The sequence below is a fragment of the Gimesia sp. genome (assembly GCF_040219335.1).
Taxonomy (GTDB): Bacteria; Planctomycetota; Planctomycetia; order Planctomycetales; family Planctomycetaceae; genus Gimesia.
On sequence record NZ_JAVJSQ010000026.1, the window covers coordinates 115,344 to 173,014 of the forward strand.

Consider the following 57,671-nt stretch of genomic DNA (forward strand, 5'->3'; position numbering starts at 1 on the left):
AGCAGGTTTTCATTACAGTATTCATCAACCCAGTTCAACAGGTCTTCTTCCGATTTCTGCATGGAACTGCTGGGGAACATCACCAGCATACTCATCACAAGTGCGACCAGCGTCGTATCGAACGCAGTCGACAAACCACCGGTCACACTTCCCAGTGACTCTTTCAGAGCGGAAATATCCTGGGCTTTATCCATACCGCCTGAGAACCCCCCCACCGCGGCACTAATCCCGATCACGGTTCCGATGAACCCGAGAATCGGAATGGCCCAGATGAAGACTTTGAGAATCGTATAACTGGAATCAACGGCGGTCGCATCGATTTCCGATTGTGACTGCAGTCGGTTGGAAACTTCGGAACTGCTTTTCAGAACCCGGAAATGCTCGAGACCTCGCAGAACCCGGTTCACCAGAAAGCTTTCCCGCGGATCAACGGGGAGATTTCTCACGTGATCGATAAATTTAGGGACAGTTTTCTCAGAGATGTCTTCCGAAATGTCCGTGGGCAGTGTGTCAAACAGCATTGATTCCTTCTGTTTGACCAGCTTGAAGTATTTCAGAACGAGGATGGTGCCGGACCAGCTCATCAGAAAGACAAGAGCATAAGGCACCATGCCGCGGTCCAGGAAGAGTTCCCCAAAGTAGTAATTCCGAATGGGAAACATCAGTGCGAGATAGGCGATGGAGATACCAACGGCAATCAGACCACTCTTGGAAAGACTGACTTCAGTCCCGTCAGCCCAGCCGCTGGATACGTGTTTTTTGGTTTCCCGACTACTGGTTGTCGATTTGCTCGCTGAGGAACTGCTGACATCAACCGACGTATCGATGATGGGCGTTTCAGGCTTTTTGACTGTCATCGTATGATGGCAATAAGGACAGCGGACTTTCTTACCAACGTTCTCATCGCGGACTTTGAGTTTTTTGGAACACTTTTCACAAGGAAACTGGAAATACATTACTCGGGAACCCTAAGGACTTATAAACTTACGTACACAGCGCCTTTCCAGAGAAATTCGCTTCACTTACATTTCGATTAGTTTATCCAAGTTGACGCAGACACTAAAGTCAACAGCGGACTGGATTCATATCCGAGGCTGAATCCACTATAAATGGGGACTAATCCCGCTCAAATCCCGTATCATCGACTCCATTTGCTAAAGAATCGTATAAATTTCTTGCTCCATCTTGCTTCTCGAGTTCTAAAACCGTCAGAATTCACGAGATAAGAACTTTTCGCTATAATAAAATGAGTTCAGTCGGGAAGTGGCGAGCCGCTTCTAATGCTGACACACCAGCAGAGCGAAATCCTAGAGATAGAAAACTGGAAGATGTCTACTGATTCAGTTCAACCAAAGAGCGGCTACTGGGCAGGTTTTGATCTGGGGGGCACGAAGATGCTCGCCAAGATCTTTGATGCACAATATAAAACCCTGGGAAAGAAACGCCGAAAAACCAAGGGACACGCAGGGGTGGAACTCGGTCTTGAGCGGATGGCTCAGACAATTCACCAGGCCCTGGAAGAAGCGGGACTCACACCCGCCGAACTGGCGGGGATCGGCGTGGGTTGTCCAGGACCGCTGGACCTCGAACAGGGCATCATCTTCGAGGCCCCCAATCTCGGCTGGTACAATGCCCCGGTTAAACAGGTGCTGGAGAAAGAGTTCGGTTGCCCTGTGATCCTCTGTAATGACGTGGATGCGGGTGTCTATGGCGAATACCGATTCGGCGCCGCCCGGGGGGCGAGTTCGACGCTGGGCATCTTTCCGGGGACGGGGATCGGCGGAGGAGCCGTCTATCGGGGACAGTTGATTCAGGGCAGTAAGAGTTCCTGTATGGAAATCGGGCATATCAAAGTCCTTCCGGGAGGTCCCGAGTGCGGGTGTGGACAGTATGGCTGTCTGGAAGCGCTGGCCAGTCGACTGGCGATCTCCGCCGCTGCAGCTCAGGCAGCTTACCGGGGTGACGCTCCCAAGCTCCGCTCGCTGGCAGGTACTGACCTGTCTGATATCCGCAGCGGTATTCTGGCTTCCTCGATCAAAGGGGGCGATGAAAGTGTACGAAAAATTATTCTGCGGGCTGCCGAGTACATCGGAATTGCAGCAGGTAACATGGTCCACACCCTTTCCCCGGAAGTCATCGTACTGGGAGGGGGACTGGTGGAAGCGATGCCCGACCTGTTCGTCGAAGCGGTCTCGGAAGCCACGCGGCACAATGTCATGCCGACATTCAAAGATTCATTTAAAGTCGTCGCCGCCCAGCTGGGAGATGATTCCAGCGTCATGGGTGTAGCCGCCTGGGCTCAGAAGGTCATTCAGGAACAGTCATCCTCGAGAATTAAAACACAGGTATGAACACAAAAGATTCCCCTCCAGCTGAGGCGAGTGGTGGATCCAGCCGACTGGAGTCCATGCCCAATCGTTTAATTGCTGTGATCGATATCGGCACCGGCGCCATCCGTATGGCGATTGCCGAGATCAAGGAAGACGGTACGGTCTATGCTCTGGAGCGTCTCTCTCAGGCGGTCACGCTGGGGAAGGATACTTTTCAGACGAGGAACATTCAGAAGTCGACGATGGAAGAATGCGTTCGTATTCTTAAAAGCTATCGCCGCCGTCTGGATGAATATCAGATCACCCGTGACGACCAGATTCGCGTGGTCGCTACCAGTGCGGTCCGGGAAGCAGACAACCGCCTGGCGTTCACCGACCGGATTTTCATCGCCACGGGGTTTGAAGTCTCACCGCTGGATGAAGCAGAGGTCAACCGAATCACGTATCAGGGGATCCGCCCCTACCTGACAGCGAAACCTAATCTGGATGAAGCTCAGACGATCGTCACCGAAATCGGTGGGGGAACAACAGAACTGCTGCTGGTCCAGGAAGGGAACGTGCTGTTCTCCAGTAACTACCGGTTGGGAGCACTCCGTCTGCGGGAGATGCTCAAAGGATACAGGGTGCCTCTTTCCAAAGAGCGAACGATCATGGAGAACCAGATCGAACGCGTGATTCAGCAGATCACCCACGAAGTCCCCGGAGACAAATCGATCAAACTGGTGGTGCTGGGAGGCGACGTCCGTTTTGCACTGGCACAACTGCGTCCCGACGATCAGATTCCCGATCCTGGTAATTCGCCTGACGAACTGGATCGCCTCAAAGTCTCGGAGTTAAGCAAGTTCACCGACCGGATTCTTCAGCAGAGCGAGGATGAGCTGGCACAGACTTACCACCTCTCCTTTACCGATGCAGAGACTCTGGGGCCAGCGTTGCTGGCCTATACCAAGCTGGCCGAGGCTTACCAGCAGAAACACATCTACGTCACCAAAGCGAACTTCCGCGATGGTCTGCTGAAAGAAATGGCTGACCAGAACAACTGGACTGACGAGTTCAATCAGCAGGTAATCCGCTCCTCAATCGACTTTGGGAAACGATTCGACTTCGACGAGGCCCATGCCCGGCATGTCGCGTTTCTGGCCGACACCCTGTTTCAGTCATTACACAACGAACATAAGCTGGACGCCAAAAACCGACTGCTGCTTTATACCGCTTCGCTGCTCCACGAGATCGGCATCTACGTCAACCAGCGCGGCTACCACAAACATTCCATGTACCTGATCAGCAACGGGAACCTGTTTGGTCTCGGTCAGGTCGATCTACTGCTGGTAGCGCTGATCGCCCGCTATCACCGGAGAGCTTCTCCCAAAGCGACTCACCAGGGATATTCCACTTTAGATCGTTTCAGCCGCATCGCGATCGCCAAGATGGCGGCCATCCTTCGCGTTGCCGACGCTCTGGATTATTCCTACTCCCAACGCGTACAGGAAATTGAATGTGAAATTACTCAGGGACAGTTAATTATTTCCATTCCCCATGTGGAAGACGTTTCCCTGGAACAGATCGCGCTCGTGGAAAAAGGACCATTATTCGAAGAAGTCTTCGGAATGAAAGTCCATTTGAGAAAAAAACAATAAGGAACATTCGGCAGCGGACTCGATATCACTGCCGATTGAGTCATCATCCATATCCAACAGGACATCAGTTTGCCCATGGCTTCGAATACTGCGAATTACCTGAACCGTGAATTAAGCTGGCTGGAATTCAATCAACGCGTTCTGGATGAAGCTCACGATCCGAGTATTCCCTTACTGGAACGTTTGAAATTTCTGGCCATCACCAGTTCCAATCTGGATGAGTTCTTTATGGTCCGCGTGGGTGGTTTGCACCTGCTGCAGGCCAGTGGTAATACGAGTACAGATCCCTCCGGAATGACCGCCAGAGAAACACTGGAAGCCATCAGTCTGCGCGCTCATCAGATGATGGTGGATCAGTATCAGTGTCTGTTGAAAGAGATTGAACCACCGCTGGCGGAGGCCGGCTTTCAACGCGTCAATCCCCTCGATCTTTCAGACTCACAACGGAGAATCGTGGAACACGTCTTTCGGGATGAGATCTATCCGGTCCTGACACCAATGGCCGTGACGCCGAATATGGATTTTCCTTACCTGGTCAACCACACCCTCAACATTGTGGTAAGACTGAGCCCCGATGAAAAAAGCAAAAAGCCCCGGGACCGGTTTGCCATCATCCCCTTCGGTCGCACTGATTTTCGTTTCATCACGCTCCCTTCGGAAGGCGGATACCAGTATCTGCCGATGGAAGAGGCCGTCTGTCTGTTTATCGAACATTTTTTCCGGGGTGAAGAGGTTCTGGAATGCATTCCTTTTCGCGTGACGAAAAACGCCGATGTCAGTCTGCAGGATGAGTTCGCTTCAGACCTGCTGCACCAGATGGAGGACATGCTCGATCAGCGAAAGCAGGGTGACTGTATTCGCCTGGAAATTGCCGAATCGGTTTCCGTCGAAACCCTGGAATTTCTGGAACGTGGTCTGGGGGTACTGGATGAAAACGTCTATCGCATTCCCGGCCCCCTGGATCTGACTGCGTTCATGCGACTGACCGATATTTCCGGCTTTGACAGCCAGAAGGATGCCAACTGGCCTCCTCAACCTTCTCCAGAAGTGAATCCGCGAATCAGTATGTTTGAAAACATTACCCGTCAGGACATTCTGCTCTGCCATCCTTACGAGAGCTTTGAGCCTGTGGTCCGGCTGGTAGAAGAAGCAGCCGTCGATCCCGATGTGCTCGCCATCAAACAGATTCTGTATCGTACGAGTAAACACAGCCCGATTGTGGCAGCCCTGATTCGCGCTGCCGAGCAGGGCAAGCATGTCACCGCGATCGTGGAACTCAAGGCCCGCTTTGACGAAGCCCGCAATATCGAATGGGCTAAAAACCTTGAGCATGCAGGGGTGCAGGTGATTTATGGAGTGAAAGGACTCAAGACACACGCCAAGATCTGCTGCATCATTCGTCGCGAGCCTCACGGGATTCAACGCTACATGCATTTTGGAACCGGTAACTATAACGATGCTACCGCCAAGATCTACAGCGACATCAGTTACTTCACATCTGACGAAGTGCTCGCCTCCGATGCGATCAACTTCTTCAATTCGATCACCGGATATTCGATTCCCCAGAAATATCAGAAGCTGGAAGCGGCTCCGATCAGTCTACGCGACAAACTGCTGGATATGATCCACCACGAAACGGAGCGAAAGAAACAGGGACAGAAAGCGCGGATCGTGGCCAAAATTAATTCTCTGGTCGATCCGGATATTATTGATGCCCTGTACGAGGCTTCTGAAGCCGGCGTGAAAGTCAAATTGAATATTCGCGGTATCTGCTGCCTGCGCCCGGGAGTTGCCAAGCTCAGTAAAAATATCGAAGTCGTGAGTATCATCGATCGTTTCCTGGAACATGCCCGGATTCTGTATTTTTATCATGGAGGCGATGAGCGGGTATTCATCTCCAGTGCAGACTGGATGCCGCGCAATCTTGATCGCCGGGTGGAACTGCTGGTTCCCATTGAAGAAGAAAACTGCCGGAACAAACTGATCAAAATTCTGAACTGTTATTTTGAAGACAACGCCAAGGCCCGGGTACTGAATGCTGACGGTGTCTATGAGCGGATCACGCCCAATAAGGAAAAGAATCTGGTGCGTTGTCAGGAAGTGCTGTACGACGAAGCCGTCACAGCCATCCGCCAGGCAGAGGTGGCCAGTCGGACCGTGTTCGAACCTCATATGGCACCGGAAGAACAAAAATAATAATTCCGAACCCCGCCTGCTGAATGAGTGTCAGTACACAGGAAAACAGTATTTTCGACGAGGGTCTGCAAATCAGATTCTACCCCCGATTGAATTACTGTCGAGATACAAAATCCTTATCTCATTCAAGCTGAATAAGTTAGGTTTTGAGGTAATTCCTGTTCTTGAGAAATTCCGCGTGAGGACAAGAAATCGGTATTGCCAGATCTCGGGTATTTGCAAAAATACCATTGTAGACTGTGTCGCACCCACGCAGTGCGACAGGACTGAAGCCTGTATTCTAATTGGAGCTACAGACCGATGATGAAACAGGGAGTTTTACAAAGAATAGGAGGTGATTGAGTGGACAGTTATTGTTGTAGCCAGAAAGGTGGTTGTTCTTAGCGACTACTGGCGGGTTGTCATCGGCAACCACCACTCGTGAGGATCACCTCGATCCAAACGAAATTGAACCGGAGGCTGATCTGCGGCAACGCGGATCAGCCTCTATTTTTTTGCCTGTTGAATTCATTTCATAGTGCGCACTAAAAAACAGCACTGAAGCCGGGCTCCAGTGCTGTTGATCGATTCAATAAACTGTATTTGTCGTAGATTAGACTTCGTTGGGTACGACAAACGGTTTGCGATACTGACGGGTCAGATACTTGTCTGCTTCCGGATCGTTTACAAACTGTTCGGTCTTCGGATCGAAGTTTAACTGCCGTCCCAGACGGTAAGCGATGTTACCGAGGTGAGCAATTCCGGAGCTCGTATGAGCGGTTTCAACCGGACCATTCAGCGTTTCGGCTTTCCGGGAACGAACGGCGTCCAGGAAATTGGTGAAGTGAGCTACAACAGGATCGTCGCCGCTGTTCTTCGGACCGGGTTCCCGTTTCTGGCCGAGATAGGTTTCATAGGATTTATAACCTTTGATGACCATGTAGCCTTCTGAACCGTAGAAGATATTACCAACGGTGGCACCATCTTCCGTGTTCGTGCACCAGGGACGAACTTCGAACTGAATCATTTTGTTCTCTTCCGGATAGAAGTAGTTCGTTGTCAGTAGTTCCGGAGTGACTTTATCATCGTCCCAGAGGAACTTGCCCCCCATGGCAGTGATCTGAGAAGGCAGTTTCACGTCCAGCCCCCAGAGACACATGTCGGTTTCGTGCACTCCCTGGTTGCCGACATCGCCGTTACCGTAATCCCAGGTCCAGTGCCAGTTGTAGTGCACGTAACGACGTGAGAAATCGGTTTCCTGAGCAGGTCCCTGCCAGAGATTCCAGTCGAGGTAGGAAGGTGCCTTTTCATTCGGCTTTTTACCGATCGAAGGACGCCAGCGGAAGACCAGGCCACGCGCCATGTAGACATCTCCGATCGTTCCTTTGCGGAGATGTTCGACGGCTTCCTGAATCGCAGGCTGGCTGCGTAACTGAACGCCGTGCTGGACGATGCGTTTATATTTGTCAGCCGCTTCAATCATCTTGCGACCTTCGAACAGGTTATGCGAACCCGGTTTTTCGACATAAACGTCTTTACCAGCCTGACAGGCCCAGATGGTGGCCAGCGAGTGCCAGTGGTTGGGGGTCGCTACAGTCACGACATCGATGTCATCGCGATCAAAGACCTTTCGCATATCGGTCTCTGTTTCCACCTTGCGACCGTATTTCTTTTCGAATTCGGCAGCCCGTTTCGCAAGAACCTGTTCATCAGGGTCGCAGAGCAGAACAACATCAGCTCCTTCGACATCGCCGACGGCTTTGATGTGTGTACGTCCGCGACCGTTGACTCCCAATACGGCGACTCGGATTTTTCCATTCACATCGGCACGGGCGGTATTGCTCAGCAGCGAAGTTGCTGCCACTGCACCGGCGCTGGTTTGCAGAAAACTGCGACGTGTGACTTCACTCATTTGTATTCCCTTATCTGTTTGATGAAACGCATTTGAGACAGATTCAGATCCGCTTCAGAAGTAAAATTGTTCAACCTATAATCCTAAGCCCCCCCTCTGGCAAAGTCCAGACAGAGTCCCGCTTTGGCGGGCAATCACCTCCCAGAATTTTCGGAAAAAAGTGGGGATTATTCTGCGGTCTGATGTTGTCCCAAAGCAACATTTCCTTAGCAGTAGAAAATCGCTGATTTCAGGCACATTATGACAGGTCCGTTAAACAGACAGAGTGAATGTTGCATTAGGGCTTCAAACCTGAATGGAAATGAACAGTTAATGTGGCATTTCCTGGTGATTCGGAAGCTGTAACGAGAACCGAAAACAGGCTTACGCTGAGAAATATGTGATATAGTTTTTGCGGACACATCATGCAAAACACTTTAAATCACAACCTGTTCGAGTTCAAAAAACACCGCAAGCGGCCTGCTGGCTGGCTGCCAGGTTGTGATTTGCGATTGAACACTCCCTCCCACCAGAGTCGAGTGTTTTTTCATGGAGTTTCCCCCTGTTTTTCGCAGAGTGCGAGCGAGTAGAAAGAATTCACTGCGAAAGGAATGACAGTTTCAGTTTTTTAAAAGTGGATGAAACGGAAAAAACGAATTCACCCCTGATCGAGAATTGCGCCTATGAAAGTATTAGTTGTTGATGATGTTGGATATACCTGTTATGTGCATACCAGGTTACTTGAAGAGCTGGGCTATGAAGTCATCTGTGCCTCTTCCGGTTTTGAAGCCCTTTCCATCCTGGAACAGGACAGCGAGATCAAAATCGTGTTCTCGGAACTGGTAATGCGTGAGCTGGACGGTCTGGATCTGTTCCTCAAGGTACAGAAACAGGAGCGTTATAACGACGATGGCCAACTCGAAGCCCCCATGTATTTCCTGATGACGTCGATCCAGCCCGGTAACCAGACTCAGAATCGGCAACAGGAACGACTGGAACTGGCCAAGAAACTGGGGATCACCGGCGTCATTTACAAAACCCGTGACCGGGAAGAACTCAAGCAGGCGTTCGCCCATAATCTGAAAAGTGCCCTGGGTGAGCTGTCGGAAGCAACGCCGGTCGACATTTACACTCCCGCGCAAAACCTGTGTGAAGCAGTCAAAGATATTATTGAAACCAAAAACCTCGAGGCAGCTGAGGAACTGTTTGACCTGATCATTGCCCAGTCCGAATACCTTGAGTTTTTCATTAACAGTTCCAGCAAACGCGCGGAACTGGCATAACCTCCCGCCCGCTTAAAAAACGTCCTGCCTAAACTACTCGATCAGGCGCACTCTGATCAACCAGGCCCGGCCAGAACACTGTTTCTGGTCGGGCTCCTTCTTTTTCTATACCGCCCTTATTCATAGCGACCACAGCCCTGCTCAGGTATGATCAGATACGACATTCAAACGGATGTGGTTCTGTTATTTCAACGATTCCTTCGAAGGGAGTATCTCGGACATGGCTGATCAGAAAACACTACTCGCCATCGGAGCCCACTTTGATGACTGCGCTTACGGCGTCCCCGGGATCATGCTGCAGGCGGTTGCCAAGAACTACCGTGTGGTACAGCTGATTCTGATCGGCGACTACAGTAACTGGCCCCCGACCAAGGGACGGGAAGCGGAGTTTAAAGAGGGAGTCGTCCGCATTGCCCGGGACTACGGCATTGAAACCCGTTATCTGGATTTTGCCTCACATCGGTATGACACCAATCAGGCAACCAAAGAAAAAGTGGCTGCTGCGGTACTCGACATCAAACCGGACATCGCATTGCAGCTCTGGGAATTCGATCATCACCACGACCACACAGTGGCCTCCCAGTTGAGTAAAATCGCCTTGAATCATGGAGGACGGGTTCTGAACGAAGATCGGTTCAGAGGACCGCGCAAGATTTATCACTACGATAACGGTCCGGGCCATACCATCGGGTTTGAACCCGATACATTCGTGGATGTGACGGATTACTGGGAGAAATCCCAGGAATGGCTGGGACGTTATATGGCATTACAACGCAACGTCGAGTACGATCCCGCACAATCCAACGGAGCCCTGCAGGGAAAAGAGAACCTGGCCCGCTACCGCGGTCAGACCTGTCGTGTCAAGTTTGCCGAAGCGCTCTGGGCGCCGCGCAAACAACCCGTGGAAATTCTCTAACCGTCGCTTTTCAATAATCGTATTTACTCGAATCTGAATACATCCTGCTTGATAGTGAGAACCATATAATGAGCCTGGCAGAACACATTACCGCAGCCCTGCAACTTCCGACCACAGTCGTCAACATGTACCTGGATGATCTGACCGACGCGGAACTACTGGTGAGACCCGCAGAGAACATGAACCACATCGCCTGGCAATTGGGGCACCTGATCCAGAGTGAGCATATGCATGTATCTGAAGTCGCCCCCGATGCGATGCCTGCGCTGCCTGAAGGATTTACGGAACGACACACCAGAGAAACCGCTGCCAGTGATGAGCCGGGAGACTTCCTGAGTAAAGCCGAATATCTCCAGCTGATGCACGAGCAGCGCGAAGCCAGTTCAAAGCTGCTGGCGACACTGAGTGATGAGCAACTATCGCAACCAGCGCCGGAAAAAGTGAACTACCTGGGACCAACGGTCGGTTGTATTTTTGCAGGAGAAGCGACGCACTGGATGATGCACGCCGGCCAGTGGGCGGTTATACGTCGCCAGTTGGGGAAAGCGCCACTGTTTTAATCGGCCTTCTCCACCACCGGTTCCTTGAAGGGTTCTGGTTGGATCCAGCGGACGTACTGACGGGGTCCCTGCGGTAATTTGATCTGCTGGCCGGGGGGAGTATTTACCGTCATACCGTAAAGGTATCCGTTCATGTCGCCTACCAGCGCGGTATGCAGAATTCGATTCTGCGGATTAAGGTGCGTGATCAGAGTCAACCGGCCGTTGAGGGCAGACGCGATCTGTAAATCTCCCGAGTGAGTTTCCTGGAACTTCAACTCGCGGGCAAACCGATCGCGCATGCGGCCCGTCGCGCGGTAAGTACCTCCCGTCGGGCCGATGACCTTCTTGCCCTGGAAGAGTACGTTGCGGTCATCATAACAGATCACAATCAGGCAGCGTTTCTCGTCTCCCTGCAGCCAGTTCAGAAACTTCTGACCATGCTGATCCACCACACTGAATGAATAGTTCGCATCCAGAAACAGAAACCGATCGACCTGTTCAGAAATCTGGTCTGCGCCATTGAGAAATCCCCACATAAAGCTGCCGCCTCCACTGTGACAGGCCAGCGTGAGTCGTGGTGTCTTCACCGGAATCTCAGACAGAATGCTGCGAATGATGTTCTGAATCAGCGCAGGATTATCCGGGTGACGGGCCCGCCAGCGTGGCCAGCTGAGGCCTTCCGCTTCCAGGCAGACCAGGATCAGATTCTCCCGGGGATTCCAGGCCTGCCACTGGCGGTGCTGAGCGGCAATCTGCTGGATCTCAAAATGCCAGTCACGTCCTTCCTGTTTTTGACACCCCAGAGTCTGTTCGATCGTATTTCCATTGGGAGTCGCGAAGAACACAACGCGAGTCGGCTTCTCGACTGCAATGCGACGGGGCAGCGGAGCGACGATGATGGCACGCACTTCGGGCTTTAGATGCTGATACGAGATCTGCTCTTCAAACCAGGGGCTGGCAGTAAAGTTCTTCCAGACTGGTTCTCCCGCTCCCAGTTCAGAGTGACACGTTAAAACAAAGAGAGTCAACAGACAACAGATTCGGGAGTACATCACTTCTCCACTGAAATGACTTTAAGAGTGCATCCAGCTCAGAACTACGGGAGGGTAGGAATCTGAACCCGTAAATCCTAAGATACACAAATTCGACGGCAGGCCCTACTACGTTCTGCCAAATTTTAAGTACAGAGAGAAATATACGGCACCATAGAGGAAACGCGAAGCTCGATGAATCAGATCGCACTGGAAGAAATCTTTGATCACCTGGGAGAAGCCCATCTGGAGCAGTTGATCGCTGCCTTTTATCGTCGAGTGAAAACGGACGACATTCTGAACCCTATGTACCCGCAGGATGATCTGGCTGGCGCAGAATATCGCCTGAAAGAATTTCTGGTATATCGTCTCGGTGGCCCCCAGCGTTATTTAAAGGAGCGGGGACATCCTGCTCTCCGTATGCGTCACGCACCGTTTGCGATCAACCAGAGTGCCCGAGATCGCTGGATGGAGCTGATGACTGCCGCCATGACTGAGACAGAAGTTCCCGTGGAAATTCGCCAGACTCTGGAAATGTTTTTCGACCAGATGGCAACCTTTCTGATCAACCGGGCCGGTTAAACAAGTAAAGTATGGTTCATGAAAAAGGAATTCCCATGGAACTGGATGCACGCCTGCAGGCAGACTGCCACCCCATCTGTGAGCTGACGGAATCGCGACTGCTATTGATGAACAATGCGCTGGTCGACTGGTTCATTCTGGTTCCCCACTGCGAGGAAATTGAGCTGACGCAACTCTCCTTCGTACAGCAGACCGCAATTCTGAACGAGGTGAATCTGGTTGCCCGTTACCTGCAACAACACTGTGAACCGGATAAATTGAATATCGCCACGCTGGGCAATGTGGTCAGTCAGTTGCATATTCATGTGATTGGGCGGAAACATACTGATCCTTACTGGCCGGCTCCCGTCTGGGGACAGTCTGAACGACTCGACTATACGGAAACACAAGTCGAACAGATCAGACAGAGTTTCACTGAATTCGTTCAGCAGGAAAATCAATAACTCAACCTTCTCTTTTAAACATCGAGCTACAGCATGTCACAATCACCAGTACGCATCGGAGTTCTCGGCTTAATTCATGACCACGTCTGGGATCATCTGCCCCAGCTGGCACATTCTGAAAATGCGGAGCTCGTGGGAGCCTGCGATACCAATCAGGCCTTGCGGGAACGCATTCAGAGCGAATTTGGATGCCCCGTTTATGAAACACCTGAAGAACTATTGAGCGAACAGGAGCTGGATGGCGTCTTCATTTTCAGCAGTAACAAAGCAGGGGCGGAACTGACACTACTGGCCTTGGAACGGGGGCTGCACGTGATGATCGAAAAGCCGATGGCTGCGAGTCTCGCGCAGGCTGAAGCGATGCTGGCTGCAGCTCAAGCAAAAGATCTGTGCCTGATGGTCAACTGGCCTTTCGCCTGGTGGCCCCAGATGCAACATGCGATTGCCTTTGCCAAAGCGGGTGGCATCGGAGACCTCTGGCAGGTGAAATACCGGGCCGCCCATGCCGGTCCCAAAGAACTGGGCTGCAGCGATTATTTCTGTGATTGGCTGTTTAATCCAGAGCTGAATGGTGCCGGCGCCATGATGGATTACTGTTGTTACGGCTGTGTCCTGGCCAGTAATCTGCTGGGAGAACCGGATTCAGTCACCGGCCTGGGAGGACAGTACCGCCCTGCCCCGCTTGGAGTAGAAGACAATGCGCTAATTGTCATGCAGTACCCGCATGGCATAGCAACCGCGGAAGGGTCGTGGTCACAAGTCGGTAAACTGACAGCTTACGCAACTGCGATCTATGGCACCGAGGGAACCTTGATTGTCGAACCGCATAAAAAAGGAAGACTGATGCTGGCTACCGAGGAAGAACCTCTGGGAACAGAGGTCAAAGTCGAATGTCCAGTGCTTACCCTGCAGACAGCGACTGAACATTTTGCACATTGTATCCGGACCGGTGAAACGCCCTGGGAATTGTGTGATCCCAAAATCAGCCTGTCAGCGCAGCAGATTCTGGAGAGAGGTGTGCAGCAGATGCAGCAAAGTTAGCGGCTTCTCGGCTCCTTTGGGGAATCACCCCTTTTCTGTACGCGTCTGGAGCCTTACAATAAATACAGGCACCCGCCAGCTTTACGGTTTGCGTGCCTGATTCGGTAATCCTGCTGGATTACTGAAGAAGCCATAGACTCTAACAGAAGGATAGCAGTCATGACACTTTCACATGCCAAAGCGGGTGAAGTGGTTGACATAAGCCCGCTGGGGGCTGATCTGGAGTCAGCTAAAACCACCACGCTGGTCAAAACGGAAGAGTTTCAGATCATTCGCCTGGTTTTGCAGGCTGGTAAATCCCTGCCTGAGCACACAGCGCCCGGCATTATCACCATTCAATGCCTCGAAGGCCGCGTGAAATTCAACTGTCTGGGTGAATCACATGAGCTGACCGCAGGCAGGTTATTGCATCTACCTCACGCTGAACCCCATGCGGTTGAATGTCTGGAATCCGCATCGCTGCTGTTGACGATCATCTCCGACATGTCAGGCAAGCGTCCCATGAATGCCATTGATGAGGCGGCAGATGAATCCTTTCCAGCGAGTGATCCTCCCGCCTGGAACGCAGGTAAGAGAATCTGACCCCCAGGCCATGCTGCTCACATTGGAGCCTTGAGAAGTGGATTGTGAAAATTCACTGATTCACCTTTCCAGAATCTGAATGAATCTTTTAGAATTCAGTCAGGCCCTGCGATCTGTTTGGATAAACCGCAGGCGCCATTCTTTCCTGAGGCACCATTGGAGGAGCAGCTATGCGCAATATCCTGTTAATCATCGTCTGTGGAGTTCTGGTCACCAGTAGTGGAGATCGCCACTCAACTCTTTCTCCCGCCAGCGCCACTGAGTTGGCTCCTGTAACAGCAAAGAACCAGCAGAAAAATCCCGCGCAGGAAAAAGTGTCTCAGTTCATGCAGGCCAAACTGGATAGTTCCAAAGAGGTTCTGGAAGGCATGATGACGGAGGACTTCCAACAGATCCAGAAAGGCGCACAAAAGCTGATTGACATGAGTAACGCGACTCAGTGGCAAGTCGTGGAAGGTCCGGTTTTCGCTCAACAGAGTGCCGAGTTTCGCAATGCCGCCAAAGAGCTGCAGAATTATGCGAAAAAGAAAAATATTGATGGAGTGTCGCTCAGCTATCTGCATCTGACGATGACCTGCATCGCCTGCCATAAACAGATTAAAAAGACGGCAGTTGTGATGCGCTAACTCATGGCATCGGTCCTTTTCACTCTAATATCACTTCTGAGAACAGAGAGACGCAGATGCAGCGCGATCTACTGGAAAAACAGCTGCGGGAATACAACGTTGAACTGGTGCGGGCGATTTATGTCGGCCCCGATGGCATCGCGCGAGGCAAAGCGTTTCCGCCCGGTAGTATCGATGATGTGCTCGCACATGGTCTGGGCCTGACACAGGCCCAGGCTTCGGTGACGGTCTTCGATCACCTGCCTCCGGAAAGCCAGTTTCAACCTGTTGGTGAAGTACGGATTTGTCCTGACATCAATACCTTTCAGGTGCTCCCTTACCTGCCAGGCCATGCGCGGATGATCTCTAACCTGAATACGATCCAGGGAGATCCCTGGGAACTCTGTCCGCGACATTTACTGCAGACGTTTCTCGACAGACTTTCTGAACGGGGACTGGTCCTCAGGGCAGCCTTTGAAAACGAGTTTACGATCTATCGTAATGTGAATGGCAACTGGGAGCCCCTCGATCAGACGAACTGCTTCAGTTCCGCAGCCATGGATATGGCCAGCCCCTACATACTGCCAATCCTCTCTGCACTGGAACAGCAGGGCGTGCAGGTTGAGAAGTATTACCCGGAAGCGGGCCATGGTCAGCATGAAATCCCCATTCGTCATCAGGCCGGCATGCTTTCTGCAGACCAGCAGGTCATTTTCAAAGAAACCGTGCGCGGTGTCGCCCTGGCGAATGATTTCCGGATTTCCTTTATGCCCAAAGCCTCACCTGATTCAGCCGGAAATGGCTGTCATATCCATTTCAGCCTCTGGGATAAAGAGAGCGAACAGAATCTGTTCTACGATCCCAATGCCGCTTTTGGACTATCAGAGCTGGCGCTGCAGTTCACAGCAGGAGTTCTGAATCACCTGCCGGCAGTCATGGCGTTTACCGCACCGACCACCAATTCCTACAGTCGATTTGTCGAACGTTGCTGGAGTTCCTGTTATGCCTCCTGGGGACCTGACAATCGCGAAGCAACACTCCGTGCTGCTTCCGGATTTCTGGGACAGGAATCCGCCACTGTCAATGTAGAATTCAAACCCTCTGATCCGACATGCAATCCTTACCTGGCGCTCTCAGCGCTGCTCTGTGCCGGTCTGGACGGAATCGACCAGGGTGCATCTCCCGGTGAACCAGTCATGACCGATCCGGCATTATTGAGCGAAGCGGAACGAGAATCGCGCGGCATGAGGCGTTATCCCTCTGATCTGTCGGTATCGTTATCTGCCCTGGAAGCAGACCCCCTGTTTCAACGCCACTTTGGTAAATCACGGATTCAAGATTACCTCACAATGAAGCGCGCAGAGATTGAAATGATCAATTCACTGGAGCACGCCGCTGAACAGACAGCCTATCTGTTCCGCTTTTAAACACTCACATGCCTGTATCGATAACCACTAACTCTGCAGACTTTTTTCGTGGTTCAGTTGATTTTCTATTAATTTCTCATCAGCATATGATTACTCGATGACGCTCACTCAACTGTGCCCCACCAGAGCCTTTCACTCCCCGTTGAACCTTGAGAAGTGAAGCATGCCAGATCCGACTGACCTATTGAACTCTGACAGCTGGGCAACCTCTTTTCCCAAAAGCTCAGAAATTGCAGAACAGATCTGCCTCCGCATCCAGAGAGAGAAGCTGGTACCCGGCAGTTATCTGGGAACTGTGGAAAAGCTGACCGAAGAATTCGGCGTGTCTCGATCAGTCATTCGTGAAGCCATCGGAAACTTACGCGGGCTGGGAGTCATCACCGGCCGCCCCAAAGTGGGCCTTTCCGTGGCAGAGGGAGATATTCAATCAGTTTTGCGCAAAGTTCTGGTTCCTCAGACAACGTGTGAAAAAGGCTGGCGGGAAGTGGCCCAGTTGCGCGTGGTGATCGAGCTCGGTTCCCTTCCGATGGTAATTCAGAATATCACGGACTTACAACTGGATCGGCTGCAGGAGATCGTTGACGAGCAACATCTGCTGCTGGAGAACGATCAGCTGTCAGACGGACTGCTCCTGAAAAAGTTTGTCGAAAAAGATCTGTTGTTCCACGAAGCCCTTCTGCAGGCTGCCAACCAGGAACTGATCACCCAGTTCCATCAGGTATTGATGAAGTATTTCCAACAGGGAATCGACTTCTTCCCGTTACCGACATTCCAGATGGTTGACGAACATCAGACCGTCGTTGATGCGCTCCGGGATCGCGACTGCAATTTAGCCATCCAGAGTCTGACAGCACATCTGAAACCGATTCATTCGATGCTGAATACACTCGAAGTTTCAGATACATCCCCGGCTGACGATTCCTTCGAGTAAATTCATTCTGCCCCAACCAGAGACGAGGTCCGCCACCATGAAGATCCTCTGCCTGTGTGCTGTTTTGCTGCTTCCTGCCTGGTCAGTTGTTTTCGCTGAAGAGCCGGTTCGCGAGATTGGTTCCCGCCGGGAACTGTTTGTCGATCGTTTTCTGGTCGGTGAGTTGATCGACGCAGAACTCAAGCTGCACACACCACAGCTCATGCCGGCAGTTGATCCGCCACGTCCGCACGGCCATTATGCCACGGTTCTCAAAGCAGATGATCAATTTCAATTTTATTATCGGGGCGATACCCAGCCGGGCAATCATTGGAAAAAAGGCTGGGAACAATATCACGACGGCGAAGTCACGCTGTATGCGGAAAGTAAGGATGGGATTCACTGGACTCTGCCAGATCTGGAGATCTACCCGGATCATCCCACTTTCCCTGCGGGTAACGTCGTTCTGATGAATGAATTTCTGGTGAATCACAACTTCACTCCCTTCATCGATACCCGACCCGGTGTACCTGAGACCGAAAAATATAAGGCGCTGGGTGGGCTCGCTTATCAGCCGAATCAGCATCTCGAAGTCCGCAAACGCCGAGGACCGGGGGGTCTGAAAGCGTTTGTCTCACCGGATGGAATTCACTGGAAACCGCTGCAGGCGGAACCGGTGATCCCGGAGGCGTGGGGCAAGTACTTCGATTCACAGAACTACGCTTTCTGGTCTGAGAGCGAGCAGGCATACGTCTGTTATTTCAGACGTTTCATCAAAGGTTATCGAGGCATTGCCCGTACCACGTCTCAGGACTACATTCACTGGACTCCCTTCCAGGAAATGCACGCCAATCTTCCCAACGAACATCTCTATACCCCCTGCACGCAGCCCTACTTTCGTGCGCCGCACATTTACTTCGCCCTCCCCACCCGCTTCATGGCCAAGCGCGGTTCTGCAACCGACATTCTCTTTATGAGTGCCCGCGGTGCTGCTCCCTTCGATCGGGAATTCACCCAGTCATTTATTCGCCCCGGGATTGGTCAGAATGGCTGGGCGAACCGTGCGAACTACGCCGCGATCGGCATACATCAGACCGGCCCTGCAGAGATGTCACTGTTCCTGACAGGCGGCCGACGTTATACACTCAGGTTGGACGGTGTCGCCTCCCTCAATGCCCCGCTGGAAGGGGGGACGCTGATCACCAAACCGCTGATCTTCACAGGTCACGAACTGGAGATCAATTACTCAACCAGTGCTGCCGGACAGATTCAGGTGGAAATCCAGGATCCTGAAGGAAATCCCCTGCCCGGCTTCGCGCTGGCCGACTGCGAACCGATTTATGGCGACCATATTGCCCGTACCGTGCGTTGGAAGGATGGGACTGATGTTTCCTCACTCTCGGGAAAGCCGGTCCGTCTGCGCTTTGTGATGCACGATGCCGACCTCTATGCTTTGAAATTCAATCCCGCCCAGTAGTGTGGAGCCCCACCAAACTCTTGTACCTGCGCCAGATTTATACAAAAAACGGAAATGCAGTCTTGCCATCGGTTTTGAGTCTTCCTGAGAGTCGGTATGCTTAGGGTCAGAAGACTTTTTTTGCTACTTATGCTTGAAGGATCAAACCATGAAACCAATTCGAGAAGCGATGATTCTCGTTTGCTGCCTTACCCTGATCAACGGTTGTGCGAAACAGGGAGAAGTCGAGAAGCCGGCCTCCCAAGAAACAGCACAAACCGAACAGGCGACTCAAGAAACTCTGGAAGCCAGCGTTCCCGAGAGTGAGCTCAAAGCGGCTGAATCCCTCAAAGCCGCTGGTGCGAAACTGAAACTGGATAAAGACGGCTATGTCATCGAGGTCAATCTGCGCGGCACCGTAATCGATGATGCCAAAGCACTCGAGGCGATCACCCAGTTAACGCGACTGCGATCGCTGCTGTTCAATGAAACACCGTTGAATGATGCGGTTCTCGAACTCGTGGGTCAGGTCAAATCGCTGGAAAATCTGGATGCACGTGACTGCTCATTAACCAATAAGTCGATCACTTACCTGACGGGGCTCTCCAAGCTCAAAGCACTCCGTCTGTCAGGCAATGAAGACATCGATGATGAAGCCATGCCGAACATCAACAAGCTGACCAACCTCAAAGCGCTGATGCTCGACTTCCTCTGGGTCAGCGACGATGGCCTGACTCAGTTGAAAGATCTCCAGAAACTGGAAGAAATCTACCTCGCGAAAACACTGATTGATGACAAAGCGCTGCAGACACTGACCACGTTTCCCAAGCTGAAAAAAATCCGCCTGGCACAAAATCAGATCTCCAATGAAGGACTGGCGGCCCTCGCGAAAATTCCACAGTTGGTTGAACTGGACCTGAGCGAGAACAGCCTCCTCTCCGACCCCGGTATGCAGCACCTCTCCGGTCTGAAAGAAATGCAGAAACTGAATCTCTGGCGCGTCGCGCTGACCGACGAGGGCATCAAGCCGTTACAGGGTCTGACCAAAATGAAGTGGCTCAACCTGGACAACACACAGGTCACCGATGCCGGGCTGAAATATCTCAAAGACATGCATCAGCTCGAATTTCTGCACCTGGGTTCTACCCCTGTGTCTGATGCGGGGTTACCGGCACTGGAAGGACTGACCAGCCTCAAAGAGCTGACGGTCACCCGGACGGCGGTCTCTGAAGCAGGCGTCCAAGAACTGAAAAAGAAACTGCCGAATACTAAAATTCAGCTGAAATACATTCCCGGCGAGTAATTTAATCAGTAAAAAAAGCCCGGCTTCCCAATTTGGAAGCCGGGCCTGTCTTTGCGCTGACCGCGGAATTAAACGACTTCCCAGCCGTCGCGGTATTCTTTCGAGATGAACTTGTCGGCTGCAGGACAGTTCGTTGCTTTAAGGTTCGCTGCATCCCAATCCAGGGCACACTGCGAACGATAAGCCACATTGCCCAGCAGAACTGCTTCAGTCAGGGCACCAGAGTAATCAAAGTTGCAGGTGGTGGGAGAACCATCCTTGCAGGCCTTGATCCATTCGGCGTGATGACCGATTGAATTCGGAATAGACTCTTTCGGTGGTTTGAAGTCGCCGAACTTTTCTTTCGGGAACAGTTTATAGCTGCCGTAGTTGGCAAACATGGATCCCTCAGTTCCGACAAACATCACACCGCTTCCCGGTACACGCTGACCGGCGACTTTCTTGGGAATCATGTTCCCGTCGTACCAGGTCAGGTTGACGGGTACCAGGCTACCCCGTTTGGGGAACTGGTAACGAACGGTCAAACCGTGTGGACAGGCTTCAGGATGTACTTCGGGGCCTTCGGCTTCACAGTGCGTCGGATGACGCAGGTCGAGTGCCCAGAAGGGGAGGTCCATGTAATGGCAGGCCATGTCACCCAGAGTCCCCTGGCCGAACTGCCACCAGCGGCGCCACTGGGCGGGATGATAACGACCGGCGGCATAGGGACGCTCAGGTGCAGGACCGAGCCAGAGATCCCAGTTCAGGTTCTTCGGAGGATCCTGGGTTTCAGTCGGCAGATCGCCGCCGCCCCAGCCTTTTCCAACCCAGACGTGAACTTCACCGATATCGCCCAGAACTCCGGATCGCACAATCTCAACAACGCGGCGGTAATTGTCGCCGGCGTGAATCTGAGTTCCCAGCTGTGTGGCAACGCCGTGCTTCTTCGCCTCTTCAGCAATGATACGTGCTTCCTGTACAGTGTGGGTCAGCGGTTTTTCACAGTAAACGTGCAGGCCTTTGCGAATAGCACGAATCGTGGCGGGGGCGTGATGATGGTCGGTGGTGCCGATGACGACGGCGTCAATCTTACCATCTTCGCTTTCCAGCATCTCGCGATAATCAGCATAGCGACGGGCATCTGGGAAGCTTGCTCCTGCGCGATCCAGGTAATTCTGGTCAACGTCTACCAGGGCGACAATGTTTTCACTTTTGACCCCCGCGACATCGGCTGCAGCACGGTTCGCAGTTCCGATACAGGCGATATTCAGTTTTTCATTCGCGGACTTCGAAGCAGCGGGAGCCAGCTCCGTCCAGAGTCCCGTGGAAATCGCGGCGGCGCCGGCTGTCGTGCTTTTCAGAAACTCACGGCGGCTGAAGTTTGAATTCTTTTGCATTTATCAGTCCCATAAACAGAGTAAGGCCGCGGTTCATCTCGGCCTGTAGAATGATGATTCATTGACGTTCAAAAGTCAATTCTCCCGGTTCGCACCAGGTCTGCCCCAGACTTCATACGCTTCTGGCCTGAATCCGCTGGAGATTTCAGCCATTTATTGTACTTTGATTCACTCTGGAGCAGTGCATCTATAATTTAAGATTCCTTATTTATAGTAAATGGTAACCTGACTCAAGACCATTCCAGTTGAGCAATCTTTTACAGTTTCCGGGAGAATCCAGGTGCCTGTACTGACGCTTCTGAAACAGCACTCTGAGCCTGTTACTGTGCAGCATTTCCTGTCGATTTCTGGATGAGATAGACCATCATAGGGCCGCGTTCGACATCCCCCTCGACGATTTTGACATCGACCGTCTGATCCCCTTTGTGCAGGGTGACATTTTTGAAAACATGTTCGGACTGGTCTGCGGGGACGGCCGAATGAAAGAGGTCATTTCCGACTTTCATTGTCAGCTCGGACTGCATGGGTGGCTGTGACTTAGAGAACTGTACCTTAAGGTCGTAGGTGCCATCTTCTTCCACTGTTATCAACCAGACGCCGCGGGCATCGCGGGTCCAGCCTTTTCCTTTGGGGCCGTTGTAACGCCAGTCCTGACGCGTCAGGACCGTTGTCGTTTCTTTGGGATTTCCGACATGAATGCGCGGCGGAGCGTAATTATCGGGCCGGGTATGACTCACATCGGCAAACCACTGGTCATACTGTTTTGTCAGCCGTTTGGCGACCGCGGGTTTCGTCTGTGCCAGATCTTGACGCTCACCCGGATCGTCACTGAGCTGAAACAGTTTGCCGGGTACATCCGGTTTGGAAAAAGTCATCTTGTAATTCTGTGTCACGACCGCGGCATTCGTCCGCGGCGTCGGTTCATCGCCTCGATGCCACTGCAGGAACAACGCTCGCTCTGGCCAGTTTTCGGCTTCATTTTTGAGCAGCGGCAGAATGTTCTTGCCATCCAGTTTCAACGCTTCCGGTTTGGAAACACCGGTAGCTGCCAGAATTGTCGGGAAGATATCGTAGTGGGCTGCAATCCGACCATTGACGGTTCCCGGCGTGAGTTGAGCGGGCCAGTGTGCGAGCAGCGGAGACCGTATGCCCCCTTCATTGACACTTCCTTTCGCCCCCTGGTGCGGACCGACATACCGTGGACCATTGGGGCCGTTATCGTTCAGGAACAGTACCAGTGTATTATCATAGGCGCCGATCTCCTTCAAATGGGCAAACAGGCGTCCGATATTCTGGTCAATATTTTCGATCATCGAGAATACGCGTGATGTTTTATCGAACAGCTTTTCATTTTTCCGTTTGGGATTCAGGGAATAACCGTACGCATCTTTGAGACCCATCGCTTTGTACTTCTCTCGCAGTTCCTCGGGAACGTCATCGAAGGGTCCGTGGGGCGCGTTGGTAGCCAGATAGATAAAAGTGGGCCTGTTATCCGCCTCGTTCTGCTCGATGAATTTCATGGCATGGTCGAAATAGATATCGGTGCAATAGCCTTTCATCTGTTTTTTTTCGCCGTTATGAAACAGAACCGGATCGGTGTATTTACCTGCTCCTTCAGGTGGATCGCTGGGCTGGCCAATGCCGCCGCCACGATGGACGAGCACTTCCTGGAAGCCCTGGTCCTGGGGACGCATGGGATAGCTGTCTCCCAGATGCCATTTTCCGAAAATCCCGGTTCGGTAGCCTGCGGGTTTTAACACCTCAGCGATGGTGACCTCTTCCGGCTCCATCATGGCTCGTCCGATGTAAGTATCGATAGCACGGGTGCGATAGTTATAGCGGCCCGTCATCAGGTTGGCCCGAGTCGGCGTACAGACGGGACTCACATAAAAACGGCTCATCCGCGCGCCGCCGGCTGCCATCTTATCGAGGTTAGGGGTATTGAGAATTTTATTTCCCAGAAATCCATAGTCCCAGCCTCCCTGATCATCGGTCATAATCAGAATCACATTGGTATGCTGAGCGGCAGACAGAGCAGCAGGGGAACCAAAGCAGAGCATCAGCAGCAGCAGACCTGCCAGACAGCGGGTGTAGAAAGTTCTCATGTTGTCAAATCCAGGGGCGAGGATAAAAAAGGGGTGCAGAATCCGGACGCAGACCCCCTGAATTCGGGATACAGAATATCCCCGGGCAGAGGCGCCTGGCATAATCTTAAGTCTATGCTTTTGGTCTACCCACTGCAAACAGTTTATGGGAATCCGCCTTAGATCAGAAGAGATCTGAAAACCCTTCACACCGCGAGAATGAACATGCACCAGCCTTGTTATTACGGTCAGATATTATGATGTCGCTTCGGGAGTCCCCTCCTCAAATCTCGATTTAAATCGGATAGATGAACGGTGCCAGTCCGCTGCCGCTGATAAAGACCAGCAGTCCAATCAACAGCAGCGCGATGATGATCGGCGCAAGCCACCACTTTTTGTTGTGACAGAGAAAATCCCAGAACTCGACGACAATCCCGGGCGCGGGCTGTTCGGACTGCGTCTGAAATTCCGCCTGCGTTTTCTCATCGGCTGCGTCTTCTGTTGAGTCTGAATCTGTCATCTGCTGACCTGAGCATTTAAGCGCGATTAAAACTGCCGAAAATAATCTTCGGGAGAACGTGTTTCTGTGTTTGGTATCCAGTACGAGCTGGTTTCGGAATCGAAGTGTTTTTCGATGAGCTTTCGACCTGACAGTCTGATGATTAACCCCACGGGTGTGATCACGAGATAATATACCACAGCGATTAACAGGCAGGAAACCAGCCAGCGGAGTGGATAAATCAGGAGCATCCACAAAAGATACACGGGCCGCATCGAGTTCGGTGTCAGCCAGGCGACACATAACACAACCAGTGTAACGCCGAACAATGTGTTCGAGAGAAGCCCTGGTGCCCCACGCTGCAAACAGAATGCGCCTCCCAGAACACACAGACAGGCCAGCGCAACTGCAAACATGCGCAGTTCGCGTCTGTGGGGATTCCAGTTGATTTCGATGAGCATCATACGGTGTTTATTCATTCCAGAGTTGTCTTCAGTCGAGTGTCATGCCCACTGGCTGTTTCCGGGCTGCCTGCATCTGTTCTGCTGACTGTTCCGATTTTAGAATCACAAAATGTTCGAGAACCAGCACGTCCAGATCGGTCGACATAAAGCAGTGCCAGGCGTCTTGGGGAGTACACACAGGAGGTTCACCGCGTACGTTGAAACTGGTGTTGATCAGTAAGGGAACTCCGGTCAGTTTTTCGTATTCAGAGACCAACTGATAAAAGAGACCATGCCGCTCGGCATCAATGGTCTGCAGACGAGACGAACCATCGACGTGAGTGACAGCGGGGATATTCGCTTGTGGCTGAACCTGCGCCAGTTGCAGCATATACGGGCTCTCGCATTGCTCTGGAAAATCGAAGTAGTCGGTAACACGTTCTCGCAAGACTGCAGGAGCAAAGGGACGGAACGATTCGCGATATTTGATTTTCTGGTTCAACATCGACTGCATCTGCGCACTACGTGGATCGGCGAGAATACTGCGTCCGCCCAGTGCCCGGGGACCGAATTCCATACGCCCCTGGAACCAGCCGACGACTTTATCTTCCGCCAGTAATCTGGCGACTTCACTACAAAGCTGCTGGTCGTCAGAGAGACAACGGTAAGTGATCTGCTGCTGATCCAGGAACTGTTGAATTTCCACATCATCAAAGCACGGCCCCAGAAAACTGCCGCGCTGCTGGTCCGTTGCGTAAGTAATTCGCGGCTGATTTAAGAGCTGATGCCAGATCAACTGAGCCACTCCCAATGCGCCTCCCGCATCGCCGGCCGCTGGTTGAATCCAGACTTCATCAAACGGCCCTTCTCGCAGGATCCTGCCATTCGCCACACAGTTCAATGCAACCCCACCAGCCATACAGAGCCGCGTCTGCTGCGTCTCCATATGCACGTGTTGAACCATCTTGAGCAGGATTTCTTCGAGTACAAGCTGAATCGAAGCCGCCAGATCTTTGTGTCGCTGTGTGATCTCGGTTTCCGGTTGACGGGGAGGACCACCAAACAGTCTGTGAAACCGGGGGGAGGTCATGGTCAGCCCATGACAGAAGTTGAAGTAGGACAGATCGAGACGGATCGAACCGTCGGCTTTGATGTCGACCAGTTTCTCCCGGATCAGATCAGCGAACTGAGGCTCTCCGTACGGCGCGAGTCCCATCAGCTTATATTCACCAGAATTGACGCGAAAACCACAGTAATAAGTGAATGCAGAATACAGTAAGCCAGGGGAGTGCGGATAATGCATCTCGCTCTGTATCTTGATTCGATTTCCTTGACCGACTCCATAAGCGGCGGTAGCCCACTCTCCCACACTGTCGACAGTCAGAATCGCTGCTTCTTCAAACGGAGAAGGAAAAAACGCACTGGCGGCGTGTGATTCGTGATGCTCGCAGAAGACGATGCGTTTCTGATATTTGCCCTGCAGTTCCCGTTTGATGATGCGGGGCAGATGTAATTTGGTCTGCAGCCAGCTGGGAATCGTATTCAGAAACGCGCGAAAACCAATAGGAGCGAAAGCCAGCGTGGTTTCGAGCAGCCGCTCAAATTTCAGGAACGGTTTTTCGTAGAAGCCTGCATAGTCGATTTCGTCTGCGGAGAGACCGGCTTCCCGTAGACAATATTCAATCGCCTGTGAGGGAAACGAAGCGTCCTGCTTTACGCGGGTAAAGCGTTCCTCCTGGGCCGCGGCGATAATTTCACCATCGACAATCAGCGCTGCTGCCGAGTCGTGGTAGAATGCCGAGATACCCAGAATAGCGGTCATAAAATACTGCCTGATGGGAGTCAGAACACAAAGTCCCTGCGAAATAAATAGTATGCTCCAGTATTACATACCTCAAACGAGCTGCAAGACTGAATGCTCTGATCGGAGGGGAATTGAAGATTGAATGGCTCAGCCACACGGATGAGACTAGCTCTACCAGCCTGTCATTAGGGCTGCACGTAATCTATAATTTAACCTCGACAGACATCCCCCAGCTTCTCACTGAGACAACAATCATTTGAGGTTTCGATATGCCACACTTGCAATTTTCTCTCCCCCTGCTGCTTCTATTCCTGGTTATCTGTGGAACCCGCCCTGCTCCAGCGCAGGAGAGCGCGTCGAAATATAAGACGCTTGCCGATATTTCTTATCGGACTGAAGCAGACACCGCGCAGGATGACTACATGCGTGAACGCTGTAAACTTGACCTGTACTATCCCACGACGATTAAGAACTTTCCCACGGTGGTCTGGTTTCATGGGGGTGGCTTGAAAGGGGGCGGAAAGCAGATTCCCAAAGCGCTGCGGGATCAGGGGATTTCCGTTGTGGGTGTCAACTATCGATTGTTCCCGAAAGCAAAGAAGCCAGCGTACCTCGAAGATGCGGCAGCAGCGGTTGCCTGGACCTTTGAGAATATCGAGAAGTATGGCGGTGATCCAAACCTGATTTTCGTTGCCGGACATTCTGCGGGCGGTTACCTGACCAGTATGCTCGGACTCGATCGCCGCTGGCTGGCGACACATGAGATTGATGCTAATCAAATCGCGGGACTGATCCCTTACAGCGGACACTGCATCACCCACATGACAGTCCGGGAAGAGATGGGCATCGGCCGCGACCAGCCTGTCATTGATGACATGGCACCATTGTACCATGCCCGCAAAGATGCGCCTCCGATCCTGTTAATCACAGGAGACCGGGAACTGGAATTTCCGACACGTTATGAAGAAAACGCTTATCTCAACAGCCTGATGAAGGTCGTCGGCCACAAAGAGACTCAGCTGTTTGAACTGGATGGTTTCACACATGGCACAATGGTGGAGCCCGGTCATCTACTCGCGTTGAAAGAGATCAGGCGCATCGTCAAGGCACGCAAACAGGACACAGTACGGTAATAAATCAGCGTTGGGCACGCAGTCGGAGTGCGTTACTGATCACGGAGATCGAACTGAAACTCATCGCGGCGGCCGCAATCATCGGACTGAGTAGTGCGTGGATGCCAAAGAAGGGAACCAGGATCCCTGCGGCAATCGGAATGCCAAGCGCATTGTAGCCGAAGGCGAAGAGCAGGTTCTGATGGATGTTCCGCATCACGAGCCGACTCAGGTCGATGGCATCAACGACGCCTCTTAGATCTCCTTTCACCAGGGTCACCTCGGCACTTTCGATGGCGACATCGGTACCGGTTCCCATCGCAATCCCCACATCGGCTTCCGCGAGCGCCGGTGCATCGTTGATGCCGTCCCCGGCCATCGCAACTTTATGTCCATTCTCGCGCAGGTCTTTGATCTTTTCATACTTGTCCTGCGGTTTGACGCCGGCTTCGACATCGTCGATATTCAATTGTCGGGCGACTGCCCGGGCGGTCTTCTCGTTGTCACCGGTGACCATCACAATCGAAAGCCCGAGTTCGTGCAGCTTGCGAATCGCCGGCTCGGTGGTTTCCTTTATCGGGTCCGAGACGGAAAGAAAGCCGGCAAATGCACCAGCAATGGCGACAAAGATAATCCCCTGCCCCTGCTCACGGAGCTCGTTCGCCTGCGACATCAACGCGTCATCAATGCTTATGGAATTGTCTTCCAGCATCGCAGCACTCCCGATCAACACAGGCTTCCCCTGGACGCTCCCTTTCACGCCGGCTCCCGTTACGGAATCGAAATCCTGAACTTCATCGAGCTGAATCTCCCGCTCTTTCGCAGCCTGCACGACGGCCTGCGAAAGAGGATGTTCGCTATGCTGTTCCACGGCGGCGGACCACTTTAACAACTCATCTTCGCTCAGATCTCCCGCGGACACACATTGAGTCAGGCGGGGCTGGCCTTCGGTGAGTGTGCCTGTTTTATCGACCACAATGGTGTCGACTTTCTGAAGTGTCTCCAGAACCTCTGCGTTTTTGATCAGAATCCCCTGCTTTGCTCCTCGGCCGACGCCTACCATGATCGACATCGGTGTGGCCAACCCCAGTGCACACGGACAGGCGATGATCAATACAGCTACGGCGTTGATGAGCGCATAGGCCAGCCTGGGTTCAGGTCCCAGCCAGCTCCAAAGCAGAAAGGTAATTACGGCAGTGCCCAACACGACCGGTACGAAGACCGCAGCGACGGAATCAACGACCCGTTGAATGGGAGCCCGACTGCGCTGCGCAGTGGAGACCATCTGAATGATCTGTGAGAGCAGAGTTTCCCCGCCCACTTTTTCGGCTTTCATCAGAAAGGATCCAGTCTGGTTCACCGTTCCCCCGATGACATCGGCCCCCTGCTCCTTCGAGACGGGAACCGGTTCGCCAGTAATCATTGATTCATCGATCAGGCTCTTACCTTCTTCGACGACGCCATCCACGGGCACCTTTTCGCCGGGACGCACACGAAGCAGATTTCCCGCTTCGACTTCTTCCAGGGGGATATCCCGTTCCTCACCATCAACGATCAGATGCGCGGTGGGAGGTGCGAGAGCCAGCAGTTCCCGGATTGCGGAATTTGTGCGTTTCCGTGCCCGCAGTTCCAGCATCTGTCCCAGCAGTACGAGAACAGTAATCACTACGGTCGCCTCGAAGTACAATTCGACCGAGCCATTTTGTCGAAACGACTCGGGAAAGACCCCCGGCGCCAGTAACGCGATCACACTGTAAATGTAAGCGGTGCCCGTTCCGATGCCGATGAGCGTGAACATATTCAGGTTCATGCTCACAATCGATTTGTAAGCCCGCTGATAAAGGGGCCAGCCGGCCCAGAACACGACCGGGGTACTGAGCAGAAACTGGATCCAGCCTGACGCTTCCTCAGAAATCCAATCGTGAACGGGAACGCCCAGCATGGGGAGCATGGCCAGCAGAAAGACGGGAAGCCCCAGGATCAGTCCACCCCAGAAGCGACGGGACATCAGCTCGTACTCGGCAACCTCTTCAGCTGAGTCTTCCTGTTGCGGCATGATCGGCTCCAGATCCATGCCACAGATGGGGCAACTGCCTGGCCCTTCCTGTTCAATCTCCGGGTGCATGGGACAGGAATAGATCGTTCCAGCCGGAACCTCTGCAGGGGCTTTCTGATGCTGCCCGTGATGCTGATGTCCGCCGTCGCCGTGCTCTTCATGATGACAACAGCCTGATTTCTGCGCAGGTTCGGAATGCTGCTCGTGGTGGCACTCCTCTTTTGCGGGAGCATCTGCATGTTGATGTTGAGCCAGAAATTTATCACGGCAGCCCTGGCTGCAGAAGTACCAGGTCTGGTCGTCCACGGTCGCGTTGAGAGCAGTCGATTCGTCGACCTGCATGTGACAAATCGGATCAGTGGCCGTCATTAAATACCTGCTTTCTGTGACTGCTTACCTCATTGTTTGAGTCGGGCCTGTTCTTTCTGAATCATCTTCTCTTTCAAGCTTGTTGAGCCGGCAGGTCCAAACACCTTGAAGGCATGAAATACCAGACCGATCCCCCAGCCTCCCAGAGGCCAGATAAACCAGTAGTTGTCGGGAGAGCGAATCAGGTTCAAGGTGATCAGGCCAGCATTCACGAGGACGTAGACTCCGGCATGAATCGCGAACCCCATTTTCTTCTCGACCCGTTCCTTCGCCAGTTGGTAATTTTCATCTTGTTCAGACATGATTCTTCTCCTGTCAGTCTCTGAATTTATACCGCAGTCTGTCGTAAAAAAACAGCTCGGATCAGGGGCGGTATCCCTGCACCTGTTTTGAAATGCAAGTCCCATGCCAACCCGAAGCTGTCCCGATTACGTTGATACAAAAGCCTTACGCGAACAGAATTTTGGAAAACCACCTACACCCAATAAAAAACGGTTGCTGAACCGCCAGAATGCAGGCTCAGCAACCGTTATCAGTCGACACTTAAAATTGCAGATCTTTAATCCTGAGAGAGATCCAGCGAGAGACTGATCTGGCTGTTTTTCGCTGCCTGCTGTATCTGCAGCGGAAGCTTCCACTGCGTCGAATGCTGTTTGCATAAGCCCCCTACGCCATCGCGACAGTAGCCGAAGCGCAGATTCAGTAGATAAGCCCCAGAGGCAGCATCCAGCGCCGGAAGTTCCAGAACCAGTTGATCTCCTTTGACGGTCCCCTTCCCTGTAGCGACTGTTTCTCCGGATGCATCTGCCGCTTTCAAGGAAAACTTAATAGGGGCCAAAGGCGAAAGCTTATAGTCTGTGGGGAGTTTGGGAGTGACCGTCACCTTGATGGGCTTTCCTGCCGCAACGGTTTGTGCGGAAGCGTTCAACGCAGCTGCCGATGTCGCCGCAAAGCTGTCTCCAGAAGTCTTCGGTAATTCCGGAGGCGTCAGTCCCTGCACTTTGAATTCACTGACCTGATCATTATCGAGATTGACAACACAGATCCGGTGATTATTGGTATCTGCAACGAACAGACGGTTTCCGACTTTGGCCAGGCCTGACGGTTCAGAAAATTCGGCAGGCTTCAGACTATTGCCATCTTTGCCGGTTCCCAGAAATGTTTTGACTTCGTTCGTTTTGAGGTCGATGGTTTTCAATTTGTGATTGTAAGTATCTGCGATAAACAAGCGACCGTTATCGAACAGAACTCCGAGGGGATGCTGCAGACGGGCCTTATCGCCGATGCCATCCTTGTCCCCGAACTCAAACAGGGAACGACCGCGTTCCAGGTCGGAAGTTCCGGCGATGGTACTGACGGTTCCCTGCTTAGTGTCAACTTTGCGGACTGCAGAGCCTTCACTGTCGACGACATAGAAGATGTCTCCATCAACGGCGATGCCTGATGTCTGTGCAAAAGCGGACGTATCGAGGGGGCCGTTGGTGATATCTTCTCGCCCTGAGCCGGCGTAGACGCCGATTTCATCTGAGCCGAGTTTGTGCGACCAGATCTGATGCGGGCCTGCCATACAGATATAGAGCGTGCCATCAATCTCGGCCAGTGCCCAGGGACTGTTGAGCGCGGTCGTGCGCAGTTTACCACCGGGCGTGCGGGTACGGGCCTGTTCCCCGGTGCCCGCCAGAGTCGATACCTGTTTTTGATCGAGATCAATTTTGCGAATCAGGTGATTTTCAGTATCGGCCACATAGAGAGTATTGCCGACCAGGGCCATGCCTTGCGGATGATCAAAGGCAGCGGTTTTATAATCACCGTCTTTATTGCCGATCTGGCCGGAGCCGATCACATCCAGCAGTTTCCCGTCGAGGGAAGAAACGACAATGCGGTTGTGATTACTGTCTGAGATGAAGAGTCTGTTGTGCGCTTCGTCAGCCAGCAGTTTGCCTGGAAATTTGAGAGGCGTTGGTTTCAGCTTGGTCGATTCCAGTTCGAAGTGCACGGGAGTTTCATCGAGCGTTCCCTTGGCACGGTGGTAGGCTATGACCTGCTCCAGAACTTTGTCGAGCAGTTCGCGATTACCTTCTCCTGAAATATGACCGCAGTAATTACCTTCCGGATCGATGAGTACCATCGAAGGCCAGGCACGCACGCCATACTTGCGCCAGACGGTCATATTGGAATCATTGATCACAGGATGCTTGATTTCATAACGCTGGATGGCCCGGCGGATGTTATCGGTCTCTTTTTCGTTATCGAATTTTGCAGAATGACAGCCGATAACGACCAGTTCGTTCGGATATTTCTTTTCCAGGTAAGCCAGATCGGGCAGAACGTGCATGCAGTTGATGCAGCAGTAGGTCCAGAAGTCGATGAGAACGACTTTTCCCCGCAGGTCCTTAAGAGTGATCTCACCCGAAGTATTTAACCATTCGGTCCCACCATCGAGGCTGGGTGCCGGCGGACGATTCGGGAACGGATTTTTCATTACCGGCCCGGACTCTGTATCTGTTTTTTCTTCTGTCTGCTTTTTGGCTGGTGCGGGCGACTTCTCATCTGCGTGGACTGCCGACAATCCTGATCCGCAGACAGTCATCCATGCTACAAGAAGTACGGTGAGGAGGTAGAGTTGTTTCAGAAAAGCCTGCTTTCCCGGCATGCCTGATTCTCCTGTTTAGGTTGGCGTCTATGAGGTGGGTCTATCAATTCTGATGTCAGCTTGCGCGAGGCGCACGCTCTTATTGTAGAGCCCCAGACAGGGAGGGGAACAGCCCAGCTCACAAATTTCACGGACCAATCCAGATTCACTTATTGATCATAACCCACTGACACGGATTATGTTGCGACCACGACGATCGAATTACTCATGACGGAGTGCTTCGATCGGATCGAGTTTGGCAGCAGAGATCGCGGGGTAAATTCCGGAGAGAATTCCGATAGTCACCGAGATACCAAAGGCAACCGGCAGACTCCAGAAGGCGATCTGTGGCTGCAGGTCGAAGAACATGCGGCCCACATCCGAACCTGCAGTGCCGCCTTCCATCACGAAGTTCTGCACGAACCACTGGATGCCCAGAAAGGTGACGGGGGTCAGCAGACCAAACGCGACGCCAATGAGACCGCCTGATCCTGCGAGTACGATCGTCTCGGTGAGGAACTGTTCGATGATGTCCCGTTGACGGGCCCCCAAGGCGCGGCGGACACCAATTTCACGGGTGCGTTCGGTCACGGTGGCCAGCATGATATTCATAATACCGATGCCGCCCACCACCAGACTGATGGCGGCAATGGACCCGAGCACGACGTTAAAAATCATACGAATCTGTTCTGCCTGTTTGAGCAGTTCCAGTGGCACGACAACCGCATAATCTTTATTGCGGGGATGTGACTGCTCCAGCGTTTCCCGAATCGCCTGCGCGGTGGGGAGTACTGTGTCTTTGTCACTGACACGCAGGGTGATCTGATTCAATTCGATATGCTCGGCCGTCATACTGCCTGCCTGCCGTTTGATATCGAGGTCACCTTCACGCGCCTGCAGGGTTTTGATAGGGATGTAGACGTCTTTGTTATAGTCCTGTCCAGAGAGGCTGCCTCCGATAGCAGCAGAAGCGGTACGGTCTTTCGTCACTCCCACAACGGTGTAGAACATGGGTCCGATGCGAATCGATTTCCCCAGCGGGTTTTCATACTTAAAGAGTTTGTTGGCGACTTCGTTGGCAACCACTGCGACGTTGAGCAGTTTATTCTGATCGCTGGCAGTCAGAAAACGGCCTGCAGCCAGATCGAGATGATTCATCCCCATGTACTCAGCGGTGCAACCCACGACGCGGGCATTCATGGCTTCTTTGAGGAAACGCACTTCACGATCGACTTCACGGATGGGAGCCGCGTTGACAATCGTGGGTAGAGTTTCGGTCAGGATTTTGTAATCAGAGCGTAACAGGCCATATTGTAGAACACGGGCGCTGCTGGATGTCTGTGCGACTTCGTCCGGCGGTTTGATACTGCGAACGATGACGTTGGTTGCCCCCAGTTCAAGTACCTGTTTCTGCGCCTGGGCACTGGCACCTTCTCCAATGGCCAGCATGGCGATCACAGAGAAGACGCCGAACACAATCCCCAGCATAGTCAGGCCGGACCGCAGCTTATGCAGCAGCAGGCTTTTCATAGCAAGTCTGACAATGCGAATGATACGGGTCATGCGAGCGGCCTGAAGTAATTGGAAACGAGGTCGAAGGTAAGGGGTTTAATGCTTGGAGAATGAGGGTTCCTGAATGGTCTCACTTTCAATGAGACCATCCTTCATCATGATCTGCCGTTTGGCCTGTCTGGCGACTGTGGGCTCGTGAGTCACCATAATAATGGTACGTCCCTGGCCATTCAGATTATGGAGAATATCCATAATTTCCTCTTCAGTGGCGGAATCCAGGTTACCCGTGGGTTCGTCAGCGAGAATAATCTGCGGGTCATTGACAAGTGCCCGGGCAATTGAGACACGCTGCTGCTGCCCCCCGGAAAGCTGGAACGGTCGGTGATCGAGTCGATCTCCCAGCCCGACCATGCGAGCGAGTTCAGTACACCACTCGCGTTCTTCACGTCCGATGGCGGGATAACCGGCCCGGTAGAGCAGGGGGACTTCAATATTTTCCAGCACCGTATACTGAGCAATCAGGTTGAACGACTGGAAGATGAAGCCGATCATGTCGTTGCGCATCAGTGAGAGTTCATCGTCGTCCAGAGTGGAGACATCGCGTCCACCCAGGAAGTACTGTCCGCTGGTAGGGCGGTCGAGTGCACCAAGCAGGTTGAGCAGCGTACTTTTGCCACTCCCCGAGGATCCCATGATGGCGACGAAGTCACCTTCGGGAAAATCGGTCGAGACTCCTCTCAACGCTTTCACCACCACGGAGCCCAGATCATAAAACTTGGTGAGGTCGACAACTTGAGCAGCCAGCCTCATGATCGCTGATCTCCCCCGGGTCGAGGTCCACCCGCTCCGCCACCACCAGAGGGGGGACGCAGCTTGCTGATCTCGCCGGCATCAAGGAAACCATCCTTGTTGGTATCAAGTGAGTCAAAGCGTTCCTTGAGACGATCAGGGGCTTCCTCTTTAGAGACTTTTCCGTCCGAGTCTTTGTCGAAGCGTTGCAGGAAACCACCGCTGGCTGCCGCACCGCCGGCGGGTTTCTTGCCGGCGCCTGCTGATTTTCCAGCAGCAGAACCTTTCCCGGCTCCGGCTGCTGCAGCGTCTGTAGCGGCACCTTCTTTCTGTGCCTTCTTCTTATCCATCGCCAGCTTTTCTTCGAGTTCGATCAACTCATCTGCGAAGTGGGTTCGCGGATTGAGAATGACTTCCTCTCCGGCTTCTACACCGTCCTTCACTTCAATCATGGTATCGCTGGCCTGGCCGATCAGAAGCTCACGGCGGACAGGTTTGTCACCGGGGGTCAGGACGAAGATGTAACGCTGATCGCCAATCGTGATGACCGACTGGACGGGAACCTGCAGCACGTTATCCCGCTCTTCGATGCGGATTTCGATTTCTGCAGTGAGGCCCGGTTTGAGTTTGGAAATGTCGGCACCATTGGGAACGATTTTAATGGTGGCCTTGTATTCTTTGAGGTCGGGACGCATCCAGTTGGAGGAGATCGGCACGGAAGAGACCTGATCCACAGTGCCTGCATAACGTTGTTCTGGGAAGGCATCCACGCGGATATCGACATCCTGGCCCTCTTCGATCATGCTGATCTTCGATTCGTGAATCCGGGCATCGACTTTCATTTTGGAGAAGTCGGGCAGTTGAATGATTGCCTGACGCTCGCGGACTTCCGTCCCTTCTTCGATGACGTCTTCACCGCTACCGCGGCGGCCACTGTTCTGATTCGCGTAAACAACCTGACCGTTCTGAGGCGCGATCATTTTGCAGGCCTCAATCTGTTCGCGAATGCGGTCCAGTTCACTGCGTTCGACTTCATAAGTCAGCTGACTGGCTTTGAGCCGGGCATCGAACTGGGCCAGTGTGGCGATTCCCTGGCGTTTCACACGTTCCAGGTTCAGTTTCTTTTCATCAACATCTGCGACCAGCTCTTTTTCTTTCCGCCGCTGAACATAATCTTTTTCCACTTTGAGATCTTCTTTGGCGATTTCCAGATCGATCTCGGCTTTAACGACGGTAATGCGGTCGGCTTCGACATCGTTCTGATTTTTATAGCCTTTCTTGGCAATCCGTTTCGAGAACTCAAAGTTCTCCTCGGCCCGCTGCAGATCTTCACGAGCCTTGGTGACAGCACCTTCTTTGACATTCAGATCGCGCTGTGATTCGCCCTTCTGGAACTTCTCCAGATCGAGTTTGGCCAGATCGAGAGCCAGCTGGGCTGCAGAGGCATCACTTTCATTTTGAGTTTTCTGGATAGCGACATTTTCTTCAGCCTGTTTGAGTTCGGCCTCGGCCTGTGTCACCTGGATTTGCTGCTGCTTTTCCTTATCGACCAGCGCGGAGGAGTCGAGTTCGCAGACCAGTTCGCCGGCTTTGACCATGGTTCCTTCCGGAACAATACTGATGATGGTTGTGAAGCCTTTGACTTTGCTGGACAGGGTCACGTTATTCAGACTGTCGAGTTGTCCGCGTTCCGTAACCGACACACGGAATGCACCGCGTGTCGCCTGGTCTGTAATATATGTGGTGTTCTTTTTCTGTCCGCTGGAGAAGGCAGAGAACAGTGGCGTGCGGACTGCAGGTACCAGAAGTACTACAGCTGCCATGATCAGAATTGCCAGGAGGAAAAGCGTTCCCTTGTTAGGGAGCCTGCGCTGTCGTTTTGTTTTCTGTGGAGAGTGCATTGAGTTCTGCTGCTGGTCGGAAGACGACTGGTTGGATGTCTTCTGTTCCAGTGAGTCCTGTTGAGTCTGTTGGTTCTGGGGGGAGTTGGCGGTGCTCATTGGTAGGTCTTATCGTTCCCGCGCGGTGTTGATAGAAATCATCTTCCCAAATGCCGTTGGCATCTATCTCCATAATACCCATATCTCGATAGATGTTAAGTCGGTTTTGCTCATAATTTACCCAGTTACTGATTAAACTGTTTTGTGCATCGAGTACCGATGATAACGCATTTAACAGGTTTAACCCCTGGTTACGCCCCGCCTGAGCAGGATCAGAAGTAGCTTCCACCGCACTGTCATACTGTAACGCAGCCAGGCGGATCTGGACCCGAGATGTTTCGAAGTTCTGACGCAACACATTCAGCTGTCGCCAGCTGCGTCTGATGTCAAACTTGATGTTATCCTGGGCTTCCATGAAGGTACGACGTTGTCGCTGGTAATTGATTTGAGATTCCCGATAGGCATTTCTCTGCTGTACTAATGACAATGGAGCCGTAAATTCAACCCCCGCCCGCAAACTGGCCTGACTACCGCGGAAGTCCAGAGGTCGGTTTTTACCGAGCGGAGTACTTACGTCTCCATCGACTACAACATTTAACACCGCTTCGAGCTCATTAGACCGCACTTCCATCAATCTTCTGGTATCCATCACGAAAGCACGCTCATTCATCAGGTCGAGACGATTATCCAGACCGATGCGAACCGCTTCGGTAATATCCATGTTAAATGGTTCCAGGGTAATGAGTTCCACACGCAAGCCAATCTCAATCACCTGCAAGCCCTGTGAAATTCTGAGCATGTCTTCCCGCAGATTGGCCATTTCCAGAATTATTTTCTTTTTCTGGTCATTTGAGAGATTATCTTCGCTCAGAAAGCCCCTCAGACCATCCAGGCGACTCTGCAATTCCTGAATCTCTTTTCGCACGCCTGAATACAAACGTATATCATTGGCAGAGCCCTGGCGGACCCGCTCCCGGTCCTCATCAGTCTCGAACCGACGTTTTCGCAGTGCCAGAATGTCTTCAGGAACCCCCTCGGTATTTTGTCCGAGCAGCATGTCAATGTTCGCGATATCCTGTTCGAGGGTTACCAGGGCATCCGTCTGCAGTTTTTTGATCAGTATCTCCAGACCATCGACAACTTTCAGCATGTCTGCTGTTGTGGGAGGAACTAAGTTGGGATCTCCCCAGTCTTCGACATAGACACTCGCCCAGACCTCGACGTAATCGTAAATTTCCTGTTCAATTTCCGGCAGGAGAGGATCGATCAACTGGAAGGGTTTCAGCAGTGATTCGTCGATACTCATCGGCATATCAGGTGGCAAGCCCATGAAGATTTTGAAGCTGCCCAGTGAGTCCTGATACTGACGTTCGATGGAACGCAAACGATTGACGGATTGTGCCAACCGCGTTTCCAGCTGAGCAACATCCAGCGTGACGACTTCGGTACGAATTCGTGAGATGAGTTCATTGACGGTTGCCTGGTAAGAATCTGCATCACTGAGTGCCAGCAGCATTTTTTCTTCTTCAGCACTCATCTCTCCTTTCCAGGAAAGCATCCGACTTTCATCATCATATTCCATCTTCTCAACGAGTGCCGGAGGAATGATCCAGTTATCGGGCAATTCTTCCAGGCGTTCCTGTTGCACTTTGGGTTTCTGTGATGACAGAGCGCGAAGAATTTCCACCTGACGCTCGAGTCGCTTGATGTTACCGCGTTCGTTATAGATCACCTGCAGCTGCTGTAACAGTTGCAGGAAGCCATTGCCGCCACCCACGGTATCGGTGAAGAAAATTTTACGGAAGCGGGCCAGGGTACGTGTCTGATAGAGCACGTTACGTTCATCCTGGGTCAGATTGTTGAGGACGACCTTTCTCCCCGCTCCCAGTAACAGTGGCTGAACGAGCGAGTAAGAAAGCACACTTACGGAAGTGGTCTGATTGGATCCGGAGAACAGCCAGAGTGTGTTATTCGCCAGTTCGACGGCCCACTGAGCACCACTGGGCAGCACCTGGTTCACACCAATGCGACTGGAGAGGTCGAGTTCCTGCGTTCCGTTAGACAAACGACGCCGGTTGAGATCGACCTGCGGATTCTGTCCGCCGACTCCGAGATATTTCACATCAAACTGAAATCGGCCGAACGTCAGATCGAGAGCCGACAGGAAGAGGTTTTCAATCTGGAACTGATATTCGCGACTGTTAATGTTCGCGATGTCGATAGCTTCCTGCAGCGTGACTTCTTCAAGCGCAGGCAGTTCGGTACCGGGAAGCGAATTCCCGGCCGCTGCCATTTCTGCACTTAACTCGGGAGAGATACCGTACTGCACGAGCCAGTCCGGGTTTTCGATACTGAGCGCGCGACCAAATTTGTGCCAGCTTTTGTAACCCTTCTTACACTGTAACCAATGCATGTAAACATTCGCAGCAGGGTCATCGGGAGGCAGCGGTTCGTGATTGGGATCGTAAGGATCATAGAAACGACTGCGCGGATCGGGCTCGACGTCGTAGCGGGGAAGTTCCCAGGCTGGGTCGTCGGCTTTTTCAGCCAGAATTTCATACGAATCCGCATTGGCCTGATCAGCCCAGAACGTGGGTGAGCAGCCGACCTGAATCAGGGACAGACCCGCCAGTAGAACTACCGCCAGGGCTGTTCTGAGTGATTCACATTGGGGATTGAATTTTGCGCGACTCATTTAAGAGCATCCATGACACTGAGTTTATCAAAAGCCGTGGTCCTGACAGGAAAGTTCCTCTTTCCATTCAGGCGGCAGGAATATCACGTAAGGCATAAGGGGCAGGGGATTCGGCAACGGTGTGTACTGTTTCCCGTTGCGAACGTTGAACCTGGGCTGCTTTGAGTAATGACTGCAGCATGCCGGTTAATTGACGGCGCTGATCCGGAGTGAGTGCGGCCAGCAGGCGTTGCGAAACGTTGCCGTGGTACTCTTTGACACGTTCCAGAATCAGGTAGCCTGCTTCTGTCACCTGCAGGACCCGTTTTCGGCGATCCTGCTGAGACTGTCGGCGTACAACCAGTTGATCACTCTCCATCCGCTCGATCAGCGTGCAGATGTTGGATTCAGACTGGCCCAGTTTGCGTGCCAGTTCCGACTGGGAGCAGCCGGATTCGCGAATGGCATCAATCACCTTTAAGGCGGCATACCGGACTTCGTTAATCTCCAGGTGAGCAAAACTGTTATTCAATGCCGTGCGGATCATGTGAGCGGTGCGAATCAAAAGATCGACCTGTTCGACAAATTCCTGGTGCTGCAGTGATCTCCAGTCTTTCTCGCTTGTGGGAGAGATGGTCGCTGGTTGGTGATCCTGTTCCATATCGAGTCAGCCTCAATTCTGTATATGCGTCTGATGAGTGAGCCTGTAGCTATTTTCCACCGGGAGGCGCGAAGCCCCTTCTTCATATTTCGGACATGAAGTATTAGTATCTGAAGGAGTTATCGGCATAACCCGCAAAGTTTTACATAAGTAATGTCCGATTTCTGGTTGCACTTTCCCTCACAGGAGTGAACAATCGAGTAATTCCACTACTACACTTTGCATTCAGAACCCCTTCCGGGAGAGCCAGTTACATGACACGAAGCGCACTCAGTCGTCGAATGACCCCCATCCTTTTATTCACCCTATTCGCCCTGATTAATGTATTCACGCCAATCAATGCTGTTCATGCAGACTCAAAGCCGAATGTGGTTGTGATTTACGCGGACGATCTGGGATATGGGGATCTGGCCTGCTTCGGGCACCCTACCATTAAGACTCCCCATCTGGATCAGATGGCGGAGGAGGGTATGAAATTCACCCAGTTTTATTCTGCCGCTCCGGTCTGTACTCCCAGTCGAGCCGCTTTATTAACGGGGCGCTATCCCATTCGTTCAGGGATGTGCAGTGATAAACGCCGAGTGCTGTTTCCCGATTCAGGGGGCGGCATTCCGGCCAGTGAAGTCACACTGGCAGAAGCGATGAAATCAGCCGGCTATCGCACGGCGTGTGTCGGTAAATGGCACCTGGGTCATCTGCCTCAGTTCCTGCCGACCAGCAATGGATTTGACAGCTATTTCGGCATCCCTTATTCCAACGATATGGACCGGGTTGCCGACCGTAAAATGGGACGAAAGATCTTCCTCGATCCGAAGGTTAAATACTGGAACGTCCCCCTGATGCGGGACAAAGAAATCGTCGAACAGCCCGCCGATCAGACCACAATCACCAAACGCTATACCGAAGAAGCGATCAAGTTTATCAAACAGGATCAGAAGCAGCCGTTCTTCCTGTATCTGGCCCACAATATGCCGCATGTGCCGCTGTTCCGCTCTCCGGCATTTGCAGACAAAAGTTTGCGGGGCCTGTATGGTGATGTCATCGAAGAAATTGACTGGAGCGTCGGTCAGGTGCTGCAGACACTGCGCGATGAGGGACTGGATCAGAATACGATCGTCTGGTTTTCCAGCGACAACGGTCCGTGGCTTATTTTTGACGCACAGGGAGGCTCAGCTGGCCTGTTACGCGATGGTAAAGGGAGCACCTGGGAAGGGGGCATGCGTGAGCCGACACTGGCCTGGTGGCCCGGTCATATTCCTGCGGGAACGGTCTCCCAGGAGCAGGGGAGCACGATGGACATCTACACGACCTCAATCAAGCTGGCAGGTGGTGCTGTCCCCACAGATCGCGTTGTTGATGGTGTAGACCTGACTCCGGTTCTGACGCAGAGCGGTCCCGGCCCGCGCGATGAAATGGTTTATTATCGTGGCACAAAACTGATGGCGATCCGCAAAGGACCGTGGAAAGCACATTTCATCACCAAACCCGCTTACGGCCGGGAACCATTTAAGGAACATGATCCGCCGGTACTGTACCACCTGGAGCATGATCCTTCCGAAAAGTACGACGTCGCCAAGGATCATCCCGAGGTTATCAAAGAACTGAAAGCGGCTGCGGAGAAGCATCGCAAAACGGTAAAACCGGTGCCTTCACAGCTGGAAATTCCGCTCACTCAAAAGTGAGCGGCCCGGCTTACCAGTAGCAGATATACCGCGGTCCATCCTGGTCTTCGCCGACCCGGAAATGGTGTTCCGCGCTGTGATCTTCGCTATGCGGCTGTGATCCCAGACGATCCCAGGCGGCACAGAACAGGGGCAGTTTGCCCGGTTCAAACCCCGCGCGGGGTGGCTCCAGTCGCTGATAGGAATCATGAATCAGCGCCAGGGCAACATCGACCACATGTTTGTCGTAGTCCGGCTGAAACAGGAGAACTTCCAGCGCCTGTGCTGCCTGCCGACAATGTTCGAATTCAGGATCACGAAGACATTCAGAAGACTTGCGTTCGATGAACCGCAGGAGGCTGTCAAAACCGAACTGGTTCAGCAGCAGTTTCGTGCGGGGTTCACAGATTAATGCCAGTCTGATCTGTTCGTGGAGTTCCTCGTCGACTTCACAGGGAATCGCCATCCGGCCGTAATCATCCGGGGCCAGTGATTCAATTGCTCTTACGACATCAGCACTCTGGGGTTTCTCAGTATTCATATTCGGAGCTGTTCACAATCTGGTGTTACCGGGATTCACATTTCCATGCAGCAGTCAGCCTGCGTCAGACAGATTATATCCCAAATCGGCAAACTGGTTCATTCCCAATTTCCCCTGAAATGCAAAAGAGCTGACCGGGTTTGCACTCGGTCAGCTCTGATGATTCTGGTTTTCGTTCAGCCTGTTTTTATTTCAGGAAGAAGTCATCCGGTCCTTTGTGGGTGTAGTAAGGATACTGGACGATTCCCAGTGGCTGATTCTGCTGAGGATAGACAGCCGCGGGCGGAACGTACTTATAGGTCTGGTAATGTTTAGGGCGTTTGTTGTAATGGTATGTATTTTTGTGACCGGTTTTCCAGCCGCCATTACCATAGCCGGGAGGGCAGTATCCACCGTGCCGACGATGTCCCATCTGCTGAATTGGAGCCTGCTGGCCGGCGTACTGCTGGTGCATTGCCTGTTGATGTTGCACCATTTGGGCCTGCTGCTGCATCAGGAATTCTCCATCAGCCGACTGACCCCGAATGACCTGACTATTCGAACATCCCACAAAAAGTGGCAGAATCAGACAAGCGGCCATTTTACATAACATGTGAGGCTTCATTGGCTTCCTTTCCCCCCTGGTTTCCTGTTTTGAGCGAAACTCAATTTTCACTCAGTCTATGATCAATTTGTTACCTGCTGCGAAAGCTGCTGCCGGCGGCCTGAGAGAGAGATACAGGATATGCGCCAGCAAATGACTTACTTCTTTTATCGGTCAGCGTGCACCAAACAATAGTTAAAATCCCCAAGAATTGGAAAACCACTGTAATATTCAAATCTGATCGACCTTGCAGAATCGTCAAAACCGGGATAAATTATCACAGTTCCCTACTCTCCTTCAGCCCTTACGAAAGATGGAGAGTCTGGGTCATTTACAAGTTTGAGTTTTCAGGCAAGACCATCGTCATTGACGGAGTGCTCATTTCGCTTTGTTCTTTGCCAACAAGGGAGTGTTCGGCGTGTTTGTAGCTGCATCATCACGTTGTTTTTCAGATGAATCGTTTGAAGTCAGTTGTGAACGTCTGACGGATCTGGAATACGATAAAATCGAGATCTGGATGGATGAAGAGAGTGATCACCTGAAACCATCAGAGGTCTCTCGATCGCCAGAGGATTTTTATTCGCGTTTCCGGGAAGCGACCCGCTTAACGCCAATCGCCTTCTGTCTGGAAAATGACATCGAACCGACGGCCTTTCAGTCATTGTGTAAAGCCGCCAAACTGCTGCGGATCGCACAGATCACGATCCCTGCTTCTCCGCTGGGGACACCTTTCAACTCGGAGATCGACCGTCTGAAAGCGTTGTTAAAGATCGCCAGTCGTGACGGTATCAGACTGTCAATCAAAACCAAAACCGGTCAACTTACAGAAGACCCGCGCACGGCAACAGAACTCTGTCAGTCCGTCAAAGGCCTGGGACTGACCCTGGACCCCAGTTATTATACGTGTGGTCCTCACAGCAATACATCTTACGACATGGTGTTCCCTTACGTCTGCCATGTGCACCTGCGGGATTCCACCAGCGATCAGGTACAGGTTCCGGTTGGTCTGGGAGAAATTGACTACAGCAGAATGATCAGTATGTTGGAACGTCAAAACTATCATCAGTTCCTGTCAGTAGAACTGCTGCCCTCACTCCTGAATGGTGTGGATCGTGCTCTGGAACTGCGCAAACTGCGGATGCTGCTCGAATCAGTCGTGATCTGAGCAACATCGACTCAACACTTCAAATCGAGTTGAAGTCATTTGAAACAAAAAACGCCGTCTGTTCGATTAAAGAACAGACGGCGTTTTCATTTGTTTTTCGCTTGAGCGAATGACTTATTTATAGTCATTCGGATTTCCGAACAGGCCACCACCGCCCGAACCAGAGTTGGTATCATCGGCATTGCCTCCCAGCAGCGGACCTTTGCGTTTCCGCTCGTAGGCAGGCTGTGATTCTTCTGCCCGTGCTTCAACAGCGTCTTCCGGTTTCTCGGTCAACGCTTTCAGTGAAAGGCTGATTCGCTTGCGGTTCGGATCAACTTCCAGAACTTTCGCAGACGTCTCCTGACCTGTCGTCAGCACTTCGGTAACGCGTTTTACCCGACGATGGTCGAGCTCACTGATATGAACGAGCCCTTCGAGTCCCGGCTCCAGCTCAATGAAAGCACCAAAGTCTGCCGTACGTGTTACCTTACCGGTAACTGTAGAACCGGTAGCGTAGCGATCTTCGGCCAGTTGCCAGGGATCCTGCTGGAGCTGTTTCATGCCCAGACTGATGCGGTTCTTTTCCTTATCAATCTTGAGGATCTTGACATTGATCTTCTGCATTTCGCTGAGCGCATCTTTGGGATGCTTGATGCGGTTCCAGCTGATCTCGCCGATGTGCAGGAAGCCATCGATGCCCCCCAGATCGACGAAGGCACCATAGTCCTTGATATTCTTCACGGTTCCGGTCAGCTCCTGACCAATGGCCAGTTTTTCCCAGAGTTCCTTCTGAATTTCTTCGCGTTCTGATTCGAGATACTTGCGACGGCTGACCACCAGGTTGCGTTTCTTGGGATTCACTTCGGTGATCTGCACGGTCAGCTTCTGACCCACAAATGGCTCGAGGTCGCCTACGAAATACAGATCGGCCTGGCTGGCGGGGAGAAATCCTCGCAGGCTGCCGACCTTGACTTCCAGGCCCCCTTTGTTCGATTTGTTGACGACACATTCCACCACCTGATCAACAGCGACAGCATCCCAGTCTCCGGCGGGTTTGTGATGTCCACGAGGCAGGGAGAGTTGAATCAGGCCTTCGGCTTCTTTGACTGCGGTGACTTTGACTTCGACTTCCTGTCCGATTTCGGGGGTTTTATCGCCGAACTGTCGCAGGGGAACAATGCCAGGAGTTCCGAGTGCCCGGCTTCCCAGATCGATGAAGACATCGTCGTTGTTGATTGATTCCACGATCCCCTTAAGTCGATCGCCTTCCGCCAGTCCTTCTTCCGAACTGCCTGAAGTTGTGGCAGGTTTTTCAGCGGCGGCGTCTGCGGCAGCTTCTTCTTCGCTGTATGACTTGGGAAGTTCCTGTGCGCCCTGACCAGAGAGGGCTGCTGCCAGTTCCGCTTCCAGATCATCGCCGAGGTCATCGACATCATCCGGAATATCGACCGGTTTAGCAGATTCTGCAATCTGCATCATGGCTGCTTCCTGGAGCTGTTCCTGAGTCACTTCGACTTCTGCTTCGGCGTCTCCTTCTGCATCCTCTTTCTTAGCGGGAGCAGTCGGTGCGGCGCCAGCTGAAGGAATGGCTTTGAACTGCGCGGGATCCACTTTTGGATTCAACTGAACTTTGCGTTCCGGCTTTGCGGCTTCGCTTTCCGCAACAGCAGGCTCTGTTGGCGCGGGAGCCTGATCTGCAGATGCAGACTCTGTTTCCTGCTGTTCAGCAGGCTGGCTTTCGGCTGGCTGCTGCTGTTCGGAAGAGGCCTGAATTTCTGCAGACGCTTCGCTGGTTTTGATTTCTTCAGTTGAAGGTTGTTCTGAACTCATGGGAGATCAACTTTCTCGCCTAATTACTTACTTCTAAAATTACAGAAACGAATGGATACGGACCGCCGGACCAGACCCGGGCAGGAACCTGCCCAGAAGCAAAACTTCGGTTTTCTTCTTTGCCAGCTATCTGAATTAATTAAAAGGGTATCACCGCTGCAGTGCCCCTGCAATTCGCAGGGCCTAGTTTTCCAATTTTTTCACTTTTGCATTTCTGGCTTTGACGCAGCGTAAACCGAGTGCAGGACTGATTGTTTCGGGTGTGATCTTCGCCCGAAAAGCGGATCGCAGCCGGTCATAGCGATCTGTCCAGGCGCCGCCCCGGGCAATTCGCTGCGGATTCTCTTCCATCGTATCCCACACACTACCATCAGTGGGTGCATTCTGATAATCATCGTGCCAGGGATCGGCAACGAACTCCCAGAGATAGCCGTGCATGTCATACAGGCCCCACGGATTTGGCTTGAGCGCTCCTACCGGAGGATCATTGCCGGCTGCATTTCCGGTATGCCAGGCATAGGGATCGAGTAGACTGGCCTCTTTTCCCATCTCACCCGGTTTTTGAGCCTGATCGCCAAAGCTGTAGGCAGTGTCGGTGCCGGCCCGACAGCAGTATTCCCACTCTGCTTCGGTGGGCAGGCGGATCATTTGATCTTTTCTGATCAGTCTATGCTTACGCAGCTGAATCGTCAGCTGATCACAGAACACGTTAGCGGTCTTCCAGTCGAACATCTCCGCGGAATTGCGGGGGCCTTTCCAGCGACTTGGATTACGGCCCATGATGGCTTCATACAGATTCTGAGGAACTTCGTATTTTGAAATCCAGAAATCATCAGTGAAGGTCACTTCATGTACAGGCTTTTCAGATGGCTCTCCATCCTCAGAGCCCATCTTGAAAGATTTTGGAAACTTCCCCTTGCCCGGTGTGATCAACACGAGTTCATCAACGAACTGTTTCAACAAGCGTATGTGTGCTTCTTCTTCCGCTTGCTTTTCCTTCTCCTTCTGGGCCTGTTCGATTTCTGCCAGCCGATCCTGCATCCAAGTTGATTTCTTACCGGGAACAAAGCCCTGATGTACGCGATCCAACATCGTTCCGGAAAGATTTGCCGGTAAGATCACCTTACTCCGCTCAAAGATCTGAACGTCCCCGAATTCCCCCAGGTCTGAACTGGCCACGACACCTGATGTTTTTTTCGGTATCTGCTGTTGTTGCTGGGCGATGACCACGTGAGAACTGACACTTAATAGCAGCATCAATACAACTGACAGGCAGACCTGCCTGTGGACAATCGACGTGAACGATTTCTGATGAGTCATATGCTTCACTACAGATCGGGATTTTGTTAGGGTACACTTTTCAACTTTGAATTTTACCAGCGCAGGACTTGAACTGAAAGTGGAGTCGGGATTTCGACCGGCTGGCTTTCCAGTTTCTGCTCTGCCTGTTTAATGCCAGTCAGGTCCGTACATGACAGAATCAGCCCGTTCTTTTCCCCGCAGTATCGATCTGCTATCGCATCAGGAATCCCGTCTGGCCGTCGTAGACGTTCAGGAAAAACTGCTGCCCGTCATTCCCCAGGGAGATCAGCTGGTGGCACGCATTCAGCAACTGATTCAGGCAGCCCGGCTGTTTAAGATACCATTAAGCTGTAGCGAGCAGTATCCCAAAGGCCTGGGACCGACGGTTCCCGAGCTGGCAGAGATGCTGCCTGCCCCAAAGGAAAAACTCCATTTCAGTGCCAGTGAGTGTCTGGGCTGGGGCGCTGCTGCCAACATGGCTGACAGTAGAACCAAAGTCGTGCTGACCGGCATTGAAGCACATATCTGTGTGCAGCAGACGGCCCTGGATCTGCTCGCGCTGGGATATCGCGTGACCATTCCCGTCGATGCGGTTGCCAGTCGGAATCAGCTCGACTGGGAAATCGCACTTAAGCGGATGGAGAATTCGGGAGCCAGCATTACCACCACTGAGTCAATTCTGTTTGAATGGTGCGAGGTGGCAGGTACCGAGGAATTTAAACAGATCAGTCGCCTGGTGACTGGAAAAAAATGAGTCACCTGGAGTATCGTCGTTAAGAGACCTGACCGCGTTCCATTTAACCTGAACGAGTACCAATCATGAGTATCGAACATCACCAGCATCCTCCCGTCCATCCTCCCCGTCGCACTCTGATGGGCCCTGGCCCCAGTGATGTTTCTGCCAGTGTGCTGGCCGCACTGGGCGCACCGACCGTAGGCCACCTGGATCCCTACTTCCTGAAAGTCATGGATGAAGTGCAGGACATGCTACGGGAAATCTTCCACACGCGGAACGAACTGACGCTCGCAGTCAGCGGGACCGGCAGCTCCGGAATGGAAGCCTGTGTGGTGAACCTGCTCGAAGCGGGCGACAAGATCGTGGTCTGCACCAACGGTGTCTTCGGCGGTCGTATGGCGGATGTGGCGGGTCGCATTGGAGCTGAAGTCGTTCAGATCGAACGTCCTTTTGGAGAAGTCTTTTCAGTCGAGGAGATCAAAGAAGTCCTGGAGAAAGAAAAGCCAAAGGTCCTGGGAATCGTACACGCGGAAACATCCACGGGAGCGGCTCAGCCGCTGAAAGAGATTTCGGAAGCAGTCCACGAAGCCGATGCTCTGTTGCTGGTCGACTGTGTGACCTCACTCGGGGGGATGCCCGTCAAAGTGGATGAATGGAACATCGACGCCGCCTACAGCGGCACCCAGAAATGTCTGAGCTGTCCTCCCGGACTGGCGCCGGTGACCTTCAGCTCACGTGCCGTCGCCACTATGGATGCCCGTAAGACCAAGGTCTCCAGTTGGTACCTGGATATGTCGATGGTCCGTTCATACTGGGGAGACTCACGAGCCTATCACCATACTGCACCGATTAACATGAATTATGGCCTGCATCAGGCGCTGCGGCTCGTCCTCGAAGAAGGGCTCGAAAACCGCTTTTCGCGGCATTATTCCAATCACTGTGCCCTCAAAGCAGGTCTGAAAGCGATCGGAATCGAATTCGCCGTTGGGGAAGATCACCAGCTGCCGATGTTGAACGCCGTCAAAATTCCGGATGGCATCGACGATGCGACCATCCGCGGTCAACTGCTGAAATGGTTCGGAATTGAGATCGGTGGCGGCCTGGGCCCCATGAAGGGCAAAACGTGGCGGATTGGTCTGATGGGCGAAAGCAGCTGTAACACGAACGTGCTGCAGTTCCTCTCGGCTCTGGAACTCTGTCTGCTGCAGGCGGGTTACCAGCTGACCCCGGGGGCCAGCGTTGCCGCTGCAAATGATTTTTACCGCACAACTATCACAGGCTGACCTTCCGGTCGGCTGGAACTTTCAGATTCTGGTCGATTCCCGGCAGGATTTTGTGATGCGTGCGGGTAAGAATTCCGATTCCTAAGATACGACTCTCATGAGACTTGCCGACCACCAAAGGTCGCGTTATATTGAAATGAGATTGAAAGCTGACTCAAAAAGTTTGCTTTTCAGTTTTGTGAGAAAATTTTCGAACATTCTCATGAATTTTTGTGTCGAATGAGTGGCAATCACCAAAATGATCGCCTATCATCTCCGACCACCTGAAAGGGGCCGTAGCTCAATTGGTTAGAGTACCGGACTGTCGATCCGGGGGTTGCGGGTTCAAGTCCCGTCGGCCTCGCTTTTTGGTTAAAACTGTAAAAGGACATCGAATCATTGATTCGATGTCCTTTTTTCATTTGATACCAGCCTGTAACGGTATAAGCTGTTGCTGCACATTGACTGAACCATGACTGGTTCAGTCCGGAGAGCGAGGGTGATAGACGACTTTCTATTAACGCTGGCCGCGATCGGCATCCTGCTGGGTGGCTTTTTCATTATGATCGTGGCGGTCTGCCTCTGGGAAAAGCAGTCGATCCAACCCTTCTATTTTCCAGATCCGGGTCAGGAATATCCCCCGGTCCAGGCTGCAACCAAAGCGAACAGCGAAGCCTTCCGGCTCGGCTTTGATCATGGCTGCCTCTGTCATTTTGGCAAAGCCCAGATGTATAAAGTGCGTTTTGACTTCTGGACCACACCCGACTGTTCAACCATCGCCACCGTCAGTGGTGGTACGATCCTGAATATACCGAACAAAGCAATCTGGTTCTTCACTAAGTCAACCGATGGACGCGTACTGGCTACCACCAACGAGATCGGGGCACAGGACATTTCCGGCGTGCTGGAACAGTCGACCTGGTCCAACTACGAGTTCGAGGCCCTCTATCAGAAACACCAGGCGCGACTTGAGGAAATTGCAATCGAGCCTTTCGAGGCGGACAATCCTGTGGCCGGCTATTTTCAAATCCGGAAAAAGCAAGCCGAGCAACTCGTCAAACACTCAGACGCTTATTACCTGGATGAAGAAGAACTGGTCTGGCGGTACAATCTCAAAGGGGCACTCAAGTATTACTTCATCTCGCAATGGGTACGGCCTCTCAAACGAGGATTGCGTTCGCTGGGCCTGGTGAAAGGATAGAGCGAATTGCGAGTTCAGGATAGCAGGCTGTAATCGGAGAGACAGAAACTGAAGAGGCCGAGTTCCTCAAAGTCATCATCGGGCTCCAATTCAATGCGGCACATTAACCGAACGTTTCCGGCCGTGACAATCTGAATCACTCCAGGTAAAGTCGGCACATCCTGAACGGTGAAGGGAATCCTGGCATCATCCAAAGCAGCCTTGAGCGTTTCGGCCAGCATTTTGTCGTGGATCACCCAGGGATCGATGTGCAGCGTCTTGCCGCCCGTGGGGATCTCAAAATCATCACTGAAGATCTGAAACAGCTGATCCGCCCGGCTGAAATAGAATTCGATGTCGCCATACTTCCAGATCGTCGCGGTCTCAACATTTTTCGCATTGGATGGGCCCCACAAATCGGGTGATCCCAGCAGAGAACTGACAGACTCGCGTGACATCCCCAGTGAAATCTCTCCCAGGACGCCGGTTCTGAAAAATTCTTCTAAACACACTGCAAGCATGTTGCCTCTGCTTTATACTGGAACCGTTGATTTAGATTTGCTCTCATCCAGTTGACAGTTGCATGGCGAGTAAAGTTCGCAGCTCTGAAATCATTTTCAGGACTCTGCTGATACAGAAAACATACCCAAACAGGAATTGATATTTTATGGTTGATATCTCGTCCTATCTGCCGGAACGGACGATCAAACGTCTGCGCTGCGTCGAAAGTGGAACGTGTGTGCTATTGGATCCAAATCCGCCTGACTGGAAACGGGCTGAAATTACTGGGCCCCGGAAACTCGCCGCTACGGATGCGGAACTATTGAGCCAACTGCTGCTGAATCCTGATTCCTGGTATCGTTGCAAAAAACGCTGTCTGCCCAGCGAGACTGCGATCTTCAGCCTGGAAGCCATTTCCGGAAAAGTAAATGTCTTCATTGACATGTCCTGCGCCGGCTGGCGGGTCCTGAAGCCGTCACATGCTCAATCTTCAGCTTTCTTTGATCCGGTCTATCGAGAAGTACGAGGCATCCTGCAACGAACCTTTCCAGAGTTAGCTTCTCGGCACGCACGCGCTCTGTGGAAACAAGGTGTCATTCATGATCTGTGCCAAAAAGCCAGGCAGAACAGGCGGGAACCCGAATAAGCCTCGCAACGCCTAATAAAACTTCTTCTTGACACGTCGCCTGGGACTGATACGATAAATTGGTCCACCTCTTCATTTGAGTTCGTTCACTTCTCTACTCAATTCTCAAAAGTCGACGAAGGAGATGTCACATGATTTATGCACTACATCCATTTCCCCGTCCTCCTGCAAAGACAGGCCCCGAGCAACCACTACCTGACATTCGCGAAACACTGGCATCCAGACCCGCTTGTCAAAATGAGCGCGCAGTTGCGAATACACTTCTCCTGGATGTCATTGTTGACGGACTCCACGATATCGGGGTGCCATTTTACATCACTCATTGTCATGAGACGCACGGTGATTTACATCTGTCCGTGACAGCGGCCGGTCAGGGCCACGAAGTCGCAGCGGGGGATGAATTGCGCGGAGGACTGTTTATCCGCAACTCGGAAACGTGCCGCTTCGAAACACTGGTCTGCACCCGACTGTTTCGGGTTGTCTGTGAAAACGGCGCCTTGATGGAATGTGAAAAAGAGCAGTCTTTCACGATCGCCGAAGAGGGCGTCCCCCCTGGTGACTGGCAGGCGCAGGTCAAACGAATCATTCAGCTTTCGTTTGATCAGGAGCACTTACGCTGGGATTTTCGGCGTTTTGAAGCCACCACAAATCAGATTATTATTACCCCCTACGAATTCCTGTTACAGTTGCACGCTCAGCGATTGATCGACGATGACGAACAGTCCGCCATCCAGGCGGCCTTTCAGGAAAATGCAGACTTTTCTATGTATGGTCTGATCAATGCAGTGACGCAGACGGCACATCATCACCGGGCCAGCGACCAATGGATTCGCGCGTTTGAAATTGAACGACTGGCAGGAGAAATTTTAAGGGGAGATCATAATCTGCGCGCGTATGAATTTGCGATGTCGTGATTGCGGGTCATCTGGTTTCTGACCGCTGAAAAGACAGATAGATGAAATGCGCTCAACGACTTTCCGCAGACGTTTCAATCACAGACTTACTGATTGTGTGAACCAGATCATCTTCGGAGGCGGTGTACTCTTCCAAATCCAATGCGTGAGAACGGGGCAGGGTAATCTGCAGGCCGCCGACAAGGGTATCGATGAGTTGAATTCGATCCCGGGCGAACTCAGCATCCTGGACCACTGTCACATTACCAGCGTAGAGATTGATGAAGTACTGGGTCTGCTGGAGGTAGTTTCCGTTATTGTGCGAAAAGCGCAGGGTCCCGTTTGGCGTGACGCGTACATTTTCTACTCGTTCCAGTTCGATCGTATGCCGCTGGAGTTTCACGGTCTGCGTGCTGGCTGATTTCTGATCCTGAGGAGTTACCATCAGAATGGCGAAACCAATCAACAGAACGGCGATGAGACTCAAGGCGATTCTATCCATCATCATTCTCCAGAAAGAACGTGCCTGCTTTCAAGAATCACGATTGTGATCCTAACTCATCAGCCTGCTTAATCAAGGAGAATGTCGTGTTTTTCTAGAGAGGGATGTTGAGCGTAAGCAATCCAGTTGGATAAACCCTGTTAAGTTTATAAGTTAAATCAGTCTGAGGTAAATCCTGTATCCGGATAACGATGATGCAATTTATAATCTCTTATGAGCTACGAAACCATGGATGGGCGATCGTCTCCCTGTCCGACGGTCAGACAACAGTGGAACGTGCTGCCTCCGGTTTGCATGACAGCCTGCTTGATCTGGCACAGATGGCATTATCAATTCTCAGTGGGTCCTCGGATTCAACAGCCTGTTTCCTCGACGAGCCGGGGGAATTACAACTGATAGTCAGACAAAATGATGAAAAGGCAAGCTATGAAGTCCTGTGGTTTCCGGATGGGATGAGAGGAAAAACAACTTCTCGCCAAGATAGTGAGATTCTCCTGCAAGGTGTGACAACAGGCCGGCGCATCGTGCAACAGATTAACCAGGTTCTTTGGAAAATTCACGAACAGATTGAAGCCAGGGATTATCACCGGCGCTGGGGTAAAGAGTTTCCGCTGCACGAGTACCAGCGATTGGCGGAACATGCTGAAAAAATGTGAAGACTAAATTTTAAAAACATATCGCGAAAGTATAAATCATGATCGACCCCTGTTTTGAACTGGGGTTCTCTCTGGAACTGGGCGGCCAATATTCCTGGCGTCTGAAAGAGGGAGAACTGCGCTATCGCGGGACCCGGGAATTTGCGGGGCTGATTGAAGGTCGTATTCCCGCCTCTGACGAGCAGGTTGAATGTTTCGTTGCAGCCCTGGCCCTGGATCTGCTGGATACCTGGAACTGGCGGGACGACTATCATCAGCAGGACGTGCAAATGGATGTGCTGGACGGAGGGCACTGGTGGCTCAAGGCAAAATTACATGATCGTGTCTGTCACACCGCTGGCGAGAACGCCTATCCCTCGTATCATGATCCCAGACAGACAACTTTGAACCCGGAACGATTCGACCTGCTTCGCGCTGGACTCTACGAGGCGTTTCAGATCGAGCACTTTATCTATCAGGCCCGCTGGCGACAACAGCAGGCAGAACGCCTCGCTTCTGACGTAACGAGTTCCCAGGAATAAGCGGATTGTGTTGTTCGATGTTATCGCGATAAAATCACACGTTTATCGGGGATCACACAAAGCCCCCTCTTTAGTTTGCCTCCCTTCAAAAGATAGTTTCCCCCGCATGGACTTTAACGAAGACTTCAACAACTGGCTGACCGCTGCGCCCTCTGAGGACATTCCGGATGATGTAGCAGCGTTCCATTTTAATCTGTATGAATCTGCGGGTGACGATGAGATCAGGTTTGGCATCGACCTGGTCGGCACAGGGAGTTTCGATCTTGAAGATGATGACTGGGCCTGCGAGGAGGTCTGGACGCCTGAGCAACGAATGCTGTATATTCCCCTTGAGGCCTCCGGGACAGAGTGGGAGGCGTGTCTCTCCTGCATGAAGTCTCTGGTTCAGAATTATCTCAATACAGTACAGGGCCCTGCTGAAAAGCTGAAGTCCGGAGCCGCGGTCGGCATCGGGTTTGTGGATGGTGACATCGAACTGGCCTGGCAGAGATAAAGCGTATACGAACCGCGACTGGTCGGCGACTAACACAACAAGCAATTCAACTGAACGGAGTCAGAACAGTATGAAGACAGTCTTGATCACCGGTGCTTCTGCCGGATTTGGAAAACTGGTTGCTGAGAAACTACTGGCGAAAGGCTATACCGTATACGCGGCAGCACGGCGGGTCGAGCGGATGCAGGACCTGGAAGCCAAAGGCGCTCATGTGATGCACATGGATGTGACCGATAACGAATCCGTCAAAGCGGGAGTGGGGCGCGTTCTGGATGAACAGCAGCGAATCGATGTGCTGTTCAACAACGCGGGCTACGGTTCGTACGGCACAATTGAAGACATCCCACTGGAAGAGATTCAGCGTCAGTATGATGTCAATGTCTTCGGCATGGGACGCTTAATCCAGGCGGTTCTCCCCCAGATGCGTCAGCAGCGTTCGGGGACTATCATCAATACATCGTCAGTAGTCGGTCAGATTTCAACAGCCGTGGTGGGCTGGTACGCTTCGACCAAACACGCCGTCGAAGCTTTTTCGGATGCGCTGCGGATGGAGGTCAAGCCGCTGGGAATTGACGTGGTCATCATCGAGCCGGGCGCCGTCAAAACCGAATTCGACGAAGTCGCCTTTGGTACCCTCGACAGCCTGGATCTCGCGGAAGACTACAAACCTCTGGTCTCCGGCTTCCGTAAATATACCGGCGCGATGTATGCCAAGTGCCCGGGTCCGGAAGGGACAGCGAACGCCGTGATCAAAGCGATCGAGGCCAGGAATCCCAAGACCCGCTACGCAACAACGATGGACGCTAAACTATTGCCCCGCGTGAAGCGACTGTTGACAGACAAGCTGTTCGATAAGGTTGTATTGAGTCAGATGAAGTAGAGTTTTTCCAACGAACCTGTCGTCCCTGTTACTGTGTCCTGCTCCTCGACGATCAAGTGCATCTCAATTTACAGATAGCAGGAGAAACCAATGGCAGGTCCCGCTGCAGGCATTATCCTGCCTGAGCCTCTGACTCAAGTGCAAAAGAACGACATTTTTCTGTATCTGGAGAGTATTGCATCTCAGATTCATGGGAAGTACGACTACTCGATCGAAGGACGTCCCTTTCTTTACACAGAGGGAACGGAAACTGACGATGCACTCCAGATCTACATCGACGAAGCGGTTCCGGAAGTGATTGGCTGGATCCCTCAGGATTCGATCGGCTTCGCAGCCATGTGCAAGTCGGAGCAGGATCATCGGATTCTGGGAGAACTCTGCCTGTACTTTGCCCGTGAACTATCAGGACTGATTGATTTTGGCTGGACGCTGGGAAAGCTGACTGACTACTGCGGAACGCTTTATGAGATTTACTACGACAAGCACAACGGCTTGAACCAGTTTTATCATGTGGGAGATGCAGAATTTATGGAATACTGGCTGCAGCACCCCGGCTTTCACATGATCAAATAGCAGGGCGAACGTTAACAGCCTACTTCTGGGGTTGCTCACTCTTGATTAGTTTAGTGACCTGAAACACATGCTCGAAATGAAACCCGGTTGTTGCAACTTGCGGGATATCAGCAAATGCTTTGCGGGGAATTCCGCCAAAGCGTCCGATCTCGTATCCGCGAAGATGCACTAGAGTTCCATTGGCAGGGAGCAGGGTCCTCGCGAATGAAAATGTTTCGAGCGTGATCATGACCGGCTTCTTAAGTTTCTGATCGCCAACCTTGTGAACCTGCATCCGTTTCTTTTTGCGCCAGGCTTTTGTACGCCCTGTTTCTTCATACATCATCCGACCTTCAATCTCGATGATGTTACCAAATCCCTGACCGATCAGAGGTCGAATGACAGAGAGTTCCTCTTTCTCTGCAGCAGCAAGCCCACCACAGATACTCAGCAGGATCACACAGGTTGTCAGAGCATGTTTCAACATCTTTTCTCCGGTTTCCCTCGAAAGGATTTCGCCTGGTCTGGTTTACGACCACTGTTCTGCTGCACTACTTCATCCTATCCGGGTATCGATGTCAGTCAAATCATTCCTGGATAGACGATTCGCAACGCATTCGCTTTATTTTGCTTTCGTCGCACGGTTACAGGGTTTAGAATGAAATCAGTAAATGGGATCGAGAAGTATTCTGATTTCTCAGAGGGGCATCATGAACTTCAAACGGGGACTCATCGCCGGCGTGATTGGTACCGCAACAGGTGCCCTGCTGCCCGTCATCCTGATTGGCGGCTATACCCTGCTTTACTGGTTCTGGCACGATTCCCCCGCAATGGACCGCGAAGCTGATCTGAATTACTGGCGCACCTATGGGGCGGGAACGGTAACTGGTATGGCACTCTTCTTTGGCCTGAGTGCCTGGGCGACTTATACTCCGCCCGGAAAACATCGCTTTGTCGGCACTTTGGGAATCCTGACTCTGTGCTCGTTGCTCCCGATGATTTTTCTGGATCTGATCCTTGGGTCTTCACCCCCGACTCACAAAGGCATGGAGCATCAGACGGACTGGTCTGATATTTTGTTTTTTTCATTACCACTGCTGGCGGTCGCCTGTCTGATTGTACTCTTCCGCTGGTTCCGGACCTCTGACTCTGAAGCGACCGCTGCGTCTCCCCAGTCTCATCCGGGTTGAGAATCCAGTCCTTTGCCTGCCTGACGATCGATCAGGGTGCGCGTTCAACGACCAGTTGATTACACCGTTGTGAGAGCGCCAGAGGCTTTGCCTGGTAGATCATGCCTGAAATGTATTTAACCAGTCAGCGCCAATGGTACGGCATGTGCTTTGAATATTGAGAGGCTGTTCTGCAGAGCAGTTCTAAAAACAGCATTAGCCCTACATTTCATAGACGGGAGTTTTCCATGCCTGCACTGATTCGGTTCTTTCTCATACTCAGCATGGTGGCAGGAGGTCCGTCGGTCAGCAGGGGGCAGGAACAGGAGCCGGCAGAATCAGCGCCCGCGGAACCGCAGCCGGTTGAGGAGACGGTGCCGGCGCCGAAAGCGGTAAATGTCACGCCAGCCGCCCTTGATGCAGATATTTCGCGACGACTGACTCACATTCTGGAAGCAACAGAATGGTTTACCGAACCGGAAGCAGACGTCGATGAAGGAGTCGCCTTTCT

General features: G+C 52.3%; 53 protein-coding genes and 1 tRNA gene (2 of these 54 cut by a window edge). 31 read left to right on the forward strand and 23 right to left on the reverse strand.

Annotation, left to right across the window (positions count from 1 at the left end):
* Positions 1-956, reverse strand: partial view of a MotA/TolQ/ExbB proton channel family protein gene (locus RID21_RS20435; RefSeq protein ID WP_350192062.1) — the 5' portion only. The gene continues 505 nt to the left of window position 1, outside the view; the window shows 956 of its 1,461 coding nt (coding positions 1-956); the start codon lies at positions 954-956; the stop codon falls past the left edge of the window.
* A gap of 372 nt (positions 957-1,328) precedes the next feature.
* On the opposite strand from RID21_RS20435, the gene RID21_RS20440 reads away from it, so the two are divergent.
* The 3 genes from RID21_RS20440 (at position 1,329) to ppk1 (ending at position 6,163) form a co-directional block, all read left to right on the forward strand.
* Entirely contained in the window at positions 1,329-2,351 is a 1,023-nt protein-coding gene (locus tag RID21_RS20440; RefSeq protein WP_155365738.1) for an ROK family protein, read from the forward strand.
* Between the two features lie 56 nt (positions 2,352-2,407).
* A complete protein-coding gene (locus RID21_RS20445; protein WP_232102033.1) occupies positions 2,408-3,967 on the forward strand; it encodes a Ppx/GppA phosphatase family protein in 1,560 nt (519 codons plus the stop codon).
* A 75-nt stretch (positions 3,968-4,042) separates the two neighbouring features.
* Complete coding sequence (gene ppk1, locus RID21_RS20450; protein ID WP_350192064.1) at positions 4,043-6,163, forward strand: polyphosphate kinase 1; 2,121 nt, start codon at positions 4,043-4,045, stop codon at positions 6,161-6,163.
* A gap of 592 nt (positions 6,164-6,755) precedes the next feature.
* On the opposite strand, the gene RID21_RS20455 is transcribed toward ppk1, so the two are convergent.
* Positions 6,756-8,054 (reverse strand): Gfo/Idh/MocA family protein, encoded by a 1,299-nt coding sequence (locus RID21_RS20455; RefSeq protein ID WP_145043194.1) that lies wholly within the window; start codon positions 8,052-8,054, stop codon positions 6,756-6,758.
* A gap of 662 nt (positions 8,055-8,716) precedes the next feature.
* Between RID21_RS20455 and RID21_RS20460 the strand changes: the two genes are divergently transcribed.
* From RID21_RS20460 to RID21_RS20470, 3 genes are all read left to right on the forward strand, one after another.
* Positions 8,717-9,316, forward strand: coding sequence for a response regulator (locus tag RID21_RS20460; protein ID WP_145190201.1), 600 nt, complete (start codon positions 8,717-8,719; stop codon positions 9,314-9,316).
* A gap of 220 nt (positions 9,317-9,536) precedes the next feature.
* Positions 9,537-10,232 carry a PIG-L deacetylase family protein gene (locus RID21_RS20465; protein ID WP_194242461.1) on the forward strand — a complete coding sequence of 232 codons (696 nt, stop codon included), beginning with the start codon at positions 9,537-9,539 and terminating at the stop codon, positions 10,230-10,232.
* A gap of 68 nt (positions 10,233-10,300) precedes the next feature.
* A complete protein-coding gene (locus RID21_RS20470; RefSeq protein WP_350192066.1) occupies positions 10,301-10,792 on the forward strand; it encodes a DinB family protein in 492 nt (163 codons plus the stop codon).
* Here the strand turns inward: RID21_RS20470 and RID21_RS20475 are convergent.
* Complete coding sequence (locus tag RID21_RS20475; protein WP_350192068.1) at positions 10,789-11,826, reverse strand: hypothetical protein; 1,038 nt, start codon at positions 11,824-11,826, stop codon at positions 10,789-10,791. The genes RID21_RS20470 and RID21_RS20475 overlap by 4 nt on opposite strands.
* A gap of 174 nt (positions 11,827-12,000) precedes the next feature.
* Here RID21_RS20475 and RID21_RS20480 point away from each other — a divergent pair, with 174 nt between their 5' ends.
* From RID21_RS20480 to RID21_RS20520, 9 genes are all read left to right on the forward strand, one after another.
* Entirely contained in the window at positions 12,001-12,387 is a 387-nt protein-coding gene (locus RID21_RS20480) for a globin domain-containing protein (RefSeq protein WP_350192070.1), read from the forward strand.
* A gap of 35 nt (positions 12,388-12,422) precedes the next feature.
* Complete coding sequence (locus tag RID21_RS20485; protein WP_350192072.1) at positions 12,423-12,830, forward strand: HIT domain-containing protein; 408 nt, start codon at positions 12,423-12,425, stop codon at positions 12,828-12,830.
* 33 nt (positions 12,831-12,863) lie between these two features.
* Complete coding sequence (locus RID21_RS20490) at positions 12,864-13,871, forward strand: Gfo/Idh/MocA family protein (RefSeq protein ID WP_350192074.1); 1,008 nt, start codon at positions 12,864-12,866, stop codon at positions 13,869-13,871.
* Between the two features lie 159 nt (positions 13,872-14,030).
* A complete protein-coding gene (locus tag RID21_RS20495; protein ID WP_350192076.1) occupies positions 14,031-14,453 on the forward strand; it encodes a cupin domain-containing protein in 423 nt (140 codons plus the stop codon).
* A 170-nt stretch (positions 14,454-14,623) separates the two neighbouring features.
* Positions 14,624-15,079: a hypothetical protein gene (locus tag RID21_RS20500; protein WP_350192078.1), complete on the forward strand. Its 456-nt coding sequence runs from the start codon at positions 14,624-14,626 to the stop codon at positions 15,077-15,079.
* 56 nt (positions 15,080-15,135) lie between these two features.
* Complete coding sequence (locus RID21_RS20505) at positions 15,136-16,485, forward strand: glutamine synthetase family protein (protein ID WP_350192080.1); 1,350 nt, start codon at positions 15,136-15,138, stop codon at positions 16,483-16,485.
* A 163-nt stretch (positions 16,486-16,648) separates the two neighbouring features.
* On the forward strand, positions 16,649-17,416 hold the full coding sequence (locus RID21_RS20510; protein ID WP_350192082.1) for a FadR/GntR family transcriptional regulator: 768 nt from the start codon (positions 16,649-16,651) through the stop codon (positions 17,414-17,416).
* A gap of 37 nt (positions 17,417-17,453) precedes the next feature.
* Entirely contained in the window at positions 17,454-18,872 is a 1,419-nt protein-coding gene (locus RID21_RS20515; protein ID WP_350192084.1) for a hypothetical protein, read from the forward strand.
* 148 nt (positions 18,873-19,020) lie between these two features.
* A complete protein-coding gene (locus tag RID21_RS20520; RefSeq protein ID WP_350192086.1) occupies positions 19,021-20,154 on the forward strand; it encodes a leucine-rich repeat domain-containing protein in 1,134 nt (377 codons plus the stop codon).
* 68 nt (positions 20,155-20,222) lie between these two features.
* Here the strand turns inward: RID21_RS20520 and RID21_RS20525 are convergent, their stop codons facing one another.
* The 5 genes from RID21_RS20525 to RID21_RS20545 form a co-directional block, all read right to left on the reverse strand.
* On the reverse strand, positions 20,223-21,530 hold the full coding sequence (locus tag RID21_RS20525) for a Gfo/Idh/MocA family protein (protein WP_350192088.1): 1,308 nt from the start codon (positions 21,528-21,530) through the stop codon (positions 20,223-20,225).
* Between the two features lie 320 nt (positions 21,531-21,850).
* Complete coding sequence (locus RID21_RS20530; RefSeq protein WP_350192090.1) at positions 21,851-23,635, reverse strand: arylsulfatase; 1,785 nt, start codon at positions 23,633-23,635, stop codon at positions 21,851-21,853.
* 274 nt (positions 23,636-23,909) lie between these two features.
* Positions 23,910-24,134 carry a DUF5989 family protein gene (locus tag RID21_RS20535; protein ID WP_350192092.1) on the reverse strand — a complete coding sequence of 75 codons (225 nt, stop codon included), beginning with the start codon at positions 24,132-24,134 and terminating at the stop codon, positions 23,910-23,912.
* Between the two features lie 26 nt (positions 24,135-24,160).
* Positions 24,161-24,592: an SxtJ family membrane protein gene (locus RID21_RS20540; protein ID WP_350192094.1), complete on the reverse strand. Its 432-nt coding sequence runs from the start codon at positions 24,590-24,592 to the stop codon at positions 24,161-24,163.
* 13 nt (positions 24,593-24,605) lie between these two features.
* A complete protein-coding gene (locus tag RID21_RS20545; RefSeq protein WP_350192096.1) occupies positions 24,606-26,378 on the reverse strand; it encodes a carbamoyltransferase family protein in 1,773 nt (590 codons plus the stop codon).
* A gap of 251 nt (positions 26,379-26,629) precedes the next feature.
* Between RID21_RS20545 and RID21_RS20550 the strand changes: the two genes are divergently transcribed.
* A complete protein-coding gene (locus RID21_RS20550; RefSeq protein WP_350192098.1) occupies positions 26,630-27,493 on the forward strand; it encodes an alpha/beta hydrolase in 864 nt (287 codons plus the stop codon).
* 4 nt (positions 27,494-27,497) lie between these two features.
* On the opposite strand, the gene RID21_RS20555 is transcribed toward RID21_RS20550, so the two are convergent.
* The 8 genes from RID21_RS20555 to RID21_RS20590 form a co-directional block, all read right to left on the reverse strand.
* The gene (locus RID21_RS20555; protein ID WP_350192100.1) at positions 27,498-29,897 is read right to left on the reverse strand and encodes a heavy metal translocating P-type ATPase; all 2,400 of its coding nucleotides are present in this window, start codon (positions 29,895-29,897) and stop codon (positions 27,498-27,500) included.
* Positions 29,898-29,926: 29 nt separating this feature from the next.
* On the reverse strand, positions 29,927-30,199 hold the full coding sequence (locus tag RID21_RS20560; RefSeq protein WP_350192102.1) for a 2TM domain-containing protein: 273 nt from the start codon (positions 30,197-30,199) through the stop codon (positions 29,927-29,929).
* 257 nt (positions 30,200-30,456) lie between these two features.
* Entirely contained in the window at positions 30,457-32,550 is a 2,094-nt protein-coding gene (locus tag RID21_RS20565; protein ID WP_350192104.1) for a thioredoxin-like domain-containing protein, read from the reverse strand.
* Positions 32,551-32,751: 201 nt separating this feature from the next.
* Positions 32,752-34,092, reverse strand: a complete 1,341-nt coding sequence (locus RID21_RS20570; RefSeq protein WP_350192106.1) for an ABC transporter permease — start codon at positions 34,090-34,092, stop codon at positions 32,752-32,754.
* Positions 34,093-34,137: 45 nt separating this feature from the next.
* Complete coding sequence (locus RID21_RS20575) at positions 34,138-34,851, reverse strand: ABC transporter ATP-binding protein (RefSeq protein ID WP_145190261.1); 714 nt, start codon at positions 34,849-34,851, stop codon at positions 34,138-34,140.
* A complete protein-coding gene (locus tag RID21_RS20580) occupies positions 34,848-36,653 on the reverse strand; it encodes a beta-barrel domain-containing protein (protein ID WP_350192108.1) in 1,806 nt (601 codons plus the stop codon). Before RID21_RS20580 ends, RID21_RS20575 begins: the two co-directional genes overlap by 4 nt.
* A gap of 34 nt (positions 36,654-36,687) precedes the next feature.
* Complete coding sequence (locus tag RID21_RS20585; RefSeq protein ID WP_350192110.1) at positions 36,688-39,465, reverse strand: TolC family protein; 2,778 nt, start codon at positions 39,463-39,465, stop codon at positions 36,688-36,690.
* A 67-nt stretch (positions 39,466-39,532) separates the two neighbouring features.
* Positions 39,533-40,105 carry a MarR family winged helix-turn-helix transcriptional regulator gene (locus tag RID21_RS20590; protein ID WP_350192112.1) on the reverse strand — a complete coding sequence of 191 codons (573 nt, stop codon included), beginning with the start codon at positions 40,103-40,105 and terminating at the stop codon, positions 39,533-39,535.
* A gap of 254 nt (positions 40,106-40,359) precedes the next feature.
* Between RID21_RS20590 and RID21_RS20595 the strand changes: the two genes are divergently transcribed.
* Positions 40,360-41,787 carry a sulfatase family protein gene (locus tag RID21_RS20595; protein WP_350192114.1) on the forward strand — a complete coding sequence of 476 codons (1,428 nt, stop codon included), beginning with the start codon at positions 40,360-40,362 and terminating at the stop codon, positions 41,785-41,787.
* 10 nt (positions 41,788-41,797) lie between these two features.
* On the opposite strand, the gene RID21_RS20600 is transcribed toward RID21_RS20595, so the two are convergent.
* Together RID21_RS20600 and RID21_RS20605 are read right to left on the reverse strand one after the other, a co-directional pair.
* The gene (locus RID21_RS20600) at positions 41,798-42,307 is read right to left on the reverse strand and encodes a hypothetical protein (RefSeq protein ID WP_350192116.1); all 510 of its coding nucleotides are present in this window, start codon (positions 42,305-42,307) and stop codon (positions 41,798-41,800) included.
* 187 nt (positions 42,308-42,494) lie between these two features.
* Positions 42,495-42,899, reverse strand: a complete 405-nt coding sequence (locus RID21_RS20605) for a hypothetical protein (protein WP_350192118.1) — start codon at positions 42,897-42,899, stop codon at positions 42,495-42,497.
* 409 nt (positions 42,900-43,308) lie between these two features.
* Here RID21_RS20605 and RID21_RS20610 point away from each other — a divergent pair, with 409 nt between their 5' ends.
* Positions 43,309-44,055, forward strand: coding sequence for a sugar phosphate isomerase/epimerase family protein (locus RID21_RS20610; RefSeq protein WP_350192120.1), 747 nt, complete (start codon positions 43,309-43,311; stop codon positions 44,053-44,055).
* A gap of 114 nt (positions 44,056-44,169) precedes the next feature.
* On the opposite strand, the gene RID21_RS20615 is transcribed toward RID21_RS20610, so the two are convergent.
* Together RID21_RS20615 and RID21_RS20620 are read right to left on the reverse strand one after the other, a co-directional pair.
* On the reverse strand, positions 44,170-45,867 hold the full coding sequence (locus RID21_RS20615; RefSeq protein ID WP_350192122.1) for a 30S ribosomal protein S1: 1,698 nt from the start codon (positions 45,865-45,867) through the stop codon (positions 44,170-44,172).
* 183 nt (positions 45,868-46,050) lie between these two features.
* On the reverse strand, positions 46,051-47,187 hold the full coding sequence (locus tag RID21_RS20620) for a formylglycine-generating enzyme family protein (RefSeq protein ID WP_350192124.1): 1,137 nt from the start codon (positions 47,185-47,187) through the stop codon (positions 46,051-46,053).
* A gap of 151 nt (positions 47,188-47,338) precedes the next feature.
* Here RID21_RS20620 and RID21_RS20625 point away from each other — a divergent pair, with 151 nt between their 5' ends.
* The 4 genes from RID21_RS20625 (at position 47,339) to RID21_RS20640 (ending at position 50,368) form a co-directional block, all read left to right on the forward strand.
* On the forward strand, positions 47,339-47,923 hold the full coding sequence (locus RID21_RS20625; RefSeq protein WP_350192126.1) for a hydrolase: 585 nt from the start codon (positions 47,339-47,341) through the stop codon (positions 47,921-47,923).
* Between the two features lie 65 nt (positions 47,924-47,988).
* Positions 47,989-49,188 (forward strand): pyridoxal-phosphate-dependent aminotransferase family protein, encoded by a 1,200-nt coding sequence (locus tag RID21_RS20630; protein WP_350192128.1) that lies wholly within the window; start codon positions 47,989-47,991, stop codon positions 49,186-49,188.
* 269 nt (positions 49,189-49,457) lie between these two features.
* Positions 49,458-49,531, forward strand: a tRNA-Asp gene (locus RID21_RS20635).
* Between the two features lie 135 nt (positions 49,532-49,666).
* Entirely contained in the window at positions 49,667-50,368 is a 702-nt protein-coding gene (locus RID21_RS20640) for a hypothetical protein (RefSeq protein ID WP_350192130.1), read from the forward strand.
* A gap of 14 nt (positions 50,369-50,382) precedes the next feature.
* Here the strand turns inward: RID21_RS20640 and RID21_RS20645 are convergent, their stop codons facing one another.
* The gene (locus RID21_RS20645; RefSeq protein ID WP_350192132.1) at positions 50,383-50,868 is read right to left on the reverse strand and encodes a hypothetical protein; all 486 of its coding nucleotides are present in this window, start codon (positions 50,866-50,868) and stop codon (positions 50,383-50,385) included.
* Between the two features lie 146 nt (positions 50,869-51,014).
* On the opposite strand from RID21_RS20645, the gene RID21_RS20650 reads away from it, so the two are divergent.
* Both RID21_RS20650 and RID21_RS20655 read left to right on the forward strand, forming a co-directional pair.
* Positions 51,015-51,494, forward strand: a complete 480-nt coding sequence (locus RID21_RS20650; protein ID WP_350192134.1) for a hypothetical protein — start codon at positions 51,015-51,017, stop codon at positions 51,492-51,494.
* A 131-nt stretch (positions 51,495-51,625) separates the two neighbouring features.
* The gene (locus tag RID21_RS20655) at positions 51,626-52,408 is read left to right on the forward strand and encodes a hypothetical protein (RefSeq protein ID WP_350192136.1); all 783 of its coding nucleotides are present in this window, start codon (positions 51,626-51,628) and stop codon (positions 52,406-52,408) included.
* Positions 52,409-52,460: 52 nt separating this feature from the next.
* Here the strand turns inward: RID21_RS20655 and RID21_RS20660 are convergent, their stop codons facing one another.
* Positions 52,461-52,889: a hypothetical protein gene (locus RID21_RS20660; RefSeq protein WP_350192138.1), complete on the reverse strand. Its 429-nt coding sequence runs from the start codon at positions 52,887-52,889 to the stop codon at positions 52,461-52,463.
* A 194-nt stretch (positions 52,890-53,083) separates the two neighbouring features.
* Here RID21_RS20660 and RID21_RS20665 point away from each other — a divergent pair, with 194 nt between their 5' ends.
* The 5 genes from RID21_RS20665 to RID21_RS20685 all read left to right on the forward strand — a co-directional run bounded on the left by RID21_RS20665 (position 53,084) and on the right by RID21_RS20685 (position 56,012).
* Complete coding sequence (locus RID21_RS20665) at positions 53,084-53,545, forward strand: hypothetical protein (protein ID WP_350192140.1); 462 nt, start codon at positions 53,084-53,086, stop codon at positions 53,543-53,545.
* Between the two features lie 38 nt (positions 53,546-53,583).
* Positions 53,584-54,066, forward strand: coding sequence for a hypothetical protein (locus tag RID21_RS20670; protein WP_350192142.1), 483 nt, complete (start codon positions 53,584-53,586; stop codon positions 54,064-54,066).
* Positions 54,067-54,172: 106 nt separating this feature from the next.
* Positions 54,173-54,559 (forward strand): hypothetical protein, encoded by a 387-nt coding sequence (locus tag RID21_RS20675; RefSeq protein ID WP_350192144.1) that lies wholly within the window; start codon positions 54,173-54,175, stop codon positions 54,557-54,559.
* Between the two features lie 70 nt (positions 54,560-54,629).
* Positions 54,630-55,439 (forward strand): oxidoreductase, encoded by an 810-nt coding sequence (locus RID21_RS20680; RefSeq protein WP_350192146.1) that lies wholly within the window; start codon positions 54,630-54,632, stop codon positions 55,437-55,439.
* 90 nt (positions 55,440-55,529) lie between these two features.
* Positions 55,530-56,012 carry a DUF6368 family protein gene (locus RID21_RS20685; protein WP_350192148.1) on the forward strand — a complete coding sequence of 161 codons (483 nt, stop codon included), beginning with the start codon at positions 55,530-55,532 and terminating at the stop codon, positions 56,010-56,012.
* A 19-nt stretch (positions 56,013-56,031) separates the two neighbouring features.
* Here the strand turns inward: RID21_RS20685 and RID21_RS20690 are convergent, their stop codons facing one another.
* Positions 56,032-56,478: a hypothetical protein gene (locus tag RID21_RS20690; RefSeq protein ID WP_350192150.1), complete on the reverse strand. Its 447-nt coding sequence runs from the start codon at positions 56,476-56,478 to the stop codon at positions 56,032-56,034.
* A 223-nt stretch (positions 56,479-56,701) separates the two neighbouring features.
* Between RID21_RS20690 and RID21_RS20695 the strand changes: the two genes are divergently transcribed.
* Positions 56,702-57,181, forward strand: a complete 480-nt coding sequence (locus RID21_RS20695) for a hypothetical protein (RefSeq protein WP_350192152.1) — start codon at positions 56,702-56,704, stop codon at positions 57,179-57,181.
* Positions 57,182-57,408: 227 nt separating this feature from the next.
* A protein-coding gene (locus RID21_RS20700; RefSeq protein WP_350192154.1) for a mechanosensitive ion channel domain-containing protein crosses the window boundary here: on the forward strand, positions 57,409-57,671 show its 5' end (the start). Its footprint extends 1,177 nt past the window's final position; only the first 263 of its 1,440 coding nucleotides appear in the window; the start codon lies at positions 57,409-57,411; its stop codon lies off the right edge, out of view.

Coding starts and splice junctions, on each gene's coding strand:
- RID21_RS20455 (WP_145043194.1), bottom strand. CDS start 8,054: ATGAGTGAAGTCACACGTCGCAGTTTTCTGCAAACCAGCGCCGGTGCA.
- RID21_RS20605 (WP_350192118.1), bottom strand. CDS start 42,899: ATGTTATGTAAAATGGCCGCTTGTCTGATTCTGCCACTTTTTGTGGGA.
- RID21_RS20520 (WP_350192086.1), top strand. CDS start 19,021: ATGAAACCAATTCGAGAAGCGATGATTCTCGTTTGCTGCCTTACCCTG.
- RID21_RS20525 (WP_350192088.1), bottom strand. CDS start 21,530: ATGCAAAAGAATTCAAACTTCAGCCGCCGTGAGTTTCTGAAAAGCACG.
- RID21_RS20495 (WP_350192076.1), top strand. CDS start 14,031: ATGACACTTTCACATGCCAAAGCGGGTGAAGTGGTTGACATAAGCCCG.
- RID21_RS20665 (WP_350192140.1), top strand. CDS start 53,084: ATGCAATTTATAATCTCTTATGAGCTACGAAACCATGGATGGGCGATC.
- RID21_RS20540 (WP_350192094.1), bottom strand. CDS start 24,592: ATGAATAAACACCGTATGATGCTCATCGAAATCAACTGGAATCCCCAC.
- RID21_RS20515 (WP_350192084.1), top strand. CDS start 17,454: ATGAAGATCCTCTGCCTGTGTGCTGTTTTGCTGCTTCCTGCCTGGTCA.
- RID21_RS20630 (WP_350192128.1), top strand. CDS start 47,989: ATGAGTATCGAACATCACCAGCATCCTCCCGTCCATCCTCCCCGTCGC.
- RID21_RS20505 (WP_350192080.1), top strand. CDS start 15,136: ATGCAGCGCGATCTACTGGAAAAACAGCTGCGGGAATACAACGTTGAA.
- RID21_RS20590 (WP_350192112.1), bottom strand. CDS start 40,105: ATGGAACAGGATCACCAACCAGCGACCATCTCTCCCACAAGCGAGAAA.
- RID21_RS20560 (WP_350192102.1), bottom strand. CDS start 30,199: ATGTCTGAACAAGATGAAAATTACCAACTGGCGAAGGAACGGGTCGAG.
- RID21_RS20565 (WP_350192104.1), bottom strand. CDS start 32,550: ATGCCGGGAAAGCAGGCTTTTCTGAAACAACTCTACCTCCTCACCGTA.
- RID21_RS20615 (WP_350192122.1), bottom strand. CDS start 45,867: ATGAGTTCAGAACAACCTTCAACTGAAGAAATCAAAACCAGCGAAGCG.
- RID21_RS20445 (WP_232102033.1), top strand. CDS start 2,408: ATGCCCAATCGTTTAATTGCTGTGATCGATATCGGCACCGGCGCCATC.
- RID21_RS20650 (WP_350192134.1), top strand. CDS start 51,015: ATGGTTGATATCTCGTCCTATCTGCCGGAACGGACGATCAAACGTCTG.
- RID21_RS20470 (WP_350192066.1), top strand. CDS start 10,301: ATGAGCCTGGCAGAACACATTACCGCAGCCCTGCAACTTCCGACCACA.
- RID21_RS20550 (WP_350192098.1), top strand. CDS start 26,630: ATGCCACACTTGCAATTTTCTCTCCCCCTGCTGCTTCTATTCCTGGTT.
- RID21_RS20475 (WP_350192068.1), bottom strand. CDS start 11,826: ATGTACTCCCGAATCTGTTGTCTGTTGACTCTCTTTGTTTTAACGTGT.
- RID21_RS20555 (WP_350192100.1), bottom strand. CDS start 29,897: ATGACGGCCACTGATCCGATTTGTCACATGCAGGTCGACGAATCGACT.
- ppk1 (WP_350192064.1), top strand. CDS start 4,043: ATGGCTTCGAATACTGCGAATTACCTGAACCGTGAATTAAGCTGGCTG.
- RID21_RS20575 (WP_145190261.1), bottom strand. CDS start 34,851: ATGAGGCTGGCTGCTCAAGTTGTCGACCTCACCAAGTTTTATGATCTG.
- RID21_RS20645 (WP_350192132.1), bottom strand. CDS start 50,868: ATGCTTGCAGTGTGTTTAGAAGAATTTTTCAGAACCGGCGTCCTGGGA.
- RID21_RS20545 (WP_350192096.1), bottom strand. CDS start 26,378: ATGACCGCTATTCTGGGTATCTCGGCATTCTACCACGACTCGGCAGCA.
- RID21_RS20530 (WP_350192090.1), bottom strand. CDS start 23,635: ATGAGAACTTTCTACACCCGCTGTCTGGCAGGTCTGCTGCTGCTGATG.
- RID21_RS20500 (WP_350192078.1), top strand. CDS start 14,624: ATGCGCAATATCCTGTTAATCATCGTCTGTGGAGTTCTGGTCACCAGT.
- RID21_RS20625 (WP_350192126.1), top strand. CDS start 47,339: ATGACAGAATCAGCCCGTTCTTTTCCCCGCAGTATCGATCTGCTATCG.
- RID21_RS20670 (WP_350192142.1), top strand. CDS start 53,584: ATGATCGACCCCTGTTTTGAACTGGGGTTCTCTCTGGAACTGGGCGGC.
- RID21_RS20490 (WP_350192074.1), top strand. CDS start 12,864: ATGTCACAATCACCAGTACGCATCGGAGTTCTCGGCTTAATTCATGAC.
- RID21_RS20580 (WP_350192108.1), bottom strand. CDS start 36,653: ATGGCAGCTGTAGTACTTCTGGTACCTGCAGTCCGCACGCCACTGTTC.
- RID21_RS20480 (WP_350192070.1), top strand. CDS start 12,001: ATGAATCAGATCGCACTGGAAGAAATCTTTGATCACCTGGGAGAAGCC.
- RID21_RS20675 (WP_350192144.1), top strand. CDS start 54,173: ATGGACTTTAACGAAGACTTCAACAACTGGCTGACCGCTGCGCCCTCT.
- RID21_RS20695 (WP_350192152.1), top strand. CDS start 56,702: ATGAACTTCAAACGGGGACTCATCGCCGGCGTGATTGGTACCGCAACA.
- RID21_RS20655 (WP_350192136.1), top strand. CDS start 51,626: ATGATTTATGCACTACATCCATTTCCCCGTCCTCCTGCAAAGACAGGC.
- RID21_RS20440 (WP_155365738.1), top strand. CDS start 1,329: ATGTCTACTGATTCAGTTCAACCAAAGAGCGGCTACTGGGCAGGTTTT.
- RID21_RS20620 (WP_350192124.1), bottom strand. CDS start 47,187: ATGACTCATCAGAAATCGTTCACGTCGATTGTCCACAGGCAGGTCTGC.
- RID21_RS20600 (WP_350192116.1), bottom strand. CDS start 42,307: ATGAATACTGAGAAACCCCAGAGTGCTGATGTCGTAAGAGCAATTGAA.
- RID21_RS20465 (WP_194242461.1), top strand. CDS start 9,537: ATGGCTGATCAGAAAACACTACTCGCCATCGGAGCCCACTTTGATGAC.
- RID21_RS20690 (WP_350192150.1), bottom strand. CDS start 56,478: ATGTTGAAACATGCTCTGACAACCTGTGTGATCCTGCTGAGTATCTGT.
- RID21_RS20680 (WP_350192146.1), top strand. CDS start 54,630: ATGAAGACAGTCTTGATCACCGGTGCTTCTGCCGGATTTGGAAAACTG.
- RID21_RS20685 (WP_350192148.1), top strand. CDS start 55,530: ATGGCAGGTCCCGCTGCAGGCATTATCCTGCCTGAGCCTCTGACTCAA.
- RID21_RS20595 (WP_350192114.1), top strand. CDS start 40,360: ATGACACGAAGCGCACTCAGTCGTCGAATGACCCCCATCCTTTTATTC.
- RID21_RS20510 (WP_350192082.1), top strand. CDS start 16,649: ATGCCAGATCCGACTGACCTATTGAACTCTGACAGCTGGGCAACCTCT.
- RID21_RS20485 (WP_350192072.1), top strand. CDS start 12,423: ATGGAACTGGATGCACGCCTGCAGGCAGACTGCCACCCCATCTGTGAG.
- RID21_RS20660 (WP_350192138.1), bottom strand. CDS start 52,889: ATGGATAGAATCGCCTTGAGTCTCATCGCCGTTCTGTTGATTGGTTTC.
- RID21_RS20585 (WP_350192110.1), bottom strand. CDS start 39,465: ATGAGTCGCGCAAAATTCAATCCCCAATGTGAATCACTCAGAACAGCC.
- RID21_RS20460 (WP_145190201.1), top strand. CDS start 8,717: ATGAAAGTATTAGTTGTTGATGATGTTGGATATACCTGTTATGTGCAT.
- RID21_RS20535 (WP_350192092.1), bottom strand. CDS start 24,134: ATGACAGATTCAGACTCAACAGAAGACGCAGCCGATGAGAAAACGCAG.
- RID21_RS20570 (WP_350192106.1), bottom strand. CDS start 34,092: ATGACCCGTATCATTCGCATTGTCAGACTTGCTATGAAAAGCCTGCTG.